Here is a 55,806-nt window from a genome sequence, read left to right as displayed (position 1 = left end):
ACGCGCGGCGCGCACGCTCGGGCTCGGCGAAGCCGCAGTGTTCTTCCGCGTGACGCTGCCGCTCGCCGCACGCGGCATTCTGGCCGGCGCGCTGCTCGCGTTCGCGCGCGCACTGGGCGAATTCGGCGCGACGCTGATGATCGCCGGCAACCTGCCCGGCCGCACGCAGACGCTGTCGGTCGCGATCTATGCGGCGGTGCAGGCCGGCGACGACGGCACGGCCAACTTCCTGGTGATCGTGACGTCGATCACCTGCGTGCTCGTACTGCTCGCAGCCGGCTGGCTCGTGCCCGCGCGCGCGGCCCGGAGCGAACCGACATGACACGCACGCCGCATCCGCATCGCAGTACGGCGCCGCGCGCGACGGGCGCTCGAACGGCTACGCGTGCGCGACGGAGGCTTGCATGAGCCTCGCCGTGGCTATCCGCAAGACCTACGCGAACACGGAGCGCCGCTTCACGCTCGACGTGTCGTTCACGGCCGATACGCAGCGCGTCGTGCTGTTCGGGCCTTCGGGCGCCGGCAAGAGCATGACGCTGCAGGCGATCGCCGGCTTGCTCGCGCCCGACGAAGGCACGATCACGCTGAACGGCGAAGCGCTGTTCGACGCCGCGCGCGGCATCGACGTGCCGACCCGCGCGCGCCGCGTCGCCTATCTGTTCCAGGACTACGCGCTGTTCCCGCATCTGAATGTACGTCAGAACATCGCGTTCGGGCTCACCGGCGGGCTGCGCAACCCGCGCGCGAACGCGGTGCCGCCGGAAGTCGCGTACTGGCTGCACGCGTTCGAGCTCGACGCGCTAGCCGGGCAGTTTCCGGCGCAGCTGTCGGGCGGGCAGAAACAGCGCGTCGCGCTCGCGCGCGCGCTGGTCTCGCAGCCGCGCATCCTGCTGCTCGACGAGCCGTTCGCCGCGCTCGACCGCACGATGCGTCAGCGCATGCGTCACGAGCTGGCCGAGCTACAGGCGCGGCTCGATATCCCGATGGTGCTGATTTCGCACGATCCCGACGACGTCGCCGCCTTCGGCGATCAGGTCGTGCAACTCAGCGACGGGCGCGTGCAGGCCGCGACGCCGCCCGCGGCGTGGCCATCGCGCGTGACGTGAGCATGCCGACGCACGAGCGCGCGAGGCGCGGTGTGCGCGCGACCGGAGTCGCAGCGGCGGCATGCGGCGGAATGCTACGAACGCGCGAGCGCAGCGCGCATGTGCTGGTGAGCGGCGCGGCTGCTATCGCACGATCCGTCTGTAACGCCGCCGGCGATCGCGCGCCGCCCGGCGTTGAGGCGCGACGCGCCGACACCGTCGCTCGTAATCATGGCAGTGAGCGTGCCGCCGCCATCACGCTCAGCCCGTCACCGCCAGAATTACGCTCGATGCCTTGAACAGCGCGATCGCGCGCCGCCCGGCCTCGAGCTGCAACGCGCCGACACTCTCGTTCGTGATCACGGCAGTGAGCGTGCCGCCGCCGTCGAGCGCAAGCGTCACCTCGCCGCCATCCCGCTCAGCCCGTCACCGCCAGAATCACGCTCGACGCCTTGAACAGCGCGATCGCGCGCCGCCCGGCCTTGAGCTGCAACGCGCCGACACTCTCGTTCGTGATCACGGCGGTGAGCGTGCCGCCGCCGTCGAGCGCAAGCGTCACCTCGCTGTTGACCGCGCCCGCCGCGATGGTGTCGACGGTACCGTGCAGCTGGTTGCGCGCCGATATCTTCGAGATGGCGCCGGCCTCGCGATCTGCGTCGTCGTCGACGGCCAGCACGACCCACGACGCCTTCACGAGCGCACAGGCATCGGCGCCCGGCCGCAACGCGAGCGCATCGGCGCTTTCGTGCGTGAGCACGGCCACGATCGTCTGGCCGCCCGGCAGCGCGAGCGTCACCTCGTCGTTCACCGTGCCGCGCACGATCGTCGCGACCTTGCCGAACAGCTGATTGCGCGCGCTCGTCTTCATCCCGATCCGCCCGATCAGCGCCCAGTCGACGTCGAAACCGGACACCGCCGCGCTGGCGGCCTCGATGAAGCGCCGATGCTCGCGCTCGATGGTGCGGTACGCGGCGATCAGCGATGCGGCACGCGGCGTGAGCGTCGTGCCGCCGCCGCCCTTGCCGCCGGTCGAACGCGTGACGAGCGGCTCGCCGGCCAGGTTGTTCATCGTGTCGATCGCATCCCAGGCGGCCTTGTAGCTGAGCCCGACGGCCTTCGCCGCGCGCGTGATCGAGCCGGTTTCGCCGATCGCCGCGAGCAGCGCGATGCGGTTCGCGCCGCCGAGCGTCTGCGGCCCGGCGCGCAGCCAAAGTTCGCCGCCCAGTGCGAGCGGTTCGGCGGAGGAAGAAGGAGGCGACGCGTCGGTCATCGGTCTGTCGGAAGAATACGGGCGGCCATTATAGGAACGCGAATAGGGACGCGGGCGCGCGCCGCTCAGCGCGCCCGGCCGTCGAGCTTCGGCGCGCGCAGGCTGGCGAGCAGCGTCTCGGCGTCGGCCGCCGCGCGCCGTTCGAGCGCGGCGCCGTAACCGCGCACGAAGCCCAGCTGGTCGGCGGGCGCGCCCAGCTGCTCGAGATGACGCAGCGCGCCGATCATGTCGTTCGCGTCGCCCAGCACGCTCTGCACGCGCGCGAGCGTCTTCACCGTTTCGTTGCGCGTGCGGCGCGACGCGAGCGACGCGAAGAATTCGAGCGCATAGCGCAGCCGCTTCGCGTCGATCCGCACGCGATGCCGCGCAGCCGTATCGAGCGAACCGAGCGACGGCACCGCGTAGAGGTGACCGAACAGCCGCCGCACGCGCTTGGTCGCGTGACGCCGCAGCGACGGCGCATCGTCGTCGGCGTCCGGCGGCAGCGCGAGCGTGCCGAGCCATTCGAGCCAGCCGAGCGTCAGCCGCGCATAGCGCGCCGAATGCAGCGCCTGACGCAGCTCGGCACGCGCGCTGCGCGCGTGCGCGCGCGACGCGTCGAGCGTGCCGTCCCAGTCGGCGCCGCCGCCATCGGCCGCGGCCAGCGCAGGCAGCGTTTCGGTCGAAAACACGTCCCAGTCGCGCACCGTGCCGAGCAGCGCGGCAAGCCAGCGCAGGTCCGCGCCGAAGGCGTCCTTCCAGCGCTCGTCCGCGAAGCGCGGAAACAGCCGCGCGAGCGTACGCAGACGCCGCAACGCGACGCGCATTTGATGGACGAATTCGGGATCGTCGCGTTCGAGCACGCCGCTCTCGTTGCCGAGCCATTGCGCGGCGATGTCGCCGCACAACGCGAACAGCGCGGCGCGCTGCGTACGCAGGCCGGTCAGGTCGACCGATTGCGCCTTGACCGGCCCGGCGATCGCCGGCTCGCCGGCGCAGGTGCGGTCGATCACGCTCGCCAGTTGCACGAAGGCGGGCCACGCGCCGCTCAGTTCACGCGCCGCCGCGAACAGCGCATGCAGCGCCGCGGTGCGCGCGGCAGGCGTTTCCCAATCGGGCGCCGCGAGGCGCAACTCGACGTGGCGGCGCGGCGGCGCGCCGCCGTCGTCGGCGCCGTGCAGCGTCACGTCGTCGAGCGTCATCTCGACCACCACGCCGCTGTCGTCGGCCCAGCGCCCGCGACGGCGTTCGCTGACGAGCCGCAGCGGGCCGGCCCCGGACGCGGCAGCGCGCGCCGCTTCGTCGACGGCGGTGGCCGTCGCGCCGTCGTCTGCGGCGCCCGGCTGGGCGTCATTCTCCGCATCCGCTTCCGCTTCCGCATCTGCCGGCCGCGCGTCGGCGCACTGCGCGGCGACGGCAATCCCCGCATGCTCCGCGTCGAACAGCTCGCGCTCGACGACGCCCGGCGCGAACGGCCTCGTGCGCGACGCGACGACCCGCGGCCCGTGCGCCGTCGACTCGACCCACGTGCACCAGCGCCCGCCGGCGTCCGGCTCGGCCTCGTCGATCCGGCACGGCTCGATCGTCACGCGCTCGTGGCCGCGACGCATCCGCACTTGCGGGCAGATTCGCCACGCGCGCACCAGCTCCGCGCCGAAGTCGCGCGATCCGCCGCGGACGCGGCTTGCGGCCTTCACCGGCCAGCTTTCCAGCGACAAGGACAACACGATTTCCAGCACACGCGACATGGAAGCTCCTGCACATGAAAAACCGCCGGCGCATCGTGCGCCGGCGTCGTCCGTGAAGCAGCTTCCATAGTACACGGCACGAACGGGCGCGGACGACGATCCGGTCCCGCCGCGATGCCGCAGGTCAAACGACGTATTGCGCGATGCCGTTGCCGAACGACCAGTCCTCCTTCAGCACTTCGACCAGGCTGATGAATACGTCCTGCGGGCGCACGCCGGGCTGCTGCGCGAGGTTCGCGACGATGGTCCGATACAGCGCCTGCTTCTGTTCGAGCGTGCGCGTGTTGTTGGCGGTGATCTGGATCATGACCAGGTCGTCGCTGCGCTCGATGTCGAGATAGCGGCGGCCGAACACGAAGTTCTCCGCCGCGTGCTCGGTCACGACCATGAAGATGTCGTCCTCGGGCACGTTGAACGTGTGCATCAGCGCGCGATGCACGCCGTCGACGAGCGCCGCGCGATATGCGGCCGGTTTGCCTTCGCGCAACGCGATACGGGTGAATGGCATGGTCCTGCTCCTTTCGATGACGTTGAACAAGCGAAAACGCCACGTCAGGTTAGGGGCCGCGAACTATAATGAACAGTCATTTCCGAATATTTCATCCATTTACACTTGAAATGAAAGTTCTCGACCTTGATGCAGTGCGTGCGTTCGTGCTGGTGGCCGATCTCGCGAGCTTCACGCGCGCCGCGGACGCGCTCGGCACCACCCAATCGGCCGTCAGCCTGAAGCTGAAACGGCTCGAAGCGCACCTCGGCAAGCCGCTGCTCGCGCGCACGCCGCGCGTCGTGAAGCTCGCGCCCGACGGCGAGAATTTCCTGCCGGCCGCGCGCACGCTGCTCGATGCGCACGAACGGGCGCTCGGCGCGATTTCGGCGGGTACGCATCGGCTGTCGCTGGGCGTCAGCGAGCACGTGGCCGTGCCCGACCTGCCGGCCGTGCTGACGAGCCTGCACCGGCAAGATCCCGGGTTGATGCTGGAAATGCACCTGGGGACGTCGACGAGCCTGCTCGCGCAATACGACGAACGGCGACTCGACGCGGCGATCGTCCGCCATGAACCGGGGGAGGATCCGCCGCGCGACGACGCGACGCTGCTGTTCACCGAGCCGCTGTCGTGGCTCGCCGCGCCCGACTGGGCGCCGCGCGCCGGCGAGCCGCTGCCGCTCGCGGTGCTGGCCGGCCCGTGCGGCGTGCGCGCGGCCGCGCTGCGCGCGCTCGATCATGCGGGGCTGCCTTGGCGCGAGCGCTTCACGGGCGGCGGCATTGCGGCGGTCACGGCCGCGGCGGCGGCCGGGCTGGCCGTCTGCCCGCTCGCGCGGCGCGTGGCGCCGCGCACGCTGGCCGACGTCGGCGCGAAATTCGGGCTGCCGCCGCTGCCGCATTCGCAGGTGGTGCTGTATTCGCGGGTGCGCGACGCGCGCGCCGCCGTCGCGCTCCGCAGGTTTGCCGACAGCCTTGCAATCTCGGCGTAAACTAGCGGGTTCCGCCCGCCGCACGCCTCCGCCCTATTCCGATGACACCCGAAGCCCGCAAGCATGTCCGTGCCAACCTGTTGATGCTCGCGGCCGCCGCGATCTGGGGCTCCGCGTTCGTCGCGCAGCGCTTGAGCCTCGACGTGATCGGCCCGTTCCTGTTCACGGGGCTGCGGTTCCTGCTCGGCGCGCTGGCGCTGGTCCCGCTGCTCGCGCTGAACGCCGCGTCGCGCGCGCAGTGCGCGTCGATACGCCGCACGCCCGCGCAATTGCTGCCCGGCGTCGCGCTGGGCGCGCTGCTCGCGGTATCGATCTCGCTGCAGCAGGTCGGCCTGCAGTACACGCGGATCGCGAATGCGGGCTTCATCAGCTCGCTGTACGTCGTGATCGTGCCGCTGATGGGCGTGTTCGCCCGCCACCGGATCGGCACCGGCACCTGGTTCGGCGCGTTGCTGGCGGCGATCGGCCTGTACTTCCTCAGCATCGACGAGCATTTCGCGGTGCTGTACGGCGACTGGTTCCAGCTCGCCGGCGCGGTGATCATCGCCGCGCACGTGATGGCCGTCGGCCATTTCGCGAAGCGCTACGATCCGCTCGTGCTCGCGTTCCTGCAGTTCGCCACCTGCGGCGCGGCGTGCCTGGCGGTCGGGCTCGCGATCGAGCCGCTCAGCGCGGCGACGCTCGCGCACGCGCTGCCGACGCTGCTGTACGGCGGGCTGCTGTCGGTCGGCGTCGGCTATACGCTGCAGGTCGTCGCGCAGCGCGATGCGGCACCCGCGCACGCGGCCGTGATCTTCAGCATGGAAGGCGTGTTCGCGGCGATCGCCGGCTGGGCCGCCCTCGGCGAAACGCTGACGCTGCGCGCGCTGCTCGGCTGCGCGCTGATGCTGGCCGGCCTGCTCGCGTGCCAGCTGCTGCCGAACGGCGACGCGCGGAAAAAGGACGAGGACGCGCTGCCGGCATGACGCGAGCGATCCCTATAATGTGGGCTCGTATCTCGTTCATGCCAACCGCTTCCGACAGGCCCGCTCCGTGACGTCCCTTCCCGTCGAACCCGCCGCCGACCTGCTGCGCGAACGCGCAGCGCACTACGCCGCCGAGGCCGCGCTGTTCCTGCGCGACCAGGCGCTTTCGACCGCGTCGCACGATCTGCGCAGCCCGCTGAATGCGATGCACAGCTGGGCGTACGTGCTCGAGCGTCAGCTCGCCGGCGCCGATGCGAACTTGCAGCGCGCGCTCGCGGGCATCCGCACCGGGATCGAACAGCAGGTCGCGCTGCTCGACGACGTGCTCGACGCGCCGCGCGCGCAAACCCGCGCGCTGCCGATCGCGCCGCATTCGTTCGCGCTGCGCGCGTTGCTCGACGACACGCTCGAGCTGACGCGCTTCGCGCTCGCCGACGCCCGGCAGGTGAGCATCGACGCAACGCTGCCCGACGGCGAACCGACGCTGCGCGCGGACCGCGCGCGGCTCGCACAGGCGCTGTGGACGATGCTGACCACGGCCGTCGAAGCCAGCGCCGCGGGCGGCCGCGTGACGGCCGCCTGCACGCGCGACGGCGCCCAGTACGTCGTGCGCGCCGAGTGCACGGTGCATGCCGCCGCGCTCGCCGATCCGGCGCTGCCGCACGCATTCGAAGCGTTCGCGCGCCAGGAGATGCTGCGCACGCGCGACGCAAAGCGCGTCGCATGGACGCTCGCGCTGTGCCAGCGCGTCGCACTCGCTCACGGCGGCACGTTCACGCATACGCCGTTCGCCGACGGCGCGGCCGTCACCCTGACACTCTCGATTCCCTGCGAGGCGCCGGTGTAATCGATCGGCAGCCCGACACATTACGGTTTCCTTTCCGGCCCTATACTGACGGGCCTGTCATGTCCGGAGCAATTCCTTGTTACAAATCTTCGCGCTGATCGGCGCGTTGTTGCTGGTGGCCCTGAACGGCTTTTTCGTTGCGGCCGAATTCGGCCTCGTCAAGCTGCGCGGCACGCGCGTCAAGACGCTCGCACGCAAGCACGGCCTGAGCGGGCGCATCCTCGCGATCGTGCACGGCCGGCTCGACGCGTACCTGTCGGCGTGCCAGCTCGGCATCACGCTCGCGTCGCTCGGCCTCGGCTGGGTCGGCGAGCCCGCCTTCGCCGAGTTGCTCGGCCCGCTGCTCGACCTGCTCGGCGTGCATTCCGAACGCATCGTGCATCTGATTTCCCTGGTGTTCGCGTTCTCGCTGATCTCGTTCCTGCACATCGTGGTCGGCGAGCTTGCGCCGAAGTCGATGGCGATCCGGCAGCCGGAGAAGATCGGCCTGTGGGTGGCGCTGCCGCTCTACGCGTTCTACTGGGCGATGTATCCGGCGATCTGGGTGCTCAACACCAGCGCGAACGCGGTGCTGCGGCTCGCGGGGCTGTCGGCCGATCACGGCGGCGATGCGCACTATTCGACCGACGAACTGAAGCTGATCCTGCGCAGCCGCCGCAGCGCGGCCGGCAATGCCGCGCAGCCGGCGCGCGGCGCCTACACCAACGACGAATGGAACACGCTCGCGCATTCGCTCGACTTCTCGTCGATGACGGTGTCGGACCTGATGCGTCCCGCGCACGAAATGATCGGCCTGCGGCGCGACCTGCCGCTGCCCGACAACATGGAGATCGTCGCGCGGCACCGCTTCAGCCGCTATCCGCTGTTCGAGGATGCGGCGCGCGAGCAGGTGAGCGGGCTGATCCACCTGAAGGACCTGCTGCTCGCGCGTCACGCCGGCGCGGCGCTGGAGGATCTGTCCGATTACGTGCGTCCGGTGCAGTACGTGAAGCCCGACACGCCGGCGCTCGAGCTGTTTCGCCGCTTCCGCAAGGGCGCGCCGCACTTCGCGCTGGTGGGGGACAAGGGCGCCAAGCCGATCGGCTTCCTGACGCTCGACAACCTGCTCGGCGCGCTGGTGGGCCAGATTCACGACGAGTTTCGCCAGGGCGACGCGGACTGGAGCCGCCTCGACGACGGCACGCTGATGGGCAAGGGCAGCCTGCCGGTCGTGTCGCTCGAGCAGGCGCTCGGCATCGACATCGACGAGGGCCGCGCGGAATCGGTCGGCGGCCTGGTGATCCAGGCGTTGAGCGATCTGCCGACCGAAGGCCAGCGCGTGTCGTTCGACCGCTTCGACGTCGTCGTGAAGAAGATGAACGGGCCGCGCATCGTGCTGGTGCGCGTCTATCCGAAGCTCGCGAAAGAGGCCGACGAATGACGGCCCGCGCGCGCGGCGCGCGATGAGCGTCGCGCTGCCCCGCTGCTGCGTGATCACGCCGGAGCCGGCGTCCGCGTCGGCGGCCGCTTGCCGCGCGTTGCTCGAGCGGCTGTCGGCCGTGCTCGCGCGCGGCGAGACGCTCGTGCAGCTGCGCGTGAAGTCGCTCGATGCGGCCGCGTTCGCGCGTCTCGCGGCCGATGCGCTCGCGCGCTGCGATGCGGCCGGCGCGCAGCTGATGCTCAATGGCCCAATCGACGCCGCCGGCGTGATGCGGCTCGACGGCGCGGGCTGGCACCTCGACGGCGCCGCGCTGCGCGCCGTCGCGCGGCGGCCGCTGCCGCCCGCGCGCCGCGTGTCGGCCGCGTGTCATACGGCGCACGACCTCGCACTGGCCGCACGCGTCGGCGCGGATTTCGTCACGTTGTCGCCCGTGCTGCCGACGCTCAGCCATCCCGGCGCGCCGACGCTCGGCTGGAGCGCGTTCGCCGCGCTGGCCGCGCGGGCGGCGATGCCCGTCTATGCGCTCGGCGGCATGACGCGTGCCCATCTGAACGACGCACGCCGCCACGGCGCCTACGGCGTCGCCGGCATTCGGGGCTTCTGGTAGGTCGGCCGCGCGCCGCTGCGCGCGTCAGCCGCGGTTCGGCTCGGCAGGCCGCGTGCGCCATGCACCGCCGTCGATTCGCCGTACGTCGTGCGTGTGCGCATAGCCGTTGACGTCGCCGGTCAGCCAGGCGACGAGCGAGTACGGCGGCAACTCGCCTTCATCGATGCGGTCGCGCGCGCGCGCCGGCGTCTCGAACACGACGCGCCCGCGCGGCGCGTCGAACGGCACCGCCTCGGGTGACAGGTTCAGCGCGATCGTCAGCGTCTCGTCGTCGGCCAGACGCCACGACGCGAGCAGCGCATCGGCTTCGCCGTCGCCGTCGCCGCCCGCCTTCAGCGTGCGCGCGTCCTGCGGGCGGCAATCGGACAAGCGCGGCGCGATCAGCTTCGCACGCACCGCCAGCGCCGACTGCACGAAATGCGCGCGCTCGGTATCGCGCGCGGTTTCGTCGAAGATCAGCGGAATCTGCGGCGTGAGCAGCGACAGCGCGAGCGCCGCGAGGCCGGCCGCCTGCCCTTGCTCGCCGGATGCGGCGCCCTGCCACGCGCCATCGGTGAGCACCAGCGACGTCAGCGACAAGCCGTCGAGCATCGCGCCGCCGTCGGGCGCGGCCGGCTGGAACGCCGCGCCCGACGCCGTCAGCGCGCGCGCGAGCGTGTGGATCGACTGGTGCATCGAGATGCCGTCGTGAGCGACCGCGTCGCGGCACGTCAGCCGATGCAGCGCTCGTTCGCCGCAACCGTTCCACTGCGCATCGAAGTGCGTGTCGGCCAGATGCACCGGATGACGCTCGCTGCCGAGCACGAGATGGATCAGCCGGTCGGCCGGCTCCGCGGCGTGCACGCGATCGGCGATCTCGCGCAGCCAGGACGCGCCGATCCGGTCGGCTTCGCGCAGCCGCAGGCCGTCGCAGCGGTACTCGTCGAGCCAGTACAGCGCGTTGTCGCAGAAGAAGTCGCAGACGTCCGGATGGTCGAGCGCGAGCGGCGCCGCCTGCAGCGGATCGTCGCGCATATGGAAGAACGGCGCGGCGTAATGGCGCAGCGCGTCGGTGCCGCTGCCGAAGCGCGAGTAGTCGAGCTCAAGCAATACCGCGAGGCCGTAGCCGTGCGCGTCGTCGATCAGCGCCTTCAGCGCGTGTGGGCCGCCGTCCGCCGCGAGCGGCGCGAACGGCAGGCTGTCGTGCGGCGACGCCAGCAGCTCCAGCGCCGTGATGCCGAGCCGCGCGAGCCGCGGCAGCCGGCGGCGCACGCCGTCGAAGCCGCCCGCCGCGTGCGGCCGGATCGCATAGAGCGCGATGTCCTCCCAGGGACGCCCGCGCCAGAACGTGTTGCGCCACGTGAAAGCGCGCGCATCGACGACTTCGCTCGGGCCGTTGAGCCCGTCGGGCTGCGAACGCGATGCCGGATCGGGGATCGACACGGCATCGTCGAGGCGGTAGCGGTAGCGCGCGCCCGCGCCGCATTCGACGAACGCTTCGAACCAGTTCGGACCGGCCGCCGTCATCGGAACGAGCGTCGGGCCGTGGCCGGTATCGAGTTCGAGCTGAACCTCGGTACTGCCCGGCGCCCACACGCGGAAATGCGTGCGCGGCGGCGCGCCATGCGCACCGCAGGGCTGCGCACCGAACGGCAGGCAGTGGATGTAGTGCTGCGCATACGGATCGTGCGAACAATCTGACATCGTGCGCTCCTCGTGCGGGCCGAGCAGCATGGCCGCATTCGACGCGGCGCATGGCGCCCGGCATGCGACGGCCAGGCAGGGGGGATGAAAAGTATGCGCCGTTTTGGCGACTGCGACGCAATCCGAACGATCCATTTTTAATACGAATCGACCCTGAGCGAACGCGGGGCGATCGGCCCCGATGGCGGGTAGTCTGCATACCGGAATGGCCGCTGGTCTTGTGGGCCGCGGCCCGCCCGCTTACGCTCGGGCCAACGCGCGCGGGCAGGTCGTCCGCGCCACGAACCCGAGGAATCCGCGATGTCGCTCCCCGCCAGCGCCGCAAAATTCGATCCTGCCCGCGCGCACGAATACGCCGAACAGTCGCGCATCGCGCTCGCCGGTTACGACGCGTGCCACGAACTGTCCGCATGCATGCTCGCGGCGGCGATCGGCGCGCCCGATGCGCGGATCCTCATCGCAGGAGCGGGCGGCACGGGCCGCGAGATCTGCGTGACCGGTGCGCTCGAGCCGGGCTGGCAATTCACGGCCGTCGATCCGTCGGCGCCGATGCTCGCGCTCGCGCGCGCCGGCGTCGAAGCGGCCGGTTGCGGCGCGCGCACGCAGTTCGTCGAAGCCGGGGTCGACGCGCTGCCGGATGCTCCCGCGTTCGACGGCGCGACGCTGATCGGCGTCCTGCATCACGTCCCGGGCGACGCGGCGAAGGCCGCGCTGCTGGATGCGATCGCACGTCGCCTGAAGCCGGGCGCGCCGCTCGTCATCGCGGGCAACCATCGCCGTTACGCCGACCACCCTCGCCTGCTCGATGCCTGGCAGCAACGCTGGCGCATGGCCGGAGCGACACCCGACGCGGTGCGCGCGCAGCTCGCGAAGATCCTGCAAGGCGCGGACCCGCCGGCGTCCGAGGAAGCCGTGTTTGCGCTGCTGCACGACGCCGGGTTCGATGCGCCGCTGCGCTTCTTTGCGAGCCTGTTCTGGGGCGCGTGGATCGCGCTGCGGCGAGCCGCGTGAGCGCGCGCCTCAGCCCAACAACCCCGCCGCGACGTTGATCGACAGCCCGAGCACGGCCATGTTGAAGTAGAACGACAGGATCGACTGCGCGAGCGCCGAGCGGCGCGCGGCGCGGCTCGCGAGCGACACGTCGGCCGTCTGCGACGCGACCGCGAGGGTGAACGCGAAATAGAGGAAGTCCCAGTAGTCGGGCTCCGGATGGTCGTCGGGAAAGCGCAGCGCGCGGTCGGCGCACGGCGAGCCGTAATAGAGCCGCGCGTAATGTAGCGTGAAGATGGTCGGGATCAGGAACCATGCGCCGAACAGCGTCGCGCCGGTGATCGCGTAATGGCCGAGCCCGACGCGAAAGCCGACGCTCTTCGCGGTCGCAAGCTCGAACGCGATCGCGGCGATGCTCGCGACCGTCGCGATGCACACGACCGTCAGCACGGTCGTCGCATTCTCGTCCTCGCGGATCGCGATTTCGCGCACCTTGTGGTGGTGCGCCGTGATCATGCGCGCCCACATCAGCGCGAGATACAGCCACACCGCGCAGTCCCAGCCGATCAGCACGCGCGCGGCCGACCGCAGCGGAAACGGCAGCAATACGGCGCACAGCACGCCCGCGACGAAGGCGGCCACCATGCGCGGCCGGTTGCGTAATACCTGCGGATAAAGCGTCATCGTTGCATTCCGAAAGCGGATGGAAAGGGTTCGGCCGGCACGCGGCTGCCCGCTGCGCACGCGCCGGGGCGCACGGCGCCGATTATCGCCATTCCGGCACCAGGTTGCGATGGTCGCGAGCGCCTAAGATATCTGGATGACTTCCTCCCTGTGCCGCCATCCCGCCAATACGACGGGCCGCGACTTCGTCGTCGGCGATCTGCACGGCTGCGTGGACGTGCTGCGCGCGCTGCTGTACGACGTCGGCTTCGATGCGGCGGGCGACCGGCTGTTTTCGGTCGGCGATCTGGTCGACCGCGGCCCCGCGTCGGAAACCGCGCTCGAGCTGCTCGATCGTCCGTGGTGCCATGCGGTGCGCGGCAATCATGAGGAAGTGCTGAGCCTCGTCGCACGCGGCAAGCTGTCGGCCGACGCGTGGCGCGGCATCGGCGGCGACTGGGGCGCCGACTTGCCGCCGCAACTGCTGCAGGCGCATGCCGCGCGCGTCGACACGCTGCCGCTCGTGCGCGTGATCGGCGACGGTCCCGAGCGTTTCAACGTGCTGCACGCGGAATTCTTCGGCAGCGACGACGAGCTCGACACGGGCAGCTACTCGCACGACGTGCGCGAGCGGCTGATCTGGGGGCGCGATCTGGTCCAGGGCCTCGCCGACCCGGCGTTGCAGGCCGGGCTGTCGCTGACCTGCACCGGCCACACGCCGGTGCGCGACCTGCAGCGCATCGGCGCGCAATGGTTCATCGACACGGGCGCGTTCGCGCCGTCCGGGCGGCTGACGATCGTCGAGCCGCACACCGGCCGGAGCTGGTCGCTCAGTCAGGCCGACGCACGCGCACGTCGCGCGGCCGATCTGCCGCTGCCGTGACGCCGCGGTTCCCGTGCGCACGCAGCGCGTTACGCTAACCGACCTGATTCAGTTCGAACACCGCATCGACCGCGCTGCCGTTCCAGTTGTATTCGAGGTACGCGGCGTGATGACAGTCGCGCAGCAGCGTCGTGCGCAACGCGGCGATACATTCGCCGTCCGGGTCGCGCACCGACGGATAGACGATGCCCGCGCCGCCCGCATTGCGCACGGCGCGGCCGAGCGCCTGCCCCGCGCTGTAGTCGAGCGGATCGAGCAGCTGCGGGTGGCGCTGCGGCCAGCTGCGCACGTCGACGACGTCGCCGTGCGCATACACCGTGTAGAGCCGCATCTGCTGGCGCATCGGCGGCTCCTTCGTCGCGGCGAGGAACAGCCCGCTGTGATAGCGCGTCTCCGCGATCGCCGTCGCGCGCGAACGGCCGCAGTAGAACACGCCGTACGTACCGTCCGAAAACCGGCTGCCCTGCGGGTTCAGATGCGTGAACGCAGCCATGATCGGCCCCCAGCCGGGGCCATAGCGGCGTTCGGCCGGCGGCACGAGCGCCAGCGTGCCGACTTCCTGACGTATCCGGTCGTTGGTCAGCGATTCGAGCGCATACAGCGCGTCGAAGTCGTCGGCCGATGCGACGCGGTCGAACAGGTTGATCGCGGGAAAGCGGGTGGGTATCACACGATAGGCAGGCGCCCAGTCGACGACGGTCGTCGGCCAGGGTTGCACGTCGATCGGCATCGTCACGCCCAGCCACCTCGCATCGCGTCGAGGTATTGGCGCACGGCGACCAGATCGCCGACGTTGCCGGCCAGCATCCGGTCGAGCGCGCGCTTGCCGCCGAACGGCGCCGCGTCGTTGGGCCGCTTGACCCACGCGTCGGCCGCGGCCGGCTGCGGCAGCAGAATCTGCAAGGCCTTGTAGATGCCGAGCAGCAGCGATAGGCGCTCGAGCGTGTCGCGCGGCAGGCGCGCCGAGCCGGGCGACGCCTTCCACTTGAAGAACGTCGAGCGGCCGGGCGACCCGAGCAGCACGAGTTGCTCGTCGATCGTCAGCTCCCAGTCGCGCGCGATGTTGAAGAACGCACGCAGGCCGGCCGCCGACATCTGCGCAACCGAGGCCTGCGGCGGGGCGAGATCCGGATTCTGTGGGTCGAAGGCGGGCTGTGACATGATCGTTAGTCTCGAAACGAATTTACTAACAAGATTAGTCCATTTTCGCATTTATGCAAGGGTCGTCCCCTTTGCGGCGGCCGCCTCTGCGCCGATCATTCCGATATTTTTTGTCCATTCTGGACTGAGATTTTATTTTCTGCGTTAATGGGTGGGCGGACAGTGCGGCGGCATGCGATGCGGCTACGCACCCACCGCGCCGTCGCGGAACCGGATCGACCACGCCAAGGAACCACCATGAAGAGACTGATTGCCGCCGTTTCGATCGCCCTGCTCGCGGTATCGGCCGGCCCCGCCGTCGCGAAGGACTGGACCACGCTGCGGTTCGGCACCGATGCCAGCTACGCGCCGTTCGAATCGAAGGCGCCCGACGGCAAGCTCGTCGGCTTCGACATCGACCTCGGCAACGAAATCTGCGCGCGGCTGAAGGCGAAGTGCGTGTGGCTCGAGAACGATTTCGACGGGATGATCCCCGCGCTGAAGGCGAAGAAGTTCGATGCGGTGCTGTCGTCGATGTCGATCACACCGCAGCGCGCGGAACAGATCGGCTTCACGACGAAGATCTACAACCAGCCGACCCGTCTCGTCGTGAAGAAGGGCTCGCCGCTGCTGCCGACCGCCGAATCGCTGAAGGGCAAGTCGATCGGCGTCGAACAGGGCACCACGCAGGAGGCGTATGCGAAGGCGTACTGGGCGAAGCAGGGTGCGAACGTCGTGTCGTACCAGAACCAGGACGGCGTCTACGCGGACCTGACCGCCGGTCGCCTCGATGCCGCGCTGCAGGACGAGGTGCAGGCGGCGATCGGCTTCCTGAAGTCGCCGCGCGGCGCGGGTTATCAGTTCGTCGGGCCGGAGCTGGTCGACGAGAAGGTGCTCGGCATCGGCGCCGGCATCGGGCTGCGCAAGGAAGACACCGACCTGAAGGCGAAGATCGACCGCGCGATCCTCGACATGGTCAAGGACGGCACCTACAAACGGCTGGCGTCGAAGTACTTCGACTTCGATATCTACGGCGGGTGATGGGGCTGATGCGGCGGCGCGCGGCATGCTGCCGCGTATCGCAGGCATCGCGGACAGTTCGTTCCCGCCAGCAAGCGCGGACGCTCGACGTCAAAACATGAAGGCAGCGCGCTACTGCCGTCCACTGCCGCACCGGTTTCGTCGCTCGTCTCGCGCGGCACGCTGCCGCGTATCGCCGGCATCGCGGACGATTCCCCCACGCCGCGAGCGCTCGACGTCAGAACGTGAAGATCGGGCGTCGCGGCACCCGCGCGCGCGCACACATGCCCATCCGGATCGGATTGGCGAGCGTGAAAGCACCGGCGCGACGCGGATGGCCGGGAATCAGCCGGATCCGCCTCGCGCCGAGCGCGCAAAGCTGGCCTGTCGATGCATGGCGGCCGGCCGCGCGCTGCGCGCTCGAGCGGCGATGCAACGCATCGCTGCGATCGCGGCCAGCCGGCAGCGGCGTGTGACGATGGTTCATTTTTGGTACCCCGTAGTCGCTGTGCTGCTTGTTTCGGCGCCCGGAAGACCCCGGCGCTCCGGCGACTCGACGACGGCCCTTGCCACGCGGCGCGCGTCTGTCGCGCGCGCCGCCGCCCTCCCCGTGAGCTCGATTCCGGCCGTGTTCGTCCGTCGTGCTGCCGAACCGGCCGGATGCCCGTCGTCGACTTTCGCACCTCGACATTCGCAAGGAGCGCGCCAGGCGAGCGCAGGCCCGTCGCCACGGGGCTTTCGTCGGACGACTTGCGCCGCGAACCGGCGCCAGCAGGCCTGACGTTTCAAAACTGAAACACACGATGGGGAAACGGCGACCGCACTGCGACGCGGAATACGCCGCAGGCCGATGCTCGGCGCGGGTGTGGAAAATTTGCCCGGCGCGTGCGGCGCGCCATGGCGGGCGATCGCCGCGCCGGTTCGCGCGCACGCCGGCACGAAACGTTTCACGGGCTTTACACAGAACCGCGAATCGCCCGCGCACGGGCGCACGGCCGGGACCCGCCGCAGCGCCGTTACGCGCCGCGTTCAGCCGACGCGCTGGTTGTCCGCGTCGCCGGCCGGCGAGCCGTCCTTGCCGTTTTCGCCGCCGTTGTCGTGATCGTTGAGCCCGTGCTCGATCATCATCCGGTACAGCGTCACGCGCGAAATGCCGAGTTCGGCGGCCGCCTTGTTGATCCGGTGATCGTTGCGCAGCAGCGCGTTCTCGATCGCCGTGCGCTCGGCGAGCGAGCGCGCCTGCTCGAGCGTCACGGGCTCCGTTTCGCCCGGCACGTCGAGCCCGAGATCGTGCGGCGTCAGCAGCCGGCTCTCGGCCATCACGATCGCGCGCCGCACGCGGTTGATCAGCTCGCGCACGTTGCCCGGCCACTCGTAGCGGCGCATCGCGTCGAGCGCCGCCGACGTGAAGCCGCTGATCTTGCGGCCGCTGTCGGCCTTGTATTTCTGCAGCACGTAATGCGCGAGGATGTCGATGTCCTTGCCGCGCGCGCGCAGCGGCGGCTCGTGGATGCGCAGCACGCAGAGCCGGTGATAGAGATCCGCGCGGAAGCGTCCGGCCTCGACCGCGCCGTCGAGATCGACGTGCGTCGCGGAGATGATCCGCACGTCGACCGGAATCGATTCCTGCCCGCCGAGACGCTCGATCTTCCCTTCCTGCAGGAACCGCAACAGGCTCGCCTGGCTCTCGACCGGCATGTCGCCGATTTCGTCGAGGAACAGCGTGCCGCCGTTCGCCGACTCGATCCGCCCGGCGCGCCGCTGGTTCGCGCCGGTGAACGCGCCGCGCTCGTAGCCGAACAGCTCGGATTGCAGCAGATGATGCGGAATCGCGCCGCAGTTGATCGCGACGAACGGCCCCTTGCCGCGCACCGAGCGCTCGTGGATCGCGAGCGCGGTCAGCTCCTTGCCGGTGCCCGACTCGCCGGAGATGAACACGCTCGCGTCCGTCTTCGCGACCTTGCGAATCGTGCTGAACAACTGCTGCATCGCCTCGCAGTTGCCGATCATCCCGTGCTCGCCGATCGACGCCGCATACGCGGCGCCGTCGACGCGATCGAGCGCGGCCATCCCGCGCGCATGGCCGAGCACGTGCGAAATCCATTCGTACGGCAACGGCAGCGTCACGTAGTCAAAGCAGTAGCTGCGAATCATCTCGCGCACCGCGGCGCTGATCGTGACGCCGCCCTGCGCGACGGAAATCCAGCCGATCGCGGGCTGGCTCAGACACGCCTTCAGCGCCGGATAGTCGCGCGACGTGAAGCCGGTGAAATCGATGAGCCCGGCCGCGACGTTGACGCCGGATGTCATGTTCTGCGCGGCGCCGGCCGTCTTCGCGACCGAGACTTCCCAGCCAAGGTCGCGTAGTTGCGCGAGCAACGGTTCGTCGGGCGAACGCATGATCACGAACAGCTTGCGTCCTGCCTCGGGTGCGGTAACGGACAAGAGCGGCGTTTCGGCCGCCGTCGGGTTTGCATCGGGTGATTTTGCAACCATCGTTGTTCCCCGCTTGGCGTTGGTATCGTGCGCCGGCTCGTCGCGGCGTGCGACGCAGCTGTTCGAACCCACATATTGGCCGCATTTCCGTCCGAATAGAATCCCCCAAGGCAATAATCGCGCGGCCCGCGAATCGGTCGATGAACGGTATATCGATACCGCCGAGGGGCGGCTGGATGGGGGTTATCCCGATTGGTGGGATTTTCCGGGGCGCGCGCGAGCGGTCCGGGAGTGCGCCGGTCGGGAGCGGGCCAGGCGCTGGACGGATGCGGGACGGGCGTGGGTCGGACCGACGCGGGCGCGGCGGCGCTCGCAATGCGCAGCGCGAGCCGCGCATGCGTAACCGTTTTCCGATTGACCTCGGTCAATCGTCGGATGAAGGCGTCGATGATGCAGGAACGCAACACGCGCCGGTCAGGGCGCCGCAGCGCACCCGTTCGCGCCCCAAAGCGCCCCTCACCCCGCGTCAGCGCGTCGAAGCGATCGGCCCGAGCGCACCGGCGCGACCGCGGCCGACCGACGGGAGGCTGGCCGCGCGCGATGCGGCGACGAGCCCATCCACCCGGGCGAGATGATGGCGGTTGTCGTGGTCCCACGGATGGAAGCCCGGCCGGAAATAGCTGAGCCATTCGCGCGCGATGCGCGGAAACAGCCCGCGGCGCGGCCCGTACAGGAACGCGATCATCCGCAGCATCCCGCGCAACCGGTGCCGGATCGCTCGATCGCGCGACAACAGCGTGACGTGCAGCAGGAACACGGTCGGCCAGAACGTCAGCGTCGTCAGCAGATAGGCGCCGATCCGGATCAGATAGCGACGCGGGCCGGGGCGGATCGCCGCGTTCCAGACGTCGAACGACACGGCCTTGTGCTCGGTTTCCTCGAGCGCGTGCCACAGCCACATCTGCCGATAGCCGTCGACCGAGCCGTCGAGGCGCGTCGGGTCGCTCAGCAGCCAGTCGGCGAGCATCGCCGTGTAGTGCTCGGCGGCCACCGTATGCGCGAGCTGCATCGAATGCGGCAGCTTGCGCTTCAGGTACCCGAGCACGGTCCAGATGCGCTTGTCGAGCTTGCGCGCCGGCAGCCGGTTCGCCTGCATCAGCTCGTTGTATTCGACGTGTTCGCGCGTGTGCATCGCCTCCTGGCCGATGAAGCCGAGCACCTGCTGCTTGAGCAGCGGATCGTCGATGCGGTCGCGGTAGTTGCGCACCGAGTCCATGAAAAAGCGTTCGCCGGCCGGAAACAGCAGCGACAGCGCGTTGAAGAAGTGGGTCACGTGCGGGCCCATTGCGTGCCAATCCTTTGCGCGCTCGACCGGCAGCTCGAAGCGCAGGTCGCGGCGCACCGGCATCACGTCGGCCGCGATGGCGGCGGCGGAAGCGGCTGACTTCATGTTGGTCGTTCTCCTTGCGGCGGGCAGCCTCGAAGGCCGTGCGGCGCGCACGCCGTCCCGCAACGTACTGATCTTGACATCGATAGATGTAAAGATAGGCGCCGTCCGGCGGCGCGGGCAAGCCGAACGGTAGACGCGCGCTTCCAAACGGCGCACCGGGCGCGGCGTCGCAAAAACGGCGTTCGTGCAGCGTGTGGATGGACCGCGATTCGAACGCGCGAACCGTTGCGCGACCGGCACGCGCGGCACCCACGCGCATGGCGGTATCGCCGCGAAAGCCCCGTGCGGCGGGCGCTCCAGGCGATCGCAACGCGGCTTGCGACGCGCCGCGGTACGCGCGTGCCGCCACGATTCATACGCGAGCTGCGACCGCCCGGTGCAGCGCGATCGATCGGATCGCAGCCGAATTCAAACGCGCGTTCCATTCGGGTTTCGCGCGCGCCGACGTCAGCGGCCGCGCCGGGCGCGCGGCGCCCGCCCGGCCATGCGCGCGCCGCGTCCGGTGACGCGCGGCGGGCTCGCCTACAATAGCGGTCTTACTCAACCCCTCTCAGGAGAAGTCATGTCCGTCACCACGACCGCATCGGGCCTCAAAATCGAAGACCTGACCGAAGGCACCGGCGCGGAAGCCGCCGCGGGCCAGACCGTCAGCGTCCACTACACGGGCTGGCTGACCGACGGTCAGAAATTCGATTCGAGCAAGGACCGCAACGACCCGTTCGCGTTCGTGCTCGGCGGCGGCATGGTCATCAAGGGCTGGGACGAAGGCGTGCAGGGCATGAAGGTGGGCGGCGTGCGTCGCCTGACGATTCCGCCCCAACTCGGCTACGGCCCGCGCGGCGCAGGCGGCGTGATTCCGCCGAACGCGACGCTCGTGTTCGAAGTCGAGCTGCTCGCCGTCTGACACGGCTGCCGACGCCCTCCCGATGGAACGCGTGCCGTCTCCCGCCATCGCGCTGCGCCGTTACGACACGTGCGAGGCGTCGGACGTGCACGATTTCCATCAGGTCGTGCTGGGCGTCAACGGCGCGATGGTGATGGCGGTCGACGGCGTCGGCCGCCGCATCGACCGGCATGCGGCATGGCTGATCCCGGCGGGCGCGCGCCACGAGTACGCCGGGCTCGGCGAGAATCGCCAGCTCGTGCTCGACCTGCCCGCCGCGTCGCTGGCGCTGCCGCAGCGTCTGTTCGACCGCGCACGCGCGGTGTCGATCGATCCGGCGCTGACGTCGCTGGTCGCGCAGCTCGCGACGGCCGCCGCGCAGCTCGACGGGCCGGCCGACGCCGCGCGCGCGCATCGTTTCCAGTGGCACGCTGCGGCGCGCCTGTGCGACGCGCTGCTCGACGACGCCAGCCTCGCCGCGCCCGCTGTGGGCCTCGATTTCGCGCGCATCGACCGCTGGCTGCGCGCGCGGCTCGCCGAGCCGCTGCGCATCGCGGATCTCGCCGCGCACTGCGGTTACGGGATGCGCCGCTTTCATCAGCTGTTCGTCGACGCGTTCGGCGAAACGCCGCACCGCTACCTGCAGCGGCTACGGCTCGACGCGGCCGTCGTGCTGCTCGCCGACGGCCGTCATCCGCTCGTCGACATCGCCGGCATGGTCGGCTTCGCCGATCAGAGCACCTTCACGCACGCGTTCACGAAGCGCTTCGGCGTCGCGCCCGGGCGCTGGCGCAGCGAGCGGCACTGAAAGGTTTGGGGCGGCTCGGGCGCTGCTGCTGTCAAGCCGCCGCATCGCGCGACATCCGCATGGCGTTGCGTGCTTCACGTCCTGATCGGCGGTGGCGTCGGGCACACGCGCTGCCGTCAAGCCGTCGCATCGCGCGGCCACCCGCATGGCGTTGCTTGCTTCACGTCCTCATCGGCGGTGGCATCGGGCACACGCGCTGCTGTCAAGCCGCCGCATCGCGCGACATCCGCATGGCGTTGCGTGCTTCACGTCCTGATCGGCGGTGGCATCGGGCACACGCGCTGCCGTCAAGCCGTCGCATCGCGCGGCCAGCCGCCTCGCATCCTCATCCTCAGCAACATCGATACTTCACCGCAGGCCGAAACATCCCGCACCCGACGCGTCCTACGATACGCGCATGGACACGTCACGCTCCCCCGCCCTGCCGCCCGCGCTCGCACGCGTCGTGGCGACCGTCAGCGTCGGCTTCGTCGTCACGCAGCTCGACGTTACGATCGTCAACATCGCGCTCGCGCATCTCGCCGGCGATCTGCACCTGCCGGTCGCCGCGCTGCAGTGGGTCGTCGATGCGTACACGCTCGCCTTCGCGGTGCTGATGCTGACGGGCGGCGCGCTCGGCGACCGCTTCGGCGCGCGCCGCCTGTACGTCGCGGGCCTCGTGCTGTTCTCGGTCGCGTCGCTCGCGTGCGGCGCTGCCGTCTCGCCCGCGATGCTGATCGCCGCCCGCGCGGCGCAGGGCATCGGCGCGGCGGCAATGCTGCCGAATTCGCTCGCCTTGCTCAACGACGCGTGCCGGCACGACCCGCGGCTACGCGCGCGCGCCGTCGGTGCATGGACGGCCGCGGGATCGATCTCGATCGCCGCCGGCCCGGTGGTGGGCGGGCTGCTGATCGCCGCCTGGGGCTGGCGCGGCATCTTCCTCGTGAATCTGCCGCTGTGCGCGGCGGGGCTCGCGGCCACGTTCGCGTGGGTGCCCGCGCGGCGCGCCGATGCGGCGCCGCCGCCGGCCGCCGCGCGCCTGCTCGACGTACGCGGCCAACTGATCGCGATCGCGATGCTCACCGCGCTGACCGCCGCCGTGATCGAATGGCGGCCGCTCGGCTTCGTGCATCCGGTCGTCGCGGGCGGCTTCGCGGTGGCGGCACTCGCCGCGCTCGCGTTCGTCGCGGTCGAGGCGCGCAGCACGGCGCCGATGCTGCCGCTGTCGCTGTTCCGTCGCCGCACGTTCAGCGCGGCCGTGCTGTTCGGCGTCTGCGTGAACCTCACCTATTACGGCACCGTGTTCGTGCTCGCGCTGTATCTGCAGCGCGTGCGCGGCGAAACGGCGCTGCAGGCGGGCCTCGCGTTCCTGCCGCTGACGGGCGGCTTCCTGCTGTCGAATCTGGCGAGCGGCCGCGCGGTCGCGCATGACGGCCCGCGCATGCCGATGTTGGCCGGTGCGCTGGTCGCGGCCGTCGGCTACGGATCGCTGCATTTCGTCGACGCGCAGACGCCGCTGCCGCTGCTGCTCGTGCCGTTCCTGCTGATCCCGGCCGGCATGGGCTTCGCGGTGCCGGCGATGACGACGGCCGTGCTCGCGTCGGTCGAGCCCGCGCGCGCGGGCATCGCGTCGGCCGTGTTGAACACCGCGCGTCAGGCGGGCGGCGCGATGGGCGTCGCCGCCTTCGGCGCGCTCACCGGCGCGGGCGGCGCAGCGCAGACCGTCCACGGCCTGCGCGTCGAAACCGCCGTGTCGGTAGCGCTGCTGATCGCCGCCGCGTTGCTCGCGACGCTGGTGCGGCGCGACGCGCATCGCGACCCACATCGCGACGCGGCGGCCGCACGTCGGCCGGTGTCGGCCGCGGACTGATCGGCAGGTCCATCGTCGGCGCACGACGAGCCGGCCGATCGCAGACGCCAACCGCGATTGCGCGATGCGCAGCCGCGCGTCAGCGCGGCCCGTTCGAATCGTCGACGACCTTGCGCACGAACGTTTCCGCCGCCTTCACCGCGCGCCCGTCGTCGTGCCGCAACGCGATCTTGCGCAGCGCGCGGCCGGTGTTGCGATCGATCAGCACCGAACGCGGCTCGCCACGCTCGAACAGATTCGCCTCGCCCCACTGCCGCAGCATCACGATGACGGGGAACAGCCCCTCGCCCTTCTTCGTCAACGCGTACTCCTGATATGCGCTGCCGTCCGATGCGGGCACGACTTCGAACACGCCGGCGTCCACCAGCATCCTGAGCCGGTCGGACAGGATGTTGCTCGCGACGCCGAGGCTCGCACGGAAATCGCCGAACCGCCGCACGCCGTCGAACGCGTCGCGCACGATCAGCAACGCCCAGCGATCGCCGACGATATCGGTCGCGCGCGCCACCGGGCACGGCGAATCCGCAAGACTTCTCTGTCTGGCCATATTGCTCTCCGCTTTCCTTTCGGCCGCGTGGGCCGCCCTCGATGCGCGGGCCCGTCGCCCGACGCTTTTCAGTTGCATTTTAAAACTTGTTTTTCTACACTCCAACAGGTTTCTATTTGCAACTACTTGAGTGAGAACGCCGATGGAATCGTCCTGCTGCTCCGACCTGGCCGCGTCGGCTGCGCCGCCGCGCGCCGCGAACCAGGCCCGCGTGCCGACCGCGACCGTCGCGTTGCTCGCGGTCTGCTGCGCGGCGAGCGTCGCGAACGTGTACTACGCGCAACCGCTGCTCGATTCGATCGCGCGCGAGTTCCGCGTCGCGCCGGCCGCGATCGGCGGCGTCATCACCGCGACGCAGCTCGGCTGCGCGCTCGCGCTGCTGTTCGTCGTGCCGCTCGGCGATCTGCTGAACCGCAAGCGCCTGATCGCCGTGCAACTCGTCCTGCTGGCGGCGGCATGCGCGTGCGTGGCCACGGCGTCGACACGCATCGCGTTGCTGGCCGGCATGGTCGCGCTCGGCCTGCTCGGCACCGCGACGACGCAAGGACTGATCGCATGCGCGGCCGCGCTCGCGGCGCCCGGCGAGCGCGGCCGCGTGGTCGGCGCGGCGCAGGGCGGCGTCGTGATCGGCCTGCTCGCCGCACGCTCGCTCGCGGGTGTGGTGACGGACCTCGCCGGCTGGCGCGCGGTGTATCTGGTGTCGGGCGCGGCCGCGCTCGCGATGCTCGCGGCGCTCGCCCGCCTGTTGCCGGCCATCGACGCGCCGCGCGAGCGGATCGGCTATGCGGCGCTGCTCGGCTCGATGGTCACGCTGCTGCGCACCGAGCGCGTGCTGCGCGTGCGCGGCGCGATCGCGCTGCTGATGTTCGCCGCGTTCAGCATCTTCTGGAGCGCGCTGGTGTTGCCGCTCAGCGCGGGACCGGAGCCGATGTCGCATACGCAGGTCGGCGCCTTCGGGCTGGTGGGCGCGCTCGGCGCCGCTGCGGCCGCACGCGCGGGCCGGCTCGCCGATCGCGGGCGCGGCGAGCCGACGACGGGCGCCGCGCTGCTGCTGCTCGCGTGCGCGTGGCTGCCGCTCGCGTTCGCGGGCACGTCGATCGCGTGGCTGGTCGTCGGCATCGTGCTGCTCGACGTCGGCGGGCAGGCCGTCCACGTCGTGAACCAGAGCATGATCCTCGGCGCGCGGCCCGATGCGCACGCGCGCGTGGTCGGCTGCTACATGCTGTTCTATTCGGCGGGCAGCGGGCTCGGCGCGATCGCCTCGACGATCGCATATGCGCACGCGGGCTGGCTCGGCGTCTGCGCACTCGGCGCGGCGGTCAGCGTGGCCGCGTCGTGCGTATGGGCCGCGACGCTCGAGCGCCGATAGCACACGCCGAACACGTCGCGCCGCCCGCGCGGCGGCCATGCAACGAACGAAAAAAACGGCTCGCCGAAGTCGGGCGAGCCGGTCCGTGCCCCGGCGCGAGGTCGCCCTGCGCGCCGGTCGCGGTGCGTCACGCGTCACGCGTCGCGCGCTCAGCTGGCCGCGCGGATCGCCTCTTCATAGACGCCGGCGACGCGCCGCGCGATCACCGCATTGTCGAAGTGCTCGCGCGCATAGCGCTTGCATGCGACTTCGTCGGGCAGCGCGATCGCGCCCGACAGCGCGCCGCCGATCCCTTCCGCGATCGCGTCGGCGCCGGTCGACGGCAGCACGAGGTCGCTCGACAGCCCCGCGACGGCCTCCGGCAGCCCGCCGACCGGCGTCACCAGCACCGGCGTGCCGGACGCCAGCGATTCGACGGTGATCAGCCCGAAGCCTTCGAGCGCGACCGTCGGCACGACGCTGACCGTCGCCGCGCGGTACAGCGCCGCGAGATGGTTGTCCGGCACGAACCCGAGCAGTTTGACGTTGTCCTGAAGCCCCGCGGCGTCGATGCGCTGCTGCAGCTCCTCGCCGATCTTGCCCTTGCCGGCGATCAGCAGCAGCACGTCGGGATGACGACGCTTGACGATGCCGATCGCGTCGATCAGGTCTTCCAGCCCCATGCGCCGCACGAGCCGCCGCACCGCCAGCACGATCGGGCGGTCCTGCGGCAATTGCAGCTTGTGGCGCGCATCGGCCGGCGTGAGCGGCGTGTCGAACTGCGCGGTGTCGACGCAGCCGGGAATCACGCGCACGCGCGACGGATCGATGCCGTAGCGGTTCGTCAGGATCTGGCCGAACGCCTGCGACAGCACGATCAGGCGCGACGAGCGCACGTAGACGGCCTGTTCGAGATAGCGCTTCGCGCGCTGTCCCAGCGACGCGGCGCCCTCTACCTGACTTTCGTCGGCCCACGGCCCCTGGAAGTGCGACACCTGCGGAATCCCCCGCGTGACGTCGAGGCCCGGGAACGTATAGAGGGCGAAGTGCGACGAGATCACGTCGGGCCGTGCGCTGCGGATTTCGTCGCGCAACGCGCGGCGCGCGGCGAGCATGCGGCGCGCGAGCGGCTGCGATGCGGGCCCGAAGCCCTGGATCGCGCCGCCCGTGTCGTTGGCGACCTTCGGCGAGCCGGCCACCAGCCCGCGCACCTCGACGCCCGCACCGGGCAGCGCGCCGACGAGCGAGTAGTACATCCGGTCGAGGCCGCCCGCACGTTCGGGGAACCAGTGCATGCCGATCTGCAACGATTTGATCGGCCGGGAAGATTGATTCATCAGTTGCTCCGAGAAACTCGCCAGGTCCGCCGCACGCATGCGTGCGCCGGATCGCGCGATCAGCTGTGGGAATGCGCCGCGGTCAGGCGGCGGAACACGTCAACACGATTGCTCCTGCGTGAGCGCATCGTCGGCGCGCTCGAACGCAACCGGCTGCGACGGTTCGCCGATGCGCCGGTACAGCGCGACGTACTGCGCGCCCATGTGCGCCCAGCCGAAGCGCGTCATCAGTTCGCGCGCGGCTTCACCCATCGCGCGGCAGGTCTCGCGCGACGCGGCGAGCGAGCCGATCGCCTGCGCGAGCGCGGCCGGATCGTCCGGGTCCTCCAGCACGATCCCGCAGTCGCGCGTGATGATCTCCGCGCCGCCGGCGGTGCGCGCGGTGACGACCGGCAGCCCGGCCGCCATCGCCTCGAGCAGCGAAAGGCTCATCGCTTCGTAGCGCGACGGGAACACGTACGCGTCGACCGAGCGCATCAGCGTCGGCATGTTCTTCACCAGCCCGAGGAAATGCACGCGCGCGTCGATGCCGAGCGCGCGCGCCTCGTCCGGATACGGGCTGCCCGGCAGATAGCCGGCCACCGCCAGATGTACGTTCGCCGGCAGCTGCGTCAGCGCCTTCAGCACGGTGCCGAGATTCTTGCGCGGCGTGCGCAGGTCGCCGACGAACAGCAGCAGGAACGCGTCGTCCGGCAGCTTGAAGGCCGCGCGGTCGGCCTGCGCGTGCGCGAACGCGCCGGCGTCGACGCCGTTGTAGATCACGCTGATCTTGCGGCTGTCGATGCCGAGCCCGGCGATCTCGTCGGCCACCTTCTGCGACACGGCCGTGATCGCGCGCGAGCGCCGGTATGCCCAGCGCTCGAGCGCCGTGTTCACGCGCGTATAGACGTACTGGTACGCGGACCACAGCCCCTTGGTCAGCCCGAACGGGTAGTACGGGCTCTTGAACCAGCCGCCGTGCACGAAGTGCGCGGTGTTCACGTCCGCGCGGACCCACGAGATGAAGCCGTTCACGTGCAGCACGTCGTACTCGGCGCGATGCGTGCGCAGCCACCACGCGCTCTTGAGCGCGAACACCTGCTGCTTGACGAGATTCGACGGCCACCAGCGCCCGGCCTTCACCGGCACCCAGCGCACGCGCGGTTCGGCCAGCAGCTCGGGCGCGACGTGCGACGCGACCAGCGTGACCTCGTAGCCCTCGGCCAGCGCGGCGCGCGCGATTTCGTAATTGACGCGGCCCTGCCCGTCGTTATGACGCACGACATGCGTGACGATCGCGATTCTCAATGGTCGCCTCCCCGTGAACGCGCGGCGGCCAGCAGGCGCTGCGCCTTCTGCCAGTGCGCCGCGGATAGTATGGAAAAAATGGCCGTGTACATCAGCAGCCCACCCGTGCCGATCAGCGAGTTCGTGAAGACCAGCATCGCGAACGTCGACAGACACAGGCTCAGGCACGCGCCGACGAACTTGTCCTTGCGCAGCTTGAACGCGGCGCGCAACGTGCGGCCGAACAGCATCACCACGCCGGCGAGATACAGCAGCGTGCCGGGCCAGCCGAGCACGAACGGCACGTTCATCACGCCGCTGTCGAAGCTGCCGTACTTGCCGAGCTCGCCGCTGTCGCTCGACAGCTTCGTCGAAGCGCCGGTCGCGCCCATCCCTTCGCCGGCGACGTCGGTGAACGCCGTCTGCGCGAAGGTCGCGTAGAACTTGTTGCGGTCGTCGTAGCTGCGGTCGTCCTTCAGGTTCGTGATCGATTCCAGACGCTGACCCAGCCGGTCGGCCACCGGCCCGACGGTCAGCAGCGGCACGCACAGCCCGACCAGCACGACGCCGCTGATCAGGATGCGCATCCGCACGCGATTGCTCGACTGCACGAGCTGGATCGCGAGCGCGATCACCCAGCCGCCCCACGTCGAGCGCACCAGGCACAGCGCGAACGACACGAAGCCGGCCGCGCCGGCGACCCAGCGAATCCGCTGCGGCGCGACCAGCACGAACACGAGCGCGCCCATCATCGCGAACGCGAACGGCCCCGACGAGTTCATCGTGCTGAACACCCGCACGCCGTACGGCACCGGCTCGCCCTGCGAGCCCATCTGCGAGCCGACCATCCACAGCACGTCCCACTGCGGCATCACGAAGTACTGCACGACGCCGTACACGCCCATCACGAGCATGCCCCACATGAAGGTGGCGAGCAGCACGTCGCGGTACTCGGGATAGTTGCGCGCGTTCACCATGATGTGAAAGCCGATCAGGATCGGGTACAGCCAGTTCGCGAGGTCGTAGGTCGCGGCCATCACGCCGCTCGACACGATGCCGACCAGATACGCGTACACGAGCCCGAACAGCATCAGCAGCACCGGAATCCCGCGCCGCTGCGCGAGCACGCGGTAATGCCGGATCAGGCCGAGGCCGGCGATCATCGTGACCGCGAGCGGCGCGACCTGGATCAGGCTCGTCGGCGTGAACGCGCCCTTCGACCAGTCGGCCAGCCGCCGCACCTCGGGGCTCAGGAACCACACCCACCACATGAAGCCGACGTAGCGCGCCGGGCTCTTGAAATACAGCCAGACGCCGACCGCGATGGCGAGCACCGGGAACGCGAGCGTCAGCACCTTGCCCTGGTGCACGGCGATCAGCGCGGCGGTAAACGACCACAGCGCAGCCTGCCCGGCCCAGTGCTTCGGCTCCGCGAACCAGCTGCGGCTGCGCGACGGCGCGCGTTCGGCGGCGATCGTACTCATCGCGACGAAGGCTGCGAATCCGCGAGCGGCATCGCCAGCTCCGCCGCCGCGGGCGTGCGCCGCCCGCGCAGCAGGTCGCGGGTGATCCGCACGTGCTGCTCGGCGAACGCCTGCGTGGTCAGATTGCGCTCGCGCAGGCACGCCGCCGCGGCGCGCGCGCAGGCGAGCGCCGCCGACGGATCGGCGGCGAAGCGATCGGCGGCCTGGCGCATCGCCTGCGCGTCGAACGCCGGCACGTACGCGGCCGTGTCGTGCGGGAAGTAGTCGCTCAGCCCGCCCACGTCGGACACGATCATCGGCTTGCCGACCGCCGCCGCCTCGAGCATCACGGTGATGCCCGACGCATGGAAGTTCGGCCGCAGCGGCACGACGATCACGTCGGCCCACGCGTACAGCTCGTGCTGCTTCGCGAGCCCCGACGCGGAGCCGATCTGCACGTTCGGCGCATGCCATTCGCGCGGCACGCGCCGCCGCGTCGCGAGCCGCACGTCGTAGCGCGCGTCGCCGCCGAACGCGGCCAGGAAGGTGCGCCAGTCGCGATCGCGGTCGTTGCCGATCGCGGCGATCCGCAGCGGCCGGCCCGGCTGCCATTGCACCGGCTCGATCGGCGGAAAGTCCTGCGTGTTCAGGCCGTAATAGACGAACGTCGCGTCGCGCCCGAGATAGCGGCGGCACAGCTCGGCGTTGTCGCGCGCGAGCGTGGTCAGCACGTCGGCGCGCGCGACCAGCTTGCGGTACAGCCAGCGGCGCGGCGCACCGAAGCTGCTCCACTTGTCGAACAGCCACACGCTTTGCGCGAGCAGCAGCGGGCGCTTGCCCTGCGCGCCCGCGAGCTTGAGGATCAGCGCGGCCGCGAGGTGCTCCTGCTCGGTGTGCGTCCAGATCACGTCGGCGTTCAGCAACGCGCCGCGGTTGCGCCAGGCGTGCACGACGTCGAAGCCGAGCGCGGCCTTCAGCGCCCGCCGCGCGACGCCCGCGACGCGATTCTCGCGGCGGTCCTGCGAATAGCTCAGCCGGAATTCGTCGGACTCCGCGTGGTGATAGCCGTACAGGCAGCCGATGTTCTCGCCTTGGCGGTAGGTCCGCGGATCGGCGCCGTAGAACAGGTGCACGTGAACTTTCGTTGCGGTCATGAATGCCCTCCGGGGGTGGCCGTGCGCGCTGCGCGCGGCCGGTTCAAGACGTCACCGGCGGCATCGCCGCACGATGGGGGGCAAGGTTCGCGCGGCGCGCCTCGCGGGCGCCGCGGCGCACCGCGCGCCAGTGCTCGCGCACGCGCTCGCGCCGCGCCGTATGCAGCGACAGCAGCAGATGCGCGAGGCCCGGATAGACGCGCGTGCCGACCAGCGTCCACCACCACCACGCGAGCTCGCGGCGCAGCGGCGGCAGATGCTCGCGCAGGATCAGATGCAGGTTGTATGCGCCGTTGCTGATCGCATTCAGCGACGCCGCATCGCGCCGGTCGTCGTCGAAGCGTTCGGCCGGAAAGTGATCGACGGCGATCGCCGGGTCGTAGACGAGCTTCCAGCCTTCGCGCTGCACGCGCATGCTGAACGCCATGTCGTTGTGCACCTGTGCGCCGGCGCCGCGCAGGCGCGTGTCGAAGCGCAGGCGCTCGATCGCCGCGCGGCGATAGCTCATATTGGCGCCCTTCAGCATGTCGACCTCGCGCGCGCCGCCGACCCCGAGATGGTGATTGCCGACGATCTTGCCGGACAGCGTGAGCTGGCCGACGCGCTCGCGCGATTCGTCGAGCACGCGGCCCTTCTCGTGCACCCAGTCGCGGCCGCCGACCGCGCCCACGCGCGGGTCGGCCGCGAACGCGGCTTCGATGCGCGCGAGCCAGTCGGCGCGCGGCGCGGCGTCGTCGTCGGTGATCGCGACGATGTCGCCGCTCGCCGAATCGAGGCCCTGGTTCAGCGCGGCGACCTGCCCCGGCACATCGACCGGCACGATGCGCAGCGGCAGCGTGCCGGCCACGGCCGGATCGGCGAGGCGCTCGTGGGTGGCGTCGTCCTCCGGGCGCGCGACGACGATCACCTCGTCGGGCAGCCGCTGCTGCCGCTGCAGCGCGAGCAGGCAGCGCGCGAGGTCGGCAGGGCGCCGGTAGGTCGGAACGAGCACGGAAATTTTCATCGGGAGTTCTCCAGTCGGCCGGGCCATGCGGTCATGCGCTCAGGTATTCGTGGACGGCCGCGTAGCCGCGGCCGTAGCCGCGCGCCTTCGGCGCCACGCCGTTGAAGATCCCGCCTTCCAGATCGACGCCCGCCGTGCGCAGCCGCTTGATCGCATCGGCGATCTCGCCTTCGGTGTGCATGCCGGAGCGCAGCACCAGGAAGGTCGCGCCCGCCATGCGGCCGATGATGGTCGCGTCGGTCACCGCGAGCACCGGCGGCGAGTCGATCAGCACGACGTCGTAGCGCTTGCCGAGCCCTTCGAGGTATTGCGGCAGCCGCGTCGACATCAGCAGCTCCGACGGGTTCGGCGGCCGCGTGCCGGCCGAAATGAACGACAGGCCCTGCACCGGCGTCTCGCGCACGGCGTCCTCGAGCGGCGACTGGTCGCTCAGCAGCTCGGACAGGCCCGGCTGCACGGTAAGGCCGAAGTAGCGGTCGAGCATCCCGCGGCGCATGTCCGCGTCGATCAGCAGCACGCGCTTGCCCGAATGCGCGAGCAGCACCGCGAGGTTGACGGTCAGGAAGCTCTTGCCGATGCCCGGCGTCGGGCCGGTCAGCACGATCACGCGGCTCTGCGCGTCGAGCATCGCGAACTGCATCGCGGTGCGCAGGCTGCGCATGCTTTCGACGCTCAGATCCTTCGGGCGCAGGCTCGCGAGGATCGGCCGCGCGCGCGCGCCGCTCTTCTCGGCCATCGCGTCGAGCTTCACCTGCTCGGCGCTTTGCGGCACCAGCCCGTAGAGCGGCAGGTTGAAGGTGCGCTCGACGCGGTCAGGATCCTCGATCCCCTGGAACAGGTTGCGGCGCAGGAACACGATGCCGGTGCCGAGGATCAGCCCGAGGAACACCGCGGCCGACAGGATCAGCACCTTCTTCGGCTTGACCGGATCGCCCGGGCGCAGCGCCGAATCGACCAGGTGGATGTTGCCGCCCGTGCCGGCCTTCTGCACCGACAGCTCCTGCACGCGGTTGAGCAGCAGCACGTAGATGTCTTCGGCGACCTTCGCGTCGCGCTGCAGCTGCACGGCCTTCACCTCGGTCGCGGGCAGGCTGCGGAAGCGGTTGCTGAACTTGTCCTTCTCGGCCTGCAGCTCGGCGAGCTGCTGCTTCGCCGCGATCACCATCGGATGCGAGTCGGTGAAGCGCTGCGCGAGCGAGGCGAGCTGCAGCCGCTGCGCGGCGATCTGCTGCTCGTACTGCACGCTGCCTTCGAGGTAGACCTTCGCCTCGTCGCTCGCGTTGATCGAGCCGGAGGTGCGCTGATACTCGGTGAGCGCGGCTTCCGCGCGCTCGAGATCGGCCTTCAGGCGCGGCTCCTCGCCCTTCAGGAAGTCGAGCATCTTGGTCGCTTCGGCCTGCTTCGCGATCACGTGCTGGTTCAGGTACGACTGCGCGAGCGCGTTCGCGATCGCGGCGGTCTGCTCGGGGTTCTTGCCTTCAAGCGAGATCTGCACGACGCCCGTCTGCTTGCCCTGCTCGGACACCTGGATGCCCGACTGGAAGCCGGTGATCGCGTCGAGATCGTTGTAGCGCACCACAGTGAACTGCGTGCCCGGACGCGCGATGAGCTTCTGCACCAGCAGCGTCACGCCGCCGCCCTGCTCCGTTTCGCCGACGCGGCCCGCGAGCAGCCGGCGGCCGTCCGGGTCGACCAGCGTGTAGGTGCCGTCGGGGCCGGCCGTCAGCGTCATCTTCTTGCCTTCGAGCGCCGGCACCACGTTCACGGTGTCGATGTCGGCGACCTCGCCGCCCCACGCGTACGAGCGCAGCCCGAACCACGCGCGCGACGGCTGGCCCGGCGTCGCGATGCGCGCGGCCAGGCTGCCGAGCAGCGGCAGCGTCTTCGGCACGACCGAGAAGTTCAGCTTGAACTGCTCGACCACCGGCGCCACCACGCCGCGGCTCTTGATGATCTCGATCTCGGCATCGGTCGGCGCCTGCTGCGGACCGCTGTTGATCATCGCACCCGTCTGCGTCTGCGTGAGCGCCTGCGTCGTGTTGTCGTTGCCCTCGACGCGCACGTGCACGTCGGCCTGATAGACCGGCTTCGCGACGTAGCAGTAGAGGCCGGCGAGCGCGACGACCGTCACGGCGATGCCGAGCAGCAGCCAGATGTCGTCCATGATGACCTGGAGCAACTGGCCGAGGACGACGTCCTCTTCGTCGGTTTTCGCGGTCAGGTCCGCGTGGGAGTGTTTCGCTTGCGTGTTCACCATTCGTTCCCGCTTCAGTGGTGCCGGGGGGCAGACGCCGCCCCGGCGGGCTATCAGCGCGTGATTTGCCGCATGTAGAAGATCGTCTGGATCGTCGGCAGCACCTGCTGCAGCACACGGTTGAACTGCACCGAGCTGGCCGTGCTGACGTACACGACGTCGAGCGGCTGCAGCGGGAAGCGGCTCGACAGCATCAGCGCATCCGGCTGCGTCATGTCGAGACGGAACACTTCCGGCTTCGTCGGGTTGTCGCGCATGCCGCGCATCACGTAGATCTTGCGCGGGTTCGCGTCGGTGTCGAGGATGCCGCCGCCGGCCGTCAGCGCGTCGGCGATGGTCAGGCGACCCTTGAGCATCGGCACCGTGACCGGCGTCTTCACCTCGCCCATGATGAACACGCGGCTGTCGCTGCGGTCCGGCACGTTGATGATGTCGCCCGGTTGCAGCATCACGTTCTGCTTCACTTCGCCGCGATCGAGCACGCCGTTCGCGTCGAGCGTGTAGAGCTTGCCGTCGCGCGTGAGGCGCACGCGCTGCAGGTCGGCCTCGGCGGTCGAGCCGCCCGAGCGCGAGATCGCGTCGACGAGCGTGAGCGGCACGTCGCTCACCGCGAGCGGCCCCGGCTGCTTCACCTCGCCGGTGACCTGCACCTTCTGGCTGCGGAACGACAGCACGCGCACGTCGAGCTGCGGATTCTTCACGTAGCGCGCGAGGCTCGACGCCATCTGCTCGCGGATCTGCGCGACCGTCTTGCCCGCCACGCGAATCCGGCCGACGAACGGGAAGAAGATCGTGCCGTCCGCGGCGACGGTCTGGCCGTACGGGTCGGCCTGGCCCGGCAGCGCCGACGTATACGGCTGCTGCAACGCCCCGGCGACCGACTGCGTGGTGTTGCCGCCGCTCGAGAACGACTGGCCCTGCGGCGTCGTCAGCTCCGGGTGATCCCACACCGTGACGCCGAGGATGTCCTGCGGGCCGACGCGATACACGTACTGCGACGGATCGGTGTAACGGCCCGGCGGCAGCGGATGCTCGACCTGCTGCTTCTGCAACTGATCCATCACCAGCTTGGCGTCGATGTAATGAACCGGATAGGTCTCGGGCTGGCCTTGCCGGCCGTCGTCCTTCAGGTTCGACGAGTCGAGATAGTTGCCGGGCGCGCTCGCGCAGGCCGACAGGAAGGTCGTCAGCGCGACGGCGAGCGCCAGCGGGCGCATGGGACGTTTCAGCATAGTTTTTGCAGCCATCCTTGAACCAGACGTTCGATCAATGAGTAGCTCTCGCGATAGTCGGCCTCGGGGCCGCCATGCGGATCGGCGATCTCGGCGTCCTCCCACTTGCCCAGCAAGTGGACCTTGCCGCGCGCGAACGGATCGACGGCCTCGACGGCCGCGATCTGCCCGCGCTCGCTGACGAGAATCAGGTCGGCGTCGCGCACGATCCGGCGCGACAGCCGCCGCGAACGATGCGTCGTGGCATCGACGCCGCGCTCGGCGAGCAGGCGCCGCATCACCGGATCGATGCCGTCGCCGTCGTTCGCACGCACGCCCGCGGAATGGAACGTCGGGCGCGGGCCGCCGCGCGACGCGGCATGCGACTTGAACAGCATCTCGGCCGCCGGGCTGCGGCAGACGTTCGCGTGACAGACGATCAGGATGTTCCGGAACATGGCGTGTCGCTTCGGGTGACGGGTAGCGGCGCGCGCGTTACGCGCTCGCGCGCGCGGCGGCCGGCGCACGCGCGGCCACGGCCTGACGCGAACCGGGGCGGCCGATCGGGTGGTATTCGATGCCCTGCTCGCTCATCGTCTCCGGCTCGTACAGGTTGCGGCCGTCGAAGATCACCGGCGACTTCCACAGCCGGCCGAGCGTGACGAAATCGGGGCTCTTGAACGCCTTCCATTCGGTGACGATCACGAGCGCATCGGCGTCGCGCGCGGCCTGCGCCTCGTCGTCGACGAACGTCAGGCGCTCGAGCCAGCTCGGGTGATCCGCGAGATCGAGCGCCAGCACGCGGCGCGCCTCCTGCTGCGCGACCGGGTCGTACGCCGCGATGCGCGCGCCGCGCGACAGCAGCTCGGCGATCAGCTCGCGGCTCGGCGCCTCGCGCATGTCGTCGGTGTTCGGCTTGAATGCGAGGCCCCAGAGCGCGAACGTGCGGCCGCTGAGATCCTCGCCGAAGCGCGCGACGATCTTCTCCGCGAGCACGCGCTTTTGCGTCGCGTTCACCGACGACACGGCCTTCAGGATCTGCAGCGACTGGCCGTGCTCGTCGGCCGTGCGGATCAGCGCCTCGACGTCCTTCGGGAAGCACGAGCCGCCGTAGCCGCAGCCCGCATACAGGAAGTGATAGCCGATGCGCGGATCGGAGCCGATCCCGCGGCGCACGGCTTCGATGTCGGCGCCGAAGCGGTCGGCCAGGTTGGCGAGCTCGTTCATGAACGAGATGCGCGTCGCGAGCATCGCGTTCGCCGCGTATTTCGTGAACTCGGCCGAGCGCACGTCCATGTACAGCGTGCGTTCGTGATTGCGGTTGAACGGCGCGTAGAGCTTCTTCATCAGCTCGCGCGCGCGCTCGCCCGGCACGTCGTCGTCGCAGCCGATCACGATGCGGTCGGGTCGCGTGAAGTCGTCCACGGCCGCGCCTTCCTTCAGGAATTCCGGGTTCGACACGACCGAGAACATCTGGCCGTCCTCGCCGCGCTTCGCGAGCTCGTCGGCGACGGCCGCGCGCACGCGCTCGGCGGTGCCGACCGGCACCGTCGACTTGTCGACGATCACCTTGAAGCCCTTCATGTAGCGGCCGATGTTGCGCGCCGCCGCGAGCACGTACTGCAGGTCGGCCGAGCCGTCCTCGTCGGGCGGCGTGCCGACCGCGATGAACTGCACGTCGCCGTGCGCGACCGCGGCTTCGATGTCGGTCGAGAAGCGCAGGCGGCCGGCCGAGCGGTTGCGCGCGATCACTTCCTTGAGGCCCGGCTCGTGGATCGGCACGCCGCCGGCGTTCAGGATGTCGATCTTCGCCTGATCGACGTCGAGGCAGAACACGTCGTGCCCGATGTCGGCGAGACAGGCGCCGGTGACAAGACCTACGTAACCGCTGCCGATGATAGTCAGATTCATGATGTGTCGGACCTCTTGACCAATGGTTCGAAATGCGTGGAACCGGGTGTTGCGCGGGACCCGGCGTCAGTAAGCGTTGCTGCCCGTGAAGCCTTTCCAGAGCGTCAGCACGACGATCTTGATGTCGAGCCAGAACGACCAGTTCTGCATGTAGTACAGATCGAGCTTCACGCGGCCCATCATCTTCTCGATCTGGTCGGTCTCGCCGCGATAGCCGTTGATCTGCGCCCAGCCGGTGATGCCCGGCTTGATCCGGTAGCGGAACATGTAGCCCTTCACCAGATCCTTGTAGATGTCGTCGTGCGCGAGCGCGTGCGGCCGCGGGCCGACGACCGACATCTCGCCCTTCAGCACGTTGATGAACTGCGGCAACTCGTCGAGGCTCGTGCGGCGCAGGAAGCGACCGACCGGCGTCACGCGCGAGTCGTTCTTGGTCGCCTGCGTGACCTGGCCCGCCGTCTCCTGATGCACCTTCATCGAGCGGAACTTGTAGATCTCGAACTCGTGCCCGTCGATGCCCTTGCGCTTCTGGCGGAAGAACACCGGCCCGCGCGACGTCAGCTTGATCAGGCAGGCGATCGCCAGCATCAGCGGCGCGAGCATCGTCAGCGCTGCCAGCGCGAACAGCCGGTCGAACACGAACTTCGGCAGGATCCGCACGTCGGTGATCGGCGACGCCGCGAGGTTGATCGCCGGCACGCCGAGCAGCTCGACCACTTCCTGGTTGAAGAACGACAGCGTGCGCACGTCCGGGATGAAGCGGATGTTCACGAAGTCGTGGCGAAACACGGTCACGATCTGATGAATCCGGCGCTCCTCGGTGATCGGCAGCGCGAGCCACAGCTCGCTGAGCGCGCGGCTGCGCACGAGCCACACGAGCGATTCGAACTGCCGCTCGATGCGCACGTCGTCGAGCGCGACTTCGCCGGGCGCGCCGCTTTCGTCGTACACGCACACCGGGTTGAAGCCGGCTTCGGGCCGCGCACGCATCTGCGCGATCAGCCGCCGCGCGGCCGGCGTGCCGCCGACGATCGCGACCGCCTTCAGGTTGTAGCCGCCGCGCCGCAGTTGCCGCAGCACGACGTGCACGCAGGCCTTCGAGCCGGCGAGCAGCGCGGTCGTCACGAGCGCCCAGTAGCCGAGCCACAGTCGCGACAGCTCGCCCGACTGGTGAAAGCTGAAGCTCATCAGGATGCCCGCGAGCTCGACCACGAGCCACGCGAACGCGACGCGCACCATCAGCCCGACCAGACGCTTGCCGCGCCACGACTGATAGATGCCCGCGGCGGGAAAGAACACGACGACGAGCAGGCAGTCGAACAGGACCGTCGTGCGTTGCAGGTCGTTGAGCCAGATGCTGCCGCCGTGCAACGCGGCGGCGAGCAGCGCTCCTGCCACGACCATCGCGATATCGATGACTCTCGCCAGCACGCTCAACATGTCAGCTTCCTCTTTGAACAGGCGTTTGCCGAACCACTCCTCGTACGACCCGTGCCGCACTTTCGATTCAAACGTTGCATGACGCTATTGAAGCGGCAAGAAAATCCACTCTCAAGCGCACAAGTATTTCGAAAAATAATCGGAAATTCTTGCCGCGCAATTCGCGAATTAATTCGGCAGCTTTTCCCGAATCGGCGCTGCCGAGGGGAATTTCATGGAACTTTACGGATCGGCCCGGAGCTTTACGGGAAGCGGCTGCTGGCCGCATCGGCGAAATATTTTTTTATTTTTTTATTTACGTCTGACGAGTAGCTGTAAAAATTTCCCGGAAGCGTCTGCGCTGAATATTACAGAGTGCCGCCGGTTTTATTGTCGATTTACTTCATGCTACAAACGGGCACTGACTCTAATCGAGGAGAGTGTCATCATGAATGCTCCGGCCGTGGCAGCAGTGGCAGCCGATACGCCCCCCAGTTCCGCCGCAACCGACGCCGCACTGCGCGTCGCGGTGCAGCCGGTGATTCTCGCCGGCGGTTCCGGCACGCGCCTGTGGCCGATGTCGCGCGAGCACTATCCGAAGCAGCTGATCGGCCTGCTCGGCGATCATTCGCTGCTGCAATCCACCGCGCTGCGCCTCGACGGTCTGGCCGCGTCGCATCCGGTCAACGACGACGTGCTGATCGTGTGCGGCGAGGATCATCGCTTCACGACCGCCGAGCAATTGCGCGTGACCGGCAAGCGCGCGTCGATCATGCTCGAGCCGCTCGGCCGCGATACGGCGCCGGCGCTGACGCTCGCCGCGCTGCGCATCGTCGCCGACGGCGGCGATGCGGTGATGACGGTGATGCCCGCCGACCACGCCGTCGCGGATCGCGCGCGCTTTCATGCGGCCGTCGCGGCCGGCGTGCATTGCGCGGCGCAAGGCAAGATCGCGACGATGGGGATCGTGCCGGCGCGCGCGGAGACGGGCTACGGCTACATCCGCGTCGGCGCGCCGCTCGGCGATGCGGCCACCGGCGGGCTGGACGTGCGCCGCCTCGACCGCTTCGTCGAGAAGCCGCATCTCGAACTCGCGCGGCAGTACGTCGAATCGGGCGAATACTGGTGGAACAGCGGGATCTTCATCGTGCGCGCGTCGGTGTGGCTCGACGCGATCCGCCGGCTCGAGCCCGAGATCCATGCGGCCTGCGAACAGGCGGTTGCGAACGGCAAGCAGGACGGCGACTTCTTCCGCGTCGATCGCGACGCGTTCGCCGCGTCGCCGTCGAACTCGATCGACTACGCGGTGATGGAGCCGCTCGCGAGCCAGCCGCAGCTGTGCGAGAGCGTGGTCGTGCCGCTCGACGCGGGCTGGTCGGACGTCGGCTCGTGGGACGCGATCTGGCAGATCCTGCCGAAGGACGACGCCGGCAACGTCGGCCGCGGCCACGTGCTGTTCGAGAACGCCGACTCGACGTTCGCGCATGCGGAGAGCCGCTTGGTCGCCTGTGTCGGCACGCAGAATCTGGTCGTCGTCGAGACGCCCGACGCGGTGCTCGTCGCGGACAAATCGCGCGTGCAGGACGTGAAGAAGATCGTCGGCCGCATCAAGGCCGAACGCGGCGCGGAAGCGACCGACCATCGCAAGGTTCATCGGCCGTGGGGCCACTACGACTCGGTCGACATGGGCGAGCGCTTTCAGGTCAAGCGCATCGTCGTGAAGCCGGGCGCGCGGCTGTCGCTGCAGATGCACCATCACCGCGCCGAGCACTGGATCGTCGTGCGCGGCACGGCGCGCATCACGCGCGGCGACGAAACCTTCCTGCTCTCCGAAAACGAATCGACCTACATTCCGCTCGGCGTGTCGCACCGGCTCGAGAATCCCGGCAAGATGCCGCTCGAACTGATCGAAGTCCAGTCGGGCGCGTATCTCGGCGAGGACGACATCGTCCGCTTCGACGATACCTACGGACGCCAATGACGCAACGCCTGCCGGGCGCGCGGCTTCGCTTCAATGGCGCGCCCGGCAGGCAACGTTGCGCTCGAGGACCACAAAAAAAGCGGGCGCCGTGTGACACACGGCGCCCGCTTTTTGGTCAGGACCGCGATCAACCCACGCGATACGCGTACTCGCGGCGATCGGGCTGCACGGGATCGTTGCGGCCTTCGGCCAGCGCGGCGCCGCGACGCTCGGCGATGAAGCGCTTGATGTCCGACTCCGCCCGCGCGAGCGCGGACAGGCCGGCCAGCACTTCGCCTTGCGGTGCGTGCACGGGCTCGTCGCTCGCGCCGTGGCGATCGATCCACTGGCGCGCCCAGTCGAGCGCGTACTGCTCGGCTTCGTCCGCATCGGTGAAACGCGGACCGATCAGGCCCGAGCGCTCGACGCGACGGCCGTCCTGCGTGATCTCGGCCCACGCGCGATACATCAGGTTCTGCACCGGCTGCGCGCTGCCGTAGATCGTATAGCCGCGATACTCGTCGACTTGCGGCTCGGCCGACGCGAAGCTCGCGGCGGACGGCCGGCCCTGACGCAGCCCGGCCGGGCGTGCGCCCGGCACGGTGAACGGCGATGCGGACGCACGCGCCGATTCGACGGCGGCGTCGCTCGACATCGTGGCCAGCGCCATCGCACCTTCGCCATCCCAAACGTTTGCGCGCGCAACCGGTAGTTGCCACGATTCGGGGTTTTGCCAGAACACGCCGCGCAGGCGGTCGTTGTCCTGCACGGGCTCTGCGCGCGATGCCGGCGCGGCGGGCGCGGGCGGCGGCGGCACGTAGGCGAACGTGCGCCCGCTGAACTGCGTCAGCACGTCGATCATCTGAAGCAGCGTGCCGTTGGCGAGCCACTCCTCATAGCGGCGACGGCACGTCGGCCCGGACGGATAGCGCCCGGGAAGTTTGGACCATGCCTCGCCCGTCGTCAGGATCCACAGGACCGCGTTGGCAACGACGCGCGGTTCGGCACGCGGGCGGCCTCGGCGGTTCAGCCGGATCGGTTCATCGGCAATCAGCGTCGAAAGACGAAACCACTCTTCATCGGTAAGCTCATCGAAGAACATAGTAGATCTCTCCACGCAGCCAGGCCGGGGCTGCGATTGTCGCCGCCGCGTCACGCATCGCGTGACGCGGCGGCCCGGTTGCACATTATGTTTATCCGAATGTTGTGCATGCCGGCGCGGCACCGCCCTTCAACGGTGCCGCCATTCCCGGCAATGGCGCACAAATCACGGTCTCACTCCAATGTGGGAATTTTTGTGCACGAAGCATACCATCCTCAGGGTTTATCTCAATATGACAATGACTTAATGTTACGTACTGAAACAACCTGCCAAGGATGCGCAAACCATTTATGCTTGAATTTTTTTGATCGATCCTTATGCAGCGTGCTGGGAAGCCCCGTCCGGCGGGGCTGTGCGGGCGATACGGCAGGTCCGCCCGGTATGGCGCAGCGGGTGCTCCGACCCTGACGCGGTAACAAACTCGGCACGTGGCGGCCAAAATCGGTAATTCAGGGAGAAATTCGTAACAAGATATTCACGGATCGGTAAATCATTCAAATTGGCCGAAATGGAATTATCTTTGCGCACAATCTTTTTATTGTTTCTCTGCGAGTCGTGAAAAGCGGGGTTGACGCGCAATGCATGTTGTTTCCTGGTGTGCAAATTGAGCGGCCGGATTGCGGTGGCGGGCCGGCAACCGGGTGGGGCTTCATGCCGAATGGGACGGACGCGGAACACACGGCTCATGCGCGTATCGGGCATGAGTGACATGCGTGTCGGCAGCCAGATGGTTGAAGCCATGCGCGCGCGGATCGCACGGCAGCCGGCATCACTTCGCGCCGGGTCCACGCAATGCAGTCTTCGGCACAACGTCGCGATGCCGCGAGAGCATATGGTTCAGCGGCCGACACGATGCTGGTCCCGTCGCACGCATCGCGGCGTCGATCGGAACGTCACCGGCAGCTAATACATATACATATGCGTCATGCGTCGGCCTGCGCGCGGCACCATGCCGTTGCGCGCGCAAGCGCTTCGACAGCGCCATGCTTGCAGCCCGCTTCGCCGCGACGCCGACGGGATCGCACGGCGCGAGCGGCGGCATAGCGCAGTTGACGTTGCGTACGAATGCCCGGATGGAACGTCTGAATGTCGCGCGCCGCTTCGCCTGTCACGCGCTGTTGCTCGCGGGGCGCGGCGATGCGCGGTGGCGTCGCGTGCACGACATGGGGCAACCGCAAGTCATGCATCCGCCGCGCGTCCGAGCAGCAATTCCCTTTCACGCGCATTGCGCGTCAACTCAGCGGCGCGCCGGAATTCGACCTTCGCCTCGTCGGCGCGGCCGAGCTTCGCGAGCAGGTCGCCGCGTACGCTCGGCAGCCAGTGATAGCGTGCGAGCGCCGGGTCGTCGCGCAGCGCATCGACGAGCTCCAGTGCGGCGGCCGGTCCGAACGCCATCCCGACCGCTACCGCGCGATTGAGCGCGACGACCGGCGAAGGCGCGACTTCGGCGAGTGCGTCGTACAGCGCGACGATCTGCGCCCAGTCGGTGTCCGCTGCGGTGTGCGCACGCGCATGGCAGGCCGCCAACGCGGCCTGCAGCGCATACGGCCCGCGCACACCGCCGAGCTTCGTCGCCCGCTCGAGCGCCGCCAGGCCGCGGCGGATCAGCAGCGGATCCCAGCGGCTGCGGTCCTGGTCGAGCAGCAGCACGGGCCGCCCGTCGGCATCGGTGCGTGCGTGCATGCGCGACGCCTGCAGTTCCATCAGCGCGAGCAGCCCGAGCACCTCGCTTTCATCGGGCATCAGCCCGGCCAGCACGCGGCCGAGACGCAACGCCTCGTCGCACAGCGCGGGGCGCGTCCAGTCGTCGCCGGCGGTCGCCGCATGGCCTTCGTTGAAGATCAGATAGAGCACTTCGAGCACCGACGCGAGCCGCGCGGGCCGCGCCTCGGCGGCCGGCACCTCGAACGGCACGCGCGCCGCCGCGAGCGTGCGCTTCGCACGCACGATGCGCTGCGCGATCGTCGGCTCCGGCGACAGGAACGCGCGCGCGATCTCGCCGGTGGTCAGCCCGCCGAGCAGCCGCAAGGTCAGCGCGACGCGCGCATCGGCCGACAGCACCGGATGGCACGACGTGAAGATCAGTCGCAGCAGGTCGTCGCCAATGTCGTCCGCGCGCGCGTCGGCGAGCGCATCGGCGATGTCCGGCACGACGTGCGCTTCGAGCGCGTCCATTTCGTGACCGAGCTGATCGCGCTTGGCCGCGTGCAGCGACTCCTGGCGCACGCGGTCGAGCGCACGACGCTTCACGGCGGTCATCAGCCACGCGGCCGGATTGTCGGGCACGCCGTCGACCGGCCAGTGCTCGAGCGCCGCGACGAGCGTGTCCTGGGCGAGTTCCTCGGCCACGCCGAGGTCGCGCACCACCCGCGCGGCGCGCGCGATGATCTTCGGCGCCTCGATTCGCCACACGGCCTCGATCGCACGATCGGTCGCCTCGCGGGTCACGCCGAGAGTCCTTGGGCGGGGGTGGGTGGCCGGGGCGCGATGGTCGCGATGGTCGCGATGGTCGCGGTGGTCGCGGTGGTCGCGGTGGTCGCGGTGGTCGCGGTGGCCGCGGTGGCCGCGGTAGTCGCGGTAGTCGCGGTAGTCGCGGTAGTCGCGGTAGTCGCGGTGGCCGCGGTGGCCGCGATGGTCGCCGTGGTCGCCGTGGTCCTCACGGTCCATGCGCTCGGCACTGTCCTTACGGGCGGCGCTGTCCTCACGCTCCTCGCAGTCCTCATGGTCAGCACTGCCTTCGGAGCCCCCAAGCCCCCAGCGCCCGACACGCAACCGAACGCACCATCGAACGCCGCCACGCGTTCGCCCCGCGCCGCCGGCAAAGCGATGAAGGTCATGTCGTCCATGGCGATCACCCGACGACGTGGAATCAAACGCCGCGGCCGTGCCCGACGTTCAGCTCGCGGAACCGTTCGACCGCGTCGCTCGGCGTCAGGTCGTCGAGTTCGAACAGCGGACGCACCTCGATCTCGCAGTCCATTTCCGCACCGAACGGCGCCGGAAACCGCCGCGTCCACTCGAGCGCTTCGTCGCGCGAACGCACCTGGATCAGCGTGTAGCCGGCGATCAGTTCCTTCGTTTCCGCGAACGGGCCGTCGACCACCGTGCCCTTGCCGCCGCTGTACCGCACACGCCAGCCGCTCGCGCTCGGCCGCAGGCCGTTCGCATCGAGCAGCACGCCGGCCTTCGCCAGTTCCTCGTGATAGACCGTCATCGCCTCGACCAGCCGGTCGTCCGGCAACGCGTCGGACTCGCTCACGGCGGTCGCCCGGATCATGATCATGAATCGCATCGCTCGCTCCTTGTCATCGGTGGAAAAGGCAGCCGCTCATCGGCGCCTTGACCCTACGACGCGCCGCACGCGGACGGATCGACGTGTTGCACGCCGAATCAGGGTAAATACCGACGCGGCGCTCGTCACAGGAAGCACGGGCCTACCGCGCGTACCTCGACCGTGCACCATTGGGCGGCCGGGCACTGGCGCGCGATCTCGATCGCTTCGTCGCGCGTGTCGACGTCGACGAGGAAGAAGCCGCCGATCATTTCCTTCGCCTCGGCGAACGGGCCGTCGATCAGGCGCGTGTCGCCGTCGCGCACCTGCACGCGCGTCGCGCGCTCGGAACGCTCGAGCGACTCGACGCCGCGCAACACGCCGCGCGCTTGCAGCGTGCCGGCGAACTCCACCATCCGCGCGTATAGCGCCTGCCCTTCCTCGAGCGTGCGTTCGGCACGCTGGTCGGTCGGTTCGACTATCAACAGCATGTAGGACATCGTGCTCTCCCGTGGCGGCCGTACGCAGTATTGAACGCGCGGGCCGGAATGACGCGGCGGATGCAAAGCGTAGCAGCCGCTGCCGCGCGCGGCGACCGGCGCGGCTCCAATGGCGATTTCTCACGCTGCAAGCGATTTTGCCTTCAACCGGCGTGGCTGGCGTCCGGATTTTGCTGCGGCAAACGGATCGACGTGATGCGCACTACTCGACACGCCGCCCGTGCGACGCCCCACCGGCCAGCCCGCTCTCCGCGCGCGCATTCTGCCGTTGCATCGCCGGCCTTGCCCGGATTACAAAACCGGCACGCAACGAGCGACGCGTTACGCACGCCTGCACAACGAACGGCAGCGCGCGACCACGCGTTACGCGCCACGGGCCGTGGCATAGCGGGACCACCCCAACAGCAGGCACGCAACCTGCTGCACGCATCAGCGTCGATTAGTGCAATTGCATCAGCACCATGCGTGCAACGGCACTATTTACCGGGTCCATCGCGGCGGGCCATATTTACCGGACGATCGCTTCATCGCTGACGTCCGCTACGCCGCCGCGACCGATCGCGACATTTTTTAACCGCCGTCCCGCCCGCGTGGCGCAAGGCGCTCAGGGAAGCTCGCCGACGAATTGAAAGTTTGTATCGAAACTCAATCGAACGATATGAATCTCATCGGATGCTGGGTTTCGTTTTATCTTCAAAGTGGCGTGTAAATCAAATCGAAGGAGGATAAACACCATGGCGCTCACCGACTCGATCGAACACAAGCTCGACCGCGGGCTGTCCGAGCTCCGACGCACCGGCCGGCGCGTCGGACGCAGCACCCGTTCGGCTGCTCGCGACCTGCACGAGGACGTCACCGACGACCTGCGCAGCCTCGTCGACGAACTCGAAGATCTGCTGAAGAACGACGGCGACGGCGATATCGCGGCGCTGCGCAAGCGCGTCCAGGCGCGGCTCGACGAAGCGCGCAGCAGGCTCGACTACGCGTCGGGCAACGCAGCCGTCCGGTTGCGCGAATCGGCCGAACGCATGGCGCAGGTCGTCCACGACAACCCGTGGCAGACGGCCGGCGTCGTCGGCGGCCTCGCATTCGTCGTAGGCCTGCTCCTTGCCCGCCGCTGAACCGGGCTGCTCGTCCCGCTCGTCCTCAACCCGACAACGAAGGAGAATCGCCATGCAGAAGTCCCTCGCACTGAAAGCCGCCGCCGCCGTGATGCTCGGCAGCCTCGCCCTTGCCGGTTGCACGACCACCCCCGACCGACCCGACAACGCCTCGGCCAGCGCGTCGAAACGCGAGTCGATCGACGCGAGCGTGAACGCGACGCTGTCGCGCCTCTATTCGACGGTGCCCGGCTCCCGCGATCTCGTGTCGAAGGCGCGCGGCGTGCTGGTGTTCCCGAACGTGCTGCAGGCCGGCTTCATCGTCGGCGGCCAGTCCGGCAACGGCGCGCTGCGCGTCGGCGGCAGCACCGTCGGCTACTACAACACGTCGTCGCTGTCGGTCGGGCTGCAGGCCGGCGCGCAGTCGAAGGCGATCGTGTTCCTGTTCATGACGCAGGATGCCCTCGACACGTTCCGCAAGTCGGAAGGCTGGTCGGCCGGCGCCGATGCGTCGGTTGCGGTCGTGAAGGTCGGTGCGAACGGCGCGGTCGACACCAATACGGCCACCGCCCCGGTCGAGGTGCTGGTACTGACGAACGCCGGCCTGATGGGCGACCTGTCGGTGAACGGCACCAAGATCACCAGGCTCCACATCTGACGCTCCGGCGCGGCGCCGCCGCGCCCGCTGCCCAGCAACGCCGCGGCCCGTGCCGCGGCGTTTTCGTGTGCGCGCCGCGCAGCGGCTATGACGCGGCCCCCTTTGCGGGCATACTGCGATCCGGGCCGCCGTGCGGTGCGCGTCGCCGTGAACCGTGACGTTCGCGAGCCGATCGCGCCCGAGGCAACGAGATTCAATCAAACCAGGCATCAATCTGCGCGAACCATCCATGGACAGCGGACACGATCACCAAAAATTCTTCTACTTCCTGCTGTTCGCGGTCACCGTCGGACTCTGCTGGATCCTCGCGCCGTTCTCCGGCGCGGTGTTCTGGGGCACCATTCTCGCGATCCTGTTCCAGCCGGTGCAGCGCTGGCTCGCCGCGCGCTTCGGCAAGCGGCGCAACCTCGCCGCGCTGCTCACGTTGTCGCTGATCATCCTGATCGTGATCCTGCCGCTCGTGTTCGTCGCCGGGACGCTCGTGCAGGAAATCGCGTACGTGTACCAGGAGCTGAAGGACGCGCCGCCGAACTATTCGAAGTACGTGCACGACATCATTCAGGCGCTGCCGACGTCGATCCAGCACCTGTTGCAGAAATACGGGCTCACCAACGTCCCCGGCATCCAGAAGAAGCTGACCGACGGCGCCGCGCAGATCAGCCAGTTCGCGGCGACGCAGGCGCTCAGCATCGGCCAGAACACGTTCCAGTTCGTCGTCAGCTTCGGCGTGATGCTGTACATGGTGTTCTTCCTGCTGCGCGACGGCGGTGAAATCGGCCGCCGCGTGCGGCGCGCGCTGCCGCTCGACGAGGAGCACAAGAACCTGCTGCTCGCGAAGTTCACCACGGTCGTGCGCGCGACCGTGAAGGGCAACATCGCGGTCGCGCTGGTGCAGGGCGCGCTCGGCGGGCTGATCTTCTGGATCCTCGGGATCGAGGGCGTCGTGCTGTGGGGCGCGCTGATGGCGTTCCTGTCGCTGCTGCCGGCGATCGGCGCGAGCCTCGTGTGGGTGCCGGCCGCGCTTTATTTCCTCGCGACCGGCGCGGTGTGGAAATGCGTGATCCTGGTCGGGTTCTGCGTCGGCGTGATCGGCCTCGTCGACAACCTGCTGCGCCCGATCCTCGTCGGCAAGGACACGAAGATGCCCGACTGGGTCGTGCTGATCTCGACGCTCGGCGGGATGGCGCTGTTCGGCATCAACGGCTTCGTGATCGGGCCGCTGGTCGCCGCGCTGTTCATGGCCAGCTGGGACATCTACGCACGCGCCGAACAGGGGGAATGACGCGGGGTGCGCCGGTCGCGGGCGAAGAGGGGCGATCGTGGGGGGCGCCGCGCCGGTCGTCGTGAGGTCGCGAGCCGGCAGCCGTCGTCGCACCACGCGGCCCTACTGGCCGATGCGATGCGCCCGGCTGCACTACCGGTGGACGCGCGCAGCGGCAGTACCAGCGATAACATCGGGCGTACGTGCGTGATCGTCCGGCTCCCCCGCTTTCCCGCTCGAAGTCGAAAAAAAACGGCGTGACGCGCACGTCACGCCGCCTCGTTCGCCAACACACCAACGTCACCCACAGCAGCCGCAGCGAAGTTCCGCGCAACGGCTGACACGACGCCGTTACGCACGCACGCTGCGCGTCACGCCTGCGGATCGACGCGCAGCACGAGCTTGCCGCGATGGTCGCCGTCGAACAGCCGGTTCAATACGTCGGGCGCGTTTTCGAGCCCGTCGGCGACGGTTTCCTCGGCCTTGAGCCGGCCGTCGCGCAGCCATCCGGCGAGCGTCTGCACCGCTTCGCGGCTCTTGCGGTAGTCGAGGATCAGGAAGCCGCGCATCGTCAGCCGCTTGGAGATCAGCACGCCGACGTCGTCGGCCGCGCGCCCGCTGTTGTAGGTCGAGATCACGCCGCACAGCGCGACGCGGCCGCCGATCACCATCCGCGACAACACCGCGCGCATCACGTCGCCGCCGACGTTCTCGAAGTTCACGTGCACGCCGTCCGGCGTGGCGGCCTTCAACTGCTCGCGGAAGTCGTCGGCCTTGTAGTCGACGGCAGCGTCGAACCCGAGCGTGTCGGTCAGGTAGCGACATTTGTCCGCGCCGCCCGCAATGCCGACGACGCGCGCGCCGTGGATCTTGCCGATCTGGCCGGCGATCGAGCCGACCGATCCGGCCGCCGCCGACACCACCAGCGTTTCGCCCGGCTGCACGGGCGCGATCTCGGTCAGCCCGTAGTACGCGGTCAGGCCGCTCATCCCGCACGCGCCGAGCAGCGTCGGCAACGGCAGGCCCGACTGCGCGGGCAGCTTGACGAGCTGCGCGGCCTGATCGGCCGGCACGCGCGCATAGTCCTGCCAGCCGACGAGCCCCTGCACCAGATCGCCTTCCGCGAAATCCGCATGGCGCGACGCGACCACGCGGCCGATGCCGAGCGCGCGCATCACCTCGCCGATCGCGACCGGCGGCAGGTATTGCGGCACGTCGCTCATCCACACGCGGTTGGTCGGGTCCATCGACAGATACAGCACGCGCACCAGCACTTCGCCGTCGGCGAGCGCGGCGACGGGTGTTTCGACCAGCGAAAAATGTTCGCGGCCGACGCGCGCTTCGGGGCGCGTCTTCAACAGCAGCTGACGGTTCACGAGTGTCGACACGAGGTTCTCCTCCGGTAATGGTTGGTCGGTGCGCGTCACACCGCGCACATGCCGCCGTCGAGCACGAGCTCGGCGGCCGTCATGAAGCGGCTCTCGTCGGACGCCAGATAGACGGCCGCATGCGCGACGTCGTCCGGCTCGCCGAGGCGGCGCAGCGGGATGCCGCGTGCGAGCTTGCGCGTCGCGTCGCGCTCGCCGAGCGACTGGAACAGCGGCTCGACGATGCCCGTGCGAATGAACGCCGGGTGAATCGAGTTGCAGCGCACGTCGAGTTCGCGGCGCGCGCAATCGATCGCGACCGACTTCGTCAGCGACGCGACCGCGGCCTTCGACGCGTTGTACGCGGTGAAGTCCGGCTCGACCTTGAACGCGGCCACCGACGAGATGTTGATGATCGACGCCGCGCCGCTCGCACCGAGGTACGGCAGCGCGTGCTTGCAGCCGAGCACGATGCTCTCGACGTTGATCGCCATCACGCGCCGCCACTCGTCGAGCGCGATCTGCGTCGGCGCGCCGATCGACCCGACGCCCGCGTTGTTGACCAGCACCGACAGGCCGCCCAGCGCCTCGTCGGCCTGCGCGAGCAGCGCCTGCCAGCGCGCCTCGTCGCGCACGTCCTGCGTCGCGGCGAACGCGACCGGCGCCGCGTGCGCGGCGTTCAGCTCGGCCGCGAACGCATCGAGCGCCGTGGCGTCGGCGATGTCGGTCAGGAATACGCGCGCGCCCTGCTCGACCATCCGGCGCGCGATCGCGCGGCCGAGCCCGCCCGCGGCGCCCGTGATGAAGGCACGCTTGCCGGCGAGGCGTGAAGAAACGACTGTCATGGAACCTGCTCCTATCGTGATGGGCCGCGACGGCGGCTGCCGCGCGCCTGTCGGCGCTCGCGCGGTGTGCGAGTATAGCGAGCCCGCGTGGCGGCGTCGGCCCGACTGTCCGGCACAACCGGCCGCGCCGGAGACGCCAGAATTTCACGCGCACGCGGCGCTCGAAGCCGTGCGCGGCCGGGAGCGGCGGCCCGGCGTGAAGCTGATGCCACACGCGATCGCCTGCCGATGCAGCTTCATCGCCGCCGGCAGCGACGCGCCCGCCCGTCGCTGCCGGCACCGCTCGATCGAACGCCAGCGTACGCGATCGCCGCCGATCGATGAAATGAATATTCGTAATACCCGGTCATCGACGGGATTGATGAGCGCCGCGCCCCTGGCCGGCGCGCGCGACAGGTCGCCGCGCACGGCGCTGGCGCACGCACGCGGGCCGTCGACGACGAAATGGCAAGGCGAGGAGGAAGCAGGCGTTGCAGCGCGACCGCGCCACGCGCGCGGCGGCATCGGCGACCGACGCGCCGCGCCGGCCGCGCACGTCAGGCGCCGTTGCCGGCGCCGCGCACGAAAGCGCAGAACTGCGGGGAATGGGTGTCGATCATCTGCTGAAACGGCGCGCGGTGTCCGTACGCGATGCCGGACACGAGCAGCAGGCTGACGGCCGCGATGCGCGGCGAGAACGCGCGCGGTTGCGCGTCGCCGTATGCGCGCAGAAAGGCCAGCGCGACTGCCGCGCCGAGCAGCCAGCCGGCGACGACTTCCGGAACGGTATGCGAATGATCGAGCACGCGCGCGATCGCCGTCACCGCGCCGACGGCCAGCCCGGCCGCGACGCCGGGCGCCTTGCCGGCGCGAAACCCTTGCCACAACGTCGACAGCGCGACCGTCCACACCGAGGTCGACAGCATCGTATGGCCGCTGATCACACGAAAATCGAACTGCGGGATCTCGATGCCGCACCCCGCATAGAGGATCTTGGTCGCGCCGACCACGCTCATGCCGGCCGCGAGCAGCGCGACCCAGCGCACCGCGAGCCGCCAGTCGGACAGTGCGAGCCAGATAGCGCAGGTCAGCGCGACCGGCAGGGTCAGCGCGGCGTCGCCGATGTTGCTGATTTCACTCCACATGATGGACGTCGAACGGCTAGCGAAAGGCCGCAGTTTAACGCATGCACACAGCGCGGCCGTTTCAGCCTGTGACAGGCTGTATCAGCTTGCGACGCCGGTGATCAGCAGCAGATTCGTGCCGCCGATGACGGCGAACAGCGCCCACGCGAGCGCCTGCATCCCGCGGCCGATCGCATGCTCGCCCATCGTGCCGCGATCGCTGACCGAGCGGATCAGCGGCCACATCGCGAACGGCAACTGGAAGCTCAGCACGACCTGGCTCCATACGAGCAGCTGCCCGACCGACCCGTCGCCGAGCCACAGCACGCCGATCAACGCGGGCACCAGCGCGAGCCCGCGGGTGATCAGACGCCGCTGGTAGCACGGGATCTTCGTGTGCAGGAAGCCGTCCATGATGACCTGGCCGGCGATCGTGCCGGTGAGCGTCGAGCTTTGCCCGGACGCCAGCAGCGCGATGCCGAACAGCAGCGCGGCGGCACCGCCCGCGATCGGCGTGATCAGCCGGTAGGCCTGCTCGATGTCGGTCACGTTGTGCTGGCCGGTCGCATGGAACGCCGCGCCCGCGACGATCAGGATCGCCGCGTTGACGAGCATCGCGACGAACAGCGACACGCAGGTGTCGATGCGCACCAGCGCGAGCGTGTCGCGGATCAGCCCGCGCGCGCCGCCGACCACGTGGCGCGTCTGCACGACCGACGAATGCAGATAGAGGTTGTGCGGCATGATCGTCGCGCCGACGATGCCGAGCGCGAGCACGATCGCGTCCTTGCTGTCGTGGCCGGGGTTGCCCGGCACCAGCCCCTTCGCGACCGCATGCCAGTCGGGCGGCGTGATGGCGACCTGCGCGACGAAGCAGAACGCCATCGTCGAGATGAGCCCGAGCACGATCGCCTCGATCTGGCGCACGCCCTTGCCCTGCAGCCCGAGGACGATCATCGTGTCGAGCGCGGTCAGCACGATCCCCCACGCGAGCGGCACGCCGAGCAGCAGCTTGAACGCGAGCGCGCAGCCGAGCACTTCGGCGATGTCGCACGCGATGATCGACACCTCGGCGGTCAGCCACTGCACGAGGCGGCCGACGCGGCCGTAGCGGTCGTAGCTCGCCTGCGCGAGATCCTTGCCGGCGACCAGACCGAGCCGCGCGGCCAGCATCTGCAGGAAGATCGCGGCGAGACTCGAGAACGCGACGACCCACAGCAGCGAATAGCCGAACTGCGAGCCGGCCTGGATGTCGGTGGCCCAGTTGCCGGGGTCCATGTAGCCGATCGCCACCAGCAGGCCCGGGCCGAAGAAGCGCTTGAACTTCATCCAGCGCGACGCGCGCGCGTCGATCGTGATGCTGCCCTTTACTTCCGACGGACAGAACGGGGCGGTGGCGGTGGTGGGAAGCAAGGGCATGGACACGGGCGATCGGATGGGCAACCCGGCCATTTTACGGTCACCCCCCGCTTTTTACCGCAGGTGTGCGTGCGCCGCCGGGCCGGCCCAGTCGCCGGCCGCTTGCGCGGGCCGGGATTCGGCGCGCGCCTCGGGCTGCTGCGCGCCGTCGATCAGCAGCCGCTCGCGCTCGGCGATGCGGAATTCGGTCGGCGACACCAGCAGCCGCTGACGAAACAGTTTCGCCAGACGCTCGCCGCTGCCGAACCCGGTGCGGCGCGCGACCTTGTCGGCGGGCAGCGTCGTATGGACCAGCATGTGGCACGCGCGCTCGAGCCGCACGTGCTGCACGAACTCGGTCGGCGTCACGCCGATTTCCCGCTTGAAGCGCCGCAGGAAATTGCGCTCGCTCATCGCGGCCGTGCGCGCGACGTCGGCGATCGAGATGCGGTTCGCGCTGAGCGTGCGCAGCCGTTGCGCGGACATCCGGATCGACGGGCTCGCGCTCAGTTCGCGGTAGGCCCACATCGACTGCGTATAGCGTTGCTCGACCGGACGCATGAAGTTGTCGGCAATCTGCTGCGCGGCGCCGTCGCCGAGATCGGCGCGGAACATGTCGAGCACGACCGCGAACACGTCGACGGCGCCGGCCGGCGGCTCGATCGTCGCGGCCGGCCGGCGCGTGCCGTCGGCCGCCTGCGCGCGCGCCGCGTGCATGAGCGGCGGCGCCGCGGCGAGGCCCGGCAGATCGACCGCGTCGGCGATCCAGCGCGCCTGGCGACGGACGTTGCCGAGGCGCTGCTGCAAGGCGGCGTCCCAGTTGATCGTCACGCGCTCGCCATGAAGATGCAGGAATGCATACGCGCTGCGGCCGTGCTCGTCGTCGAATGCGTCGGCGGCGATCCTCACGCCGGACGACGACTGCAGCAACCCGCCGCTTTCGGACACGTACTTCACCTCATAATCCGCGCCGAGCGGCTGCAGGCGATTCGCCAGATTGAAAGCCTCGCCGAGACGCGCGGCCTGCGCCAACGAAAACCCCGTACTCAAATAGACAACTACGCACCGCTGATCTGCTGCTTGCACTGGCAAGGCCCCCGGACTGTTTCGACTTCTGCCGATACCGTCGAACTGTCAGGCTTATATTTGGTGTGGATGCGTGCGACAGGACGGCTATCTCGAAATATGAAGCGACGGCATCGTAGCCGAACGATCCGATTCCCGCGCGCCGGTGGCCGACCGCGACATCATGATGGCGGATTGATACAGGCTGTGCCGCGTGACGGCGCGGCAAACGGCGCGCCGCCGGGCCGGCCGGCGCATGCGCGGGTGCGCTTGGGTTGCCGCCGCATCCTTTAGAATCGCTGCACCGCCCTCTTCGCCGAGCTCGTCCTTGCCCGCCGATCATCGTCTCGACCTGAACCTGTTCCGCGTGCTCGACGCCGTCTACGTGCATGGCGGGATCGGCGCGGCCGCGCGTGCGTTGCACCTGACGCAGCCGGCCGTCACGCACGCGCTGAACCGGTTGCGCGCGCATTTCGACGATCCGCTGTTCGTGCGGCAGGGCAACCGCGTCGTGCCGACCGAACGCACGCGCGCGGTCATCGCCGACGTGCAACTGCACGTCGCGGGCCTGCAGCGCGCGGCGCGCGATCCGTCGGCGTTCGATCCGGCGACGCTCGAGCTGAGCATCGCGATCGGCATTCGCGACGTGCTCGAATCGATCGCGCTGCCGCAAATCGTCGCGGCGTTCGCGAGCGACGCGCCGGGCCTGCGGTTCGTGAGCCGCCGCGTCGCGCTGTCGGAGATCGAACGCGAACTCGCGTCGGGCAATCTCGATCTGGTCGTCGATCGCCGCGTGCAGACCGGCCCGCGCATCGCGACCGAGCATCTGCTCGACGACTCGCTCGTCGTCGCGATGCGGCACGATCATCCGCTGATGCGCGGGCCGCTGCGGCGCAGCGACTACTTCGCGGCGCGGCACGTCGCGGTGTCGTCGCTCGGAGAGCCGCAATCGCTCGACGTGCTGCTCGGCAACGACGGGCGCTTCCGTCACATCCAGCTGATTTGCCAGCACTACTTCGCCGCGTGCCAGATCGCGGCGGCCGGCGACCTGCTGCTGACGCTGCCGCGCACGTATGCGCTGCGCATCGCGACCATGCTGCCGATCGCGGTGCAGCCGCTGCCGCTGCGGCTCAAGCCGTTTCCGCTGCTCGCGTACTGGCACGAATCGCGCGAGACCGACCGGGCGCATCAGTGGGTGCGCGCGCGGGTCGCGGGGTTGGTGCGGGAAATTGCGGGGGGTGCTGTGTAGCGCTGCGTGGCGCTGCTTGGGCGGTTGACGCGGTCAGTGCTTTTGATGTGTCCGGTGTGCTCGACGCGGTTGATGTGCTTGATACGCTGATGCGGTCGATGTGCTCGACGCCTCCGACGCCTCCGATGTCTCCGATGTCCCGATACGCCCACAGCACTCGACGCCCCCGGCGATCGCGACCCGCTCTCCCCGCAGCACGCTGCGCACGCGATGTCGGCTGAGACGGTATGCTGACGAGCCCTTTGCCGCGCCGCGTCGCGGCCGTTCCCATCCCGATCTTTGGAGACTCGCCATGTCGCTCATCCACGCTGCCGCCACGCTCGCCGCCGACGCCCCTGACTACGTCGTCCAGTTGCAAGCCGGCACGCATGCGCTGACCGGCGACGAGGCGCCGCGCGAAGGCGGCCAGGGCGTGGGGCCGGCGCCGTTCGAACTGGTGCTGGCCGGCCTCGCGCAATGCACGGCCGCGACGCTGCGCATGTACATGCAGCGCAAGACGTGGCCGGCCGCGCGCATCGACGTGCGCACCGAGCTGCATGCGGATCGCGAAGGACAGCAATACGTGCGCCGCGTCGTGACGCTCGACGGCCCGCTCGACGACGCGCAGCGCGCGCGCCTCGCCGAGATCTGCGAGAAGACGCCGGTCACGCAGTTCGTGAAACGCGGCACGCGCATCGAAACGACGCTGAACTGACGCGCGCCGGGCCGGGCTGCGCCATCATGCCGCGCCATGCAGCGCACGGCCGCGCCCTGCCAAACCACCGCCGCACCACCCGCCACGCGAACTCGCGCCATCAACGAAACGGGCGGGC

53 protein-coding genes and 1 pseudogene (1 of these 54 only partly in view) are annotated in these 55,806 nt (G+C 69.4%); 21 read left to right on the top strand and 33 right to left on the bottom strand.

Going from position 1 to position 55,806, the window contains the following annotated elements; all coding sequences use genetic code 11:
• Both modB and C3Y15_RS10580 read left to right on the top strand, forming a co-directional pair.
• Positions 1-322: the 3' portion of a molybdate ABC transporter permease subunit gene (modB, locus tag C3Y15_RS10585; protein WP_041494272.1), read on the top strand. It extends 356 nt beyond the left edge of the window; 322 of the gene's 678 nt are visible here — the last part of the coding sequence; its start codon lies off the left edge, out of view; it ends in the stop codon at positions 320-322.
• Positions 323-404: 82 nt separating this feature from the next.
• Entirely contained in the window at positions 405-1,106 is a 702-nt protein-coding gene (locus C3Y15_RS10580) for an ATP-binding cassette domain-containing protein (RefSeq protein WP_034194985.1), read from the top strand.
• A 240-nt stretch (positions 1,107-1,346) separates the two neighbouring features.
• Here C3Y15_RS10580 and C3Y15_RS10575 read toward each other — a convergent pair.
• From C3Y15_RS10575 to C3Y15_RS10560, 4 genes and pseudogenes are all read right to left on the bottom strand, one after another.
• Positions 1,347-1,490, bottom strand: a pseudogene (locus tag C3Y15_RS10575) (TOBE domain-containing protein); the annotation flags it as partial.
• Positions 1,491-1,503: 13 nt separating this feature from the next.
• Positions 1,504-2,355: a TOBE domain-containing protein gene (locus C3Y15_RS10570; protein WP_014724640.1), complete on the bottom strand. Its 852-nt coding sequence runs from the start codon at positions 2,353-2,355 to the stop codon at positions 1,504-1,506.
• A 65-nt stretch (positions 2,356-2,420) separates the two neighbouring features.
• Positions 2,421-4,082, bottom strand: a complete 1,662-nt coding sequence (locus C3Y15_RS10565) for a CHAD domain-containing protein (protein WP_069246541.1) — start codon at positions 4,080-4,082, stop codon at positions 2,421-2,423.
• 124 nt (positions 4,083-4,206) lie between these two features.
• On the bottom strand, positions 4,207-4,590 hold the full coding sequence (locus C3Y15_RS10560; protein ID WP_034194982.1) for a tautomerase family protein: 384 nt from the start codon (positions 4,588-4,590) through the stop codon (positions 4,207-4,209).
• A 110-nt stretch (positions 4,591-4,700) separates the two neighbouring features.
• Here C3Y15_RS10560 and C3Y15_RS10555 point away from each other — a divergent pair, with 110 nt between their 5' ends.
• From C3Y15_RS10555 to C3Y15_RS10535, 5 genes are all read left to right on the top strand, one after another.
• Positions 4,701-5,558, top strand: a complete 858-nt coding sequence (locus C3Y15_RS10555; protein WP_034194981.1) for a LysR family transcriptional regulator — start codon at positions 4,701-4,703, stop codon at positions 5,556-5,558.
• A gap of 41 nt (positions 5,559-5,599) precedes the next feature.
• Positions 5,600-6,523: a DMT family transporter gene (locus tag C3Y15_RS10550; RefSeq protein ID WP_011881561.1), complete on the top strand. Its 924-nt coding sequence runs from the start codon at positions 5,600-5,602 to the stop codon at positions 6,521-6,523.
• Positions 6,524-6,590: 67 nt separating this feature from the next.
• A complete protein-coding gene (locus tag C3Y15_RS10545) occupies positions 6,591-7,370 on the top strand; it encodes a HAMP domain-containing sensor histidine kinase (protein WP_069246542.1) in 780 nt (259 codons plus the stop codon).
• A 76-nt stretch (positions 7,371-7,446) separates the two neighbouring features.
• Positions 7,447-8,790: a hemolysin family protein gene (locus C3Y15_RS10540; RefSeq protein ID WP_011881559.1), complete on the top strand. Its 1,344-nt coding sequence runs from the start codon at positions 7,447-7,449 to the stop codon at positions 8,788-8,790.
• A gap of 22 nt (positions 8,791-8,812) precedes the next feature.
• Positions 8,813-9,397, top strand: coding sequence for a thiamine phosphate synthase (locus C3Y15_RS10535; RefSeq protein WP_059567446.1), 585 nt, complete (start codon positions 8,813-8,815; stop codon positions 9,395-9,397).
• 24 nt (positions 9,398-9,421) lie between these two features.
• Here the strand turns inward: C3Y15_RS10535 and C3Y15_RS10530 are convergent, their stop codons facing one another.
• Positions 9,422-11,080, bottom strand: a complete 1,659-nt coding sequence (locus C3Y15_RS10530) for a DUF3459 domain-containing protein (RefSeq protein ID WP_124260009.1) — start codon at positions 11,078-11,080, stop codon at positions 9,422-9,424.
• Between the two features lie 300 nt (positions 11,081-11,380).
• Between C3Y15_RS10530 and C3Y15_RS10525 the strand changes: the two genes are divergently transcribed.
• Entirely contained in the window at positions 11,381-12,091 is a 711-nt protein-coding gene (locus C3Y15_RS10525; protein WP_060044589.1) for a class I SAM-dependent methyltransferase, read from the top strand.
• A 9-nt stretch (positions 12,092-12,100) separates the two neighbouring features.
• Here C3Y15_RS10525 and C3Y15_RS10520 read toward each other — a convergent pair whose 3' ends face one another.
• The gene (locus C3Y15_RS10520; protein WP_014724630.1) at positions 12,101-12,754 is read right to left on the bottom strand and encodes a DUF1345 domain-containing protein; all 654 of its coding nucleotides are present in this window, start codon (positions 12,752-12,754) and stop codon (positions 12,101-12,103) included.
• A gap of 136 nt (positions 12,755-12,890) precedes the next feature.
• Here C3Y15_RS10520 and C3Y15_RS10515 point away from each other — a divergent pair, with 136 nt between their 5' ends.
• Positions 12,891-13,616, top strand: a complete 726-nt coding sequence (locus C3Y15_RS10515) for a metallophosphoesterase (RefSeq protein ID WP_060044590.1) — start codon at positions 12,891-12,893, stop codon at positions 13,614-13,616.
• 34 nt (positions 13,617-13,650) lie between these two features.
• On the opposite strand, the gene C3Y15_RS10510 is transcribed toward C3Y15_RS10515, so the two are convergent.
• Together C3Y15_RS10510 and C3Y15_RS10505 are read right to left on the bottom strand one after the other, a co-directional pair.
• The gene (locus C3Y15_RS10510) at positions 13,651-14,346 is read right to left on the bottom strand and encodes an RES family NAD+ phosphorylase (RefSeq protein WP_034194977.1); all 696 of its coding nucleotides are present in this window, start codon (positions 14,344-14,346) and stop codon (positions 13,651-13,653) included.
• 2 nt (positions 14,347-14,348) lie between these two features.
• Positions 14,349-14,777, bottom strand: coding sequence for an MbcA/ParS/Xre antitoxin family protein (locus tag C3Y15_RS10505; protein ID WP_034194976.1), 429 nt, complete (start codon positions 14,775-14,777; stop codon positions 14,349-14,351).
• A 237-nt stretch (positions 14,778-15,014) separates the two neighbouring features.
• Here C3Y15_RS10505 and C3Y15_RS10500 point away from each other — a divergent pair, with 237 nt between their 5' ends.
• Positions 15,015-15,797: an ABC transporter substrate-binding protein gene (locus C3Y15_RS10500; protein ID WP_034194975.1), complete on the top strand. Its 783-nt coding sequence runs from the start codon at positions 15,015-15,017 to the stop codon at positions 15,795-15,797.
• A 217-nt stretch (positions 15,798-16,014) separates the two neighbouring features.
• On the opposite strand, the gene C3Y15_RS10495 is transcribed toward C3Y15_RS10500, so the two are convergent.
• The 3 genes from C3Y15_RS10495 to C3Y15_RS10480 all read right to left on the bottom strand — a co-directional run bounded on the left by C3Y15_RS10495 (position 16,015) and on the right by C3Y15_RS10480 (position 19,662).
• Positions 16,015-16,263: a hypothetical protein gene (locus C3Y15_RS10495; protein WP_014724625.1), complete on the bottom strand. Its 249-nt coding sequence runs from the start codon at positions 16,261-16,263 to the stop codon at positions 16,015-16,017.
• A 542-nt stretch (positions 16,264-16,805) separates the two neighbouring features.
• On the bottom strand, positions 16,806-18,272 hold the full coding sequence (locus C3Y15_RS10490) for a sigma-54 dependent transcriptional regulator (RefSeq protein WP_011881549.1): 1,467 nt from the start codon (positions 18,270-18,272) through the stop codon (positions 16,806-16,808).
• 466 nt (positions 18,273-18,738) lie between these two features.
• Positions 18,739-19,662, bottom strand: a complete 924-nt coding sequence (locus C3Y15_RS10480) for a metal-dependent hydrolase (protein ID WP_059695989.1) — start codon at positions 19,660-19,662, stop codon at positions 18,739-18,741.
• Between the two features lie 562 nt (positions 19,663-20,224).
• Between C3Y15_RS10480 and C3Y15_RS10475 the strand changes: the two genes are divergently transcribed.
• The 3 genes from C3Y15_RS10475 to C3Y15_RS10465 all read left to right on the top strand — a co-directional run bounded on the left by C3Y15_RS10475 (position 20,225) and on the right by C3Y15_RS10465 (position 23,202).
• The gene (locus tag C3Y15_RS10475; RefSeq protein WP_011881547.1) at positions 20,225-20,566 is read left to right on the top strand and encodes an FKBP-type peptidyl-prolyl cis-trans isomerase; all 342 of its coding nucleotides are present in this window, start codon (positions 20,225-20,227) and stop codon (positions 20,564-20,566) included.
• A 22-nt stretch (positions 20,567-20,588) separates the two neighbouring features.
• Positions 20,589-21,353 carry an AraC family transcriptional regulator gene (locus C3Y15_RS10470; protein ID WP_069246544.1) on the top strand — a complete coding sequence of 255 codons (765 nt, stop codon included), beginning with the start codon at positions 20,589-20,591 and terminating at the stop codon, positions 21,351-21,353.
• A 397-nt stretch (positions 21,354-21,750) separates the two neighbouring features.
• A complete protein-coding gene (locus C3Y15_RS10465) occupies positions 21,751-23,202 on the top strand; it encodes an MFS transporter (protein WP_011881545.1) in 1,452 nt (483 codons plus the stop codon).
• Between the two features lie 79 nt (positions 23,203-23,281).
• Here C3Y15_RS10465 and C3Y15_RS10460 read toward each other — a convergent pair whose 3' ends face one another.
• Positions 23,282-23,749 (bottom strand): helix-turn-helix domain-containing protein, encoded by a 468-nt coding sequence (locus tag C3Y15_RS10460; protein WP_011881544.1) that lies wholly within the window; start codon positions 23,747-23,749, stop codon positions 23,282-23,284.
• A 142-nt stretch (positions 23,750-23,891) separates the two neighbouring features.
• Here C3Y15_RS10460 and C3Y15_RS10455 point away from each other — a divergent pair, with 142 nt between their 5' ends.
• The gene (locus C3Y15_RS10455) at positions 23,892-25,118 is read left to right on the top strand and encodes an MFS transporter (RefSeq protein ID WP_069246545.1); all 1,227 of its coding nucleotides are present in this window, start codon (positions 23,892-23,894) and stop codon (positions 25,116-25,118) included.
• A 149-nt stretch (positions 25,119-25,267) separates the two neighbouring features.
• Here the strand turns inward: C3Y15_RS10455 and C3Y15_RS10450 are convergent, their stop codons facing one another.
• The 10 genes from C3Y15_RS10450 to C3Y15_RS10405 form a co-directional block, all read right to left on the bottom strand.
• Positions 25,268-26,434, bottom strand: a complete 1,167-nt coding sequence (locus C3Y15_RS10450) for a glycosyltransferase family 4 protein (RefSeq protein ID WP_011881542.1) — start codon at positions 26,432-26,434, stop codon at positions 25,268-25,270.
• Between the two features lie 99 nt (positions 26,435-26,533).
• The gene (locus C3Y15_RS10445; RefSeq protein WP_014724616.1) at positions 26,534-27,721 is read right to left on the bottom strand and encodes a glycosyltransferase family 4 protein; all 1,188 of its coding nucleotides are present in this window, start codon (positions 27,719-27,721) and stop codon (positions 26,534-26,536) included.
• Complete coding sequence (locus C3Y15_RS10440; protein ID WP_011881540.1) at positions 27,718-29,184, bottom strand: glucose-6-phosphate isomerase; 1,467 nt, start codon at positions 29,182-29,184, stop codon at positions 27,718-27,720. The genes C3Y15_RS10445 and C3Y15_RS10440 overlap by 4 nt, the downstream gene beginning before the upstream one ends.
• Positions 29,181-30,317 (bottom strand): glycosyltransferase family 4 protein, encoded by a 1,137-nt coding sequence (locus C3Y15_RS10435; protein ID WP_045578190.1) that lies wholly within the window; start codon positions 30,315-30,317, stop codon positions 29,181-29,183. The genes C3Y15_RS10440 and C3Y15_RS10435 overlap by 4 nt, the downstream gene beginning before the upstream one ends.
• Before the next feature lie 43 nt (positions 30,318-30,360).
• Positions 30,361-31,320 carry a glycosyltransferase family 2 protein gene (locus tag C3Y15_RS10430; RefSeq protein ID WP_014724615.1) on the bottom strand — a complete coding sequence of 320 codons (960 nt, stop codon included), beginning with the start codon at positions 31,318-31,320 and terminating at the stop codon, positions 30,361-30,363.
• 31 nt (positions 31,321-31,351) lie between these two features.
• Complete coding sequence (locus C3Y15_RS10425; protein ID WP_011881537.1) at positions 31,352-33,577, bottom strand: polysaccharide biosynthesis tyrosine autokinase; 2,226 nt, start codon at positions 33,575-33,577, stop codon at positions 31,352-31,354.
• A 50-nt stretch (positions 33,578-33,627) separates the two neighbouring features.
• Positions 33,628-34,806 (bottom strand): polysaccharide biosynthesis/export family protein, encoded by a 1,179-nt coding sequence (locus C3Y15_RS10420; protein WP_034194966.1) that lies wholly within the window; start codon positions 34,804-34,806, stop codon positions 33,628-33,630.
• Complete coding sequence (locus C3Y15_RS10415; protein ID WP_011881535.1) at positions 34,800-35,243, bottom strand: low molecular weight protein-tyrosine-phosphatase; 444 nt, start codon at positions 35,241-35,243, stop codon at positions 34,800-34,802. The genes C3Y15_RS10420 and C3Y15_RS10415 overlap by 7 nt, the downstream gene beginning before the upstream one ends.
• Positions 35,244-35,280: 37 nt before the next feature.
• Entirely contained in the window at positions 35,281-36,696 is a 1,416-nt protein-coding gene (locus C3Y15_RS10410; RefSeq protein ID WP_011881534.1) for a UDP-glucose/GDP-mannose dehydrogenase family protein, read from the bottom strand.
• A gap of 66 nt (positions 36,697-36,762) precedes the next feature.
• Entirely contained in the window at positions 36,763-38,136 is a 1,374-nt protein-coding gene (locus C3Y15_RS10405; protein WP_011881533.1) for an undecaprenyl-phosphate glucose phosphotransferase, read from the bottom strand.
• A gap of 74 nt (positions 38,137-38,210) precedes the next feature.
• Here C3Y15_RS10405 and C3Y15_RS31695 point away from each other — a divergent pair, with 74 nt between their 5' ends.
• Both C3Y15_RS31695 and C3Y15_RS10400 read left to right on the top strand, forming a co-directional pair.
• Positions 38,211-38,441, top strand: coding sequence for a hypothetical protein (locus C3Y15_RS31695; RefSeq protein WP_162486632.1), 231 nt, complete (start codon positions 38,211-38,213; stop codon positions 38,439-38,441).
• Positions 38,442-38,563: 122 nt separating this feature from the next.
• On the top strand, positions 38,564-40,096 hold the full coding sequence (locus tag C3Y15_RS10400) for a mannose-1-phosphate guanylyltransferase/mannose-6-phosphate isomerase (RefSeq protein ID WP_059458422.1): 1,533 nt from the start codon (positions 38,564-38,566) through the stop codon (positions 40,094-40,096).
• A 127-nt stretch (positions 40,097-40,223) separates the two neighbouring features.
• On the opposite strand, the gene C3Y15_RS10395 is transcribed toward C3Y15_RS10400, so the two are convergent.
• The 5 genes from C3Y15_RS10395 to C3Y15_RS10365 form a co-directional block, all read right to left on the bottom strand.
• On the bottom strand, positions 40,224-41,177 hold the full coding sequence (locus C3Y15_RS10395; RefSeq protein WP_014724610.1) for a DUF6566 family protein: 954 nt from the start codon (positions 41,175-41,177) through the stop codon (positions 40,224-40,226).
• Between the two features lie 315 nt (positions 41,178-41,492).
• Positions 41,493-41,918, bottom strand: a complete 426-nt coding sequence (locus tag C3Y15_RS10390) for a hypothetical protein (protein ID WP_124260008.1) — start codon at positions 41,916-41,918, stop codon at positions 41,493-41,495.
• Positions 41,919-42,356: 438 nt separating this feature from the next.
• The gene (locus C3Y15_RS10380) at positions 42,357-43,625 is read right to left on the bottom strand and encodes an RNA polymerase sigma factor (RefSeq protein WP_011881528.1); all 1,269 of its coding nucleotides are present in this window, start codon (positions 43,623-43,625) and stop codon (positions 42,357-42,359) included.
• Positions 43,626-44,046: 421 nt separating this feature from the next.
• The gene (locus C3Y15_RS10370; protein ID WP_011881527.1) at positions 44,047-44,469 is read right to left on the bottom strand and encodes a YciI family protein; all 423 of its coding nucleotides are present in this window, start codon (positions 44,467-44,469) and stop codon (positions 44,047-44,049) included.
• A gap of 125 nt (positions 44,470-44,594) precedes the next feature.
• Positions 44,595-44,948: a YciI family protein gene (locus C3Y15_RS10365; RefSeq protein WP_011881526.1), complete on the bottom strand. Its 354-nt coding sequence runs from the start codon at positions 44,946-44,948 to the stop codon at positions 44,595-44,597.
• Positions 44,949-45,682: 734 nt separating this feature from the next.
• On the opposite strand from C3Y15_RS10365, the gene C3Y15_RS10360 reads away from it, so the two are divergent.
• The 3 genes from C3Y15_RS10360 (at position 45,683) to C3Y15_RS10350 (ending at position 47,988) form a co-directional block, all read left to right on the top strand.
• Entirely contained in the window at positions 45,683-46,069 is a 387-nt protein-coding gene (locus C3Y15_RS10360; RefSeq protein WP_045578195.1) for a DUF883 family protein, read from the top strand.
• Positions 46,070-46,121: 52 nt separating this feature from the next.
• Positions 46,122-46,706 carry a YSC84-related protein gene (locus tag C3Y15_RS10355; RefSeq protein WP_046424621.1) on the top strand — a complete coding sequence of 195 codons (585 nt, stop codon included), beginning with the start codon at positions 46,122-46,124 and terminating at the stop codon, positions 46,704-46,706.
• 229 nt (positions 46,707-46,935) lie between these two features.
• Positions 46,936-47,988: an AI-2E family transporter gene (locus tag C3Y15_RS10350; RefSeq protein WP_011881522.1), complete on the top strand. Its 1,053-nt coding sequence runs from the start codon at positions 46,936-46,938 to the stop codon at positions 47,986-47,988.
• 350 nt (positions 47,989-48,338) lie between these two features.
• Here the strand turns inward: C3Y15_RS10350 and C3Y15_RS10345 are convergent, their stop codons facing one another.
• The 6 genes from C3Y15_RS10345 to C3Y15_RS10320 form a co-directional block, all read right to left on the bottom strand.
• Positions 48,339-49,355, bottom strand: coding sequence for an NADP-dependent oxidoreductase (locus tag C3Y15_RS10345; RefSeq protein WP_014724605.1), 1,017 nt, complete (start codon positions 49,353-49,355; stop codon positions 48,339-48,341).
• Positions 49,356-49,390: 35 nt separating this feature from the next.
• Entirely contained in the window at positions 49,391-50,179 is a 789-nt protein-coding gene (locus C3Y15_RS10340; protein ID WP_014724604.1) for an SDR family oxidoreductase, read from the bottom strand.
• Positions 50,180-50,323: 144 nt separating this feature from the next.
• Positions 50,324-50,587, bottom strand: coding sequence for a hypothetical protein (locus tag C3Y15_RS10335; RefSeq protein ID WP_069246546.1), 264 nt, complete (start codon positions 50,585-50,587; stop codon positions 50,324-50,326).
• Between the two features lie 128 nt (positions 50,588-50,715).
• Positions 50,716-51,303, bottom strand: coding sequence for a phosphatase PAP2 family protein (locus C3Y15_RS10330; protein WP_059895573.1), 588 nt, complete (start codon positions 51,301-51,303; stop codon positions 50,716-50,718).
• Positions 51,304-51,384: 81 nt separating this feature from the next.
• Positions 51,385-52,701: an Nramp family divalent metal transporter gene (locus tag C3Y15_RS10325; protein WP_069246547.1), complete on the bottom strand. Its 1,317-nt coding sequence runs from the start codon at positions 52,699-52,701 to the stop codon at positions 51,385-51,387.
• Positions 52,702-52,755: 54 nt separating this feature from the next.
• Positions 52,756-53,712 (bottom strand): helix-turn-helix domain-containing protein, encoded by a 957-nt coding sequence (locus C3Y15_RS10320; RefSeq protein WP_185499743.1) that lies wholly within the window; start codon positions 53,710-53,712, stop codon positions 52,756-52,758.
• Positions 53,713-54,073: 361 nt separating this feature from the next.
• Between C3Y15_RS10320 and C3Y15_RS10315 the strand changes: the two genes are divergently transcribed.
• Both C3Y15_RS10315 and C3Y15_RS10310 read left to right on the top strand, forming a co-directional pair.
• Complete coding sequence (locus C3Y15_RS10315) at positions 54,074-54,994, top strand: LysR family transcriptional regulator (RefSeq protein ID WP_014724599.1); 921 nt, start codon at positions 54,074-54,076, stop codon at positions 54,992-54,994.
• Between the two features lie 292 nt (positions 54,995-55,286).
• Positions 55,287-55,688 carry an OsmC family protein gene (locus C3Y15_RS10310; RefSeq protein ID WP_014724598.1) on the top strand — a complete coding sequence of 134 codons (402 nt, stop codon included), beginning with the start codon at positions 55,287-55,289 and terminating at the stop codon, positions 55,686-55,688.
• Positions 55,689-55,806 lie beyond the last annotated feature (118 nt).

It is taken from the genome of Burkholderia sp. B10 (genome assembly GCF_004368385.1).
In the GTDB taxonomy this organism is placed as follows: Bacteria; Pseudomonadota; Gammaproteobacteria; order Burkholderiales; family Burkholderiaceae; genus Burkholderia; species Burkholderia vietnamiensis.
This window is presented reverse-complemented; position numbering and strand designations above follow the sequence as displayed.

What these genes read in the sequence shown, in the direction of transcription:
- C3Y15_RS10515 (WP_060044590.1), top strand. Translation starts at nt 12,891, where the DNA reads ATGACTTCCTCCCTGTGCCGCCATCCCGCCAATACGACGGGCCGCGAC.
- C3Y15_RS10370 (WP_011881527.1), bottom strand. Translation starts at nt 44,469, where the DNA reads ATGCGATTCATGATCATGATCCGGGCGACCGCCGTGAGCGAGTCCGAC.
- C3Y15_RS10430 (WP_014724615.1), bottom strand. Translation starts at nt 31,320, where the DNA reads ATGAAAATTTCCGTGCTCGTTCCGACCTACCGGCGCCCTGCCGACCTC.
- C3Y15_RS10400 (WP_059458422.1), top strand. Translation starts at nt 38,564, where the DNA reads ATGAATGCTCCGGCCGTGGCAGCAGTGGCAGCCGATACGCCCCCCAGT.
- C3Y15_RS10425 (WP_011881537.1), bottom strand. Translation starts at nt 33,577, where the DNA reads ATGGTGAACACGCAAGCGAAACACTCCCACGCGGACCTGACCGCGAAA.
- C3Y15_RS10395 (WP_014724610.1), bottom strand. Translation starts at nt 41,177, where the DNA reads ATGTTCTTCGATGAGCTTACCGATGAAGAGTGGTTTCGTCTTTCGACG.
- C3Y15_RS10500 (WP_034194975.1), top strand. Translation starts at nt 15,015, where the DNA reads ATGAAGAGACTGATTGCCGCCGTTTCGATCGCCCTGCTCGCGGTATCG.
- C3Y15_RS10405 (WP_011881533.1), bottom strand. Translation starts at nt 38,136, where the DNA reads ATGTTGAGCGTGCTGGCGAGAGTCATCGATATCGCGATGGTCGTGGCA.
- C3Y15_RS10580 (WP_034194985.1), top strand. Translation starts at nt 405, where the DNA reads ATGAGCCTCGCCGTGGCTATCCGCAAGACCTACGCGAACACGGAGCGC.
- C3Y15_RS10360 (WP_045578195.1), top strand. Translation starts at nt 45,683, where the DNA reads ATGGCGCTCACCGACTCGATCGAACACAAGCTCGACCGCGGGCTGTCC.
- C3Y15_RS10410 (WP_011881534.1), bottom strand. Translation starts at nt 36,696, where the DNA reads ATGAATCTGACTATCATCGGCAGCGGTTACGTAGGTCTTGTCACCGGC.
- C3Y15_RS10355 (WP_046424621.1), top strand. Translation starts at nt 46,122, where the DNA reads ATGCAGAAGTCCCTCGCACTGAAAGCCGCCGCCGCCGTGATGCTCGGC.
- C3Y15_RS10480 (WP_059695989.1), bottom strand. Translation starts at nt 19,662, where the DNA reads ATGAAGTCAGCCGCTTCCGCCGCCGCCATCGCGGCCGACGTGATGCCG.
- C3Y15_RS10310 (WP_014724598.1), top strand. Translation starts at nt 55,287, where the DNA reads ATGTCGCTCATCCACGCTGCCGCCACGCTCGCCGCCGACGCCCCTGAC.
- C3Y15_RS10475 (WP_011881547.1), top strand. Translation starts at nt 20,225, where the DNA reads ATGTCCGTCACCACGACCGCATCGGGCCTCAAAATCGAAGACCTGACC.
- C3Y15_RS10470 (WP_069246544.1), top strand. Translation starts at nt 20,589, where the DNA reads ATGGAACGCGTGCCGTCTCCCGCCATCGCGCTGCGCCGTTACGACACG.
- C3Y15_RS10455 (WP_069246545.1), top strand. Translation starts at nt 23,892, where the DNA reads ATGGAATCGTCCTGCTGCTCCGACCTGGCCGCGTCGGCTGCGCCGCCG.
- C3Y15_RS10530 (WP_124260009.1), bottom strand. Translation starts at nt 11,080, where the DNA reads ATGTCAGATTGTTCGCACGATCCGTATGCGCAGCACTACATCCACTGC.
- C3Y15_RS10460 (WP_011881544.1), bottom strand. Translation starts at nt 23,749, where the DNA reads ATGGCCAGACAGAGAAGTCTTGCGGATTCGCCGTGCCCGGTGGCGCGC.
- C3Y15_RS10555 (WP_034194981.1), top strand. Translation starts at nt 4,701, where the DNA reads ATGAAAGTTCTCGACCTTGATGCAGTGCGTGCGTTCGTGCTGGTGGCC.
- C3Y15_RS10510 (WP_034194977.1), bottom strand. Translation starts at nt 14,346, where the DNA reads ATGCCGATCGACGTGCAACCCTGGCCGACGACCGTCGTCGACTGGGCG.
- C3Y15_RS10495 (WP_014724625.1), bottom strand. Translation starts at nt 16,263, where the DNA reads ATGAACCATCGTCACACGCCGCTGCCGGCTGGCCGCGATCGCAGCGAT.
- C3Y15_RS10535 (WP_059567446.1), top strand. Translation starts at nt 8,813, where the DNA reads ATGAGCGTCGCGCTGCCCCGCTGCTGCGTGATCACGCCGGAGCCGGCG.
- C3Y15_RS10565 (WP_069246541.1), bottom strand. Translation starts at nt 4,082, where the DNA reads ATGTCGCGTGTGCTGGAAATCGTGTTGTCCTTGTCGCTGGAAAGCTGG.
- C3Y15_RS10570 (WP_014724640.1), bottom strand. Translation starts at nt 2,355, where the DNA reads ATGACCGACGCGTCGCCTCCTTCTTCCTCCGCCGAACCGCTCGCACTG.
- C3Y15_RS10440 (WP_011881540.1), bottom strand. Translation starts at nt 29,184, where the DNA reads ATGAGTACGATCGCCGCCGAACGCGCGCCGTCGCGCAGCCGCAGCTGG.
- C3Y15_RS10330 (WP_059895573.1), bottom strand. Translation starts at nt 51,303, where the DNA reads ATGTGGAGTGAAATCAGCAACATCGGCGACGCCGCGCTGACCCTGCCG.
- C3Y15_RS10325 (WP_069246547.1), bottom strand. Translation starts at nt 52,701, where the DNA reads ATGCCCTTGCTTCCCACCACCGCCACCGCCCCGTTCTGTCCGTCGGAA.
- C3Y15_RS10490 (WP_011881549.1), bottom strand. Translation starts at nt 18,272, where the DNA reads ATGGTTGCAAAATCACCCGATGCAAACCCGACGGCGGCCGAAACGCCG.
- C3Y15_RS10465 (WP_011881545.1), top strand. Translation starts at nt 21,751, where the DNA reads ATGGACACGTCACGCTCCCCCGCCCTGCCGCCCGCGCTCGCACGCGTC.
- C3Y15_RS10560 (WP_034194982.1), bottom strand. Translation starts at nt 4,590, where the DNA reads ATGCCATTCACCCGTATCGCGTTGCGCGAAGGCAAACCGGCCGCATAT.
- C3Y15_RS10420 (WP_034194966.1), bottom strand. Translation starts at nt 34,806, where the DNA reads ATGCTGAAACGTCCCATGCGCCCGCTGGCGCTCGCCGTCGCGCTGACG.
- C3Y15_RS10415 (WP_011881535.1), bottom strand. Translation starts at nt 35,243, where the DNA reads ATGTTCCGGAACATCCTGATCGTCTGTCACGCGAACGTCTGCCGCAGC.
- C3Y15_RS10525 (WP_060044589.1), top strand. Translation starts at nt 11,381, where the DNA reads ATGTCGCTCCCCGCCAGCGCCGCAAAATTCGATCCTGCCCGCGCGCAC.
- C3Y15_RS10550 (WP_011881561.1), top strand. Translation starts at nt 5,600, where the DNA reads ATGACACCCGAAGCCCGCAAGCATGTCCGTGCCAACCTGTTGATGCTC.
- C3Y15_RS10365 (WP_011881526.1), bottom strand. Translation starts at nt 44,948, where the DNA reads ATGTCCTACATGCTGTTGATAGTCGAACCGACCGACCAGCGTGCCGAA.
- C3Y15_RS10350 (WP_011881522.1), top strand. Translation starts at nt 46,936, where the DNA reads ATGGACAGCGGACACGATCACCAAAAATTCTTCTACTTCCTGCTGTTC.
- C3Y15_RS10520 (WP_014724630.1), bottom strand. Translation starts at nt 12,754, where the DNA reads ATGACGCTTTATCCGCAGGTATTACGCAACCGGCCGCGCATGGTGGCC.
- C3Y15_RS10505 (WP_034194976.1), bottom strand. Translation starts at nt 14,777, where the DNA reads ATGTCACAGCCCGCCTTCGACCCACAGAATCCGGATCTCGCCCCGCCG.
- C3Y15_RS10435 (WP_045578190.1), bottom strand. Translation starts at nt 30,317, where the DNA reads ATGACCGCAACGAAAGTTCACGTGCACCTGTTCTACGGCGCCGATCCG.
- C3Y15_RS10340 (WP_014724604.1), bottom strand. Translation starts at nt 50,179, where the DNA reads ATGACAGTCGTTTCTTCACGCCTCGCCGGCAAGCGTGCCTTCATCACG.
- C3Y15_RS10450 (WP_011881542.1), bottom strand. Translation starts at nt 26,434, where the DNA reads ATGAATCAATCTTCCCGGCCGATCAAATCGTTGCAGATCGGCATGCAC.
- C3Y15_RS10390 (WP_124260008.1), bottom strand. Translation starts at nt 41,918, where the DNA reads ATGGCTTCAACCATCTGGCTGCCGACACGCATGTCACTCATGCCCGAT.